Raw genomic sequence first — 57,671 nt, 5'->3', positions numbered from 1 at the left:
GATAATGGAATTTCCTATATTGATGATCAGTGTCTTTTTCATGTTTGTTTATTTTAATTTTGAATGATTGAATTTTGAATGGTCTTCGATAATTCTTTCATTCTCTCATTCAATTATTTTGTGGCCCCGTTTTGCGATGTAGTGATGGCATAGGCCAGCTCTTGCCAGGTGGTGTCGAGTTGCTTCAGGATTTCGCGGCCTTCCGGCGTAAGCACATAATATTTGCGCGGTGGCCCAGATGTCGACTCTACCCAGTTGTAGCCCAGCAGTCCATTATTTTTTAAACGGGTAAGCAAAGGATATAAAGTACCCTCTACCACCAACAGTTTTGCCTGTTTCAGTTCGGCGATAATATCGGAGGCATAAATCTCACCTCGCGATATGATTAAAAGCACACAGTATTCGAGTATGCCTTTTCGCATTTGGGTTTGCGTATTTTCTGCTATCATAATACAAAGATATATGCTTTATACAGTATTATGCAATACATAGTACTATAAAAATTCAAAAATATTTTTTAAAACACTGATATACAATGAATTAATTTTTATTAATTCTTTACCATAGCTTGCCAAAGCTTTAAAAACCCAGCCAATAACACCAAATAAAATACCGAACCGATCATTAAACCCATGTCATTTCCGAATAATATTTTAAGACTACTATTTTAGTAGTATTTATTTTGCTACCTTTGCGCCTTCAAAACCCAGATAGCATGTTCAAAAAATCGATAGCCGCCATCAAGGCCGAAGTTGCCGAAAGTTCGGAAGCCTCGTTAAAAAGAAGCCTTGGCCCCTTTCAACTGGTGCTGATTGGCATTGGGCTTACGCTTGGCGCCGGCCTATTCTCTATTACTGGCTTGGCCGCTGCCAACTATGCAGGTCCGGCCGTAACCTTGTCATTTGTAATCGCCGCATTGGGTTGCGGGTTTGCCGCCTTGTGCTATGCCGAATTTGCTTCGATGATTCCCGTGGCCGGAAGTGCCTACACTTATGCCTATGCCACCATGGGCGAATGGTTTGCCTGGATTATTGGCTGGGATCTGGTGCTCGAATATTCGGTTGGCTGTGCCACCGTTGCCATCAGCTGGTCGCAGTACCTGGTTAAGTTTCTGGCTTCCTATCATATCTATTTACCCGCGCAGTTTACGCTCTCGCCCTTTGAAACCGCCAAATTGAGCGACGGCACCATTGTACACGGCCTGATTAACCTACCAGCCGCCTTGGTGGTGATCTTGATGACACTCGTGGTGATCAGGGGTACCAAAGGCTCGGCAGTGGTGAACGCCATTATCGTATTTTTAAAAGTAGGCGTGGTCTTGGTTTTTATTGCTTTGGGCTGGAATTACATCAATCCTGCTAATTATCACCCTTACATCCCACAAAACACCGGCGAATTTGGCCATTTTGGCTGGAGTGGTGTTTTGCGTGCTGCCGGACTGGTGTTTTTTGTTTTTATTGGCTTTGATGCGGTGGCTGCTTCTGCCCAGGAAACCAAAAATCCTAAACGCGATTTGCCGATCGGCATTATCGGTTCGTTGGTAGCCTGTACGGTGTTGTTTGGGCTTTTTGGGCACGTAATGACCGGATTGGCCAATTACAAGGAGTTTGCCAACAGCGGTGCACCAGTAGCTCTCGCCATCGAAAAAACGCCATATTCGTGGTTAAGCCAGGCTATTATTTTAGCCATTTTAATCGGCTATACTTCGGTAATCCTGGTCGATTTGATGGCCCAATCGCGCATGTTTTATGCCATTAGCCGCGACGGACTTTTGCCAAAGGCTTTTTCTAAACTTCATCCCAAATTCAAAACGCCATATCAATCCAACATCCTGCTTTGTGCGTTTATTGGCTTGTTTGCGGCATTTGTACCATTAAATGTGGTAGGCGAAATGACCAGTATCGGTACCCTATTGGCGTTTTTAATGGTTTGTGCGGGCATTTTGATCCTCCGCAAAACCAATCCTGATGCCGAGCGGCCGTTTAAGGTACCGTTGGTGCCCTTGGTTCCGATCTTGGGTATCCTGGTTTGCTTGGCCATGATGGCTTTTATGCCTTGGGAAACCTGGCTGAGACTGGTGGTTTGGTTGGCTATTGGCTTGGTTATTTACCTGTTATACGGAAAAAAGAACAGCCTGCTCAGGAAATCGTTTAATAAATAGTACAGCTCGAAAAGGGTTTGAGGCAAGACTTAATAAGATAAGCAGGCTATTTTAAGGTTCAAAACAACACTTATCCACATCTTAACAACCTGGGGCGCTGTGGCTCAAGTTTTGTGTTAATGAGTTTGTTCCTTAATTATGTTGACTTATGATTATCAAACTTCAACTCCCGGCCACAGCAACAGCGACTAGACAGCAAGTATCAAAAGCTGTTGAGCAACCTACCCGTAAAGATAGAGTTAAGGCAGATCGTATAGTTATTGCAATTATTTATCTTTTGGGAATAATCGGCGCAGCCGTATTTGCTTAGCGTCTTTCAATAGACCATATATAAATCTGGCTTTCCTGCGGCAACCAAAACTACAACAACAGCGTATCAATACGGTGGGCCTGTACCATATTTAAGGTTGGCGACCAGCTGAAAATGGTAAAATGGCCATCTTGCGAGGCTACCAAGGCCAAAGCATTACGCTGGTCGTAAATAAACTGTGCGGCCGAAAGATGTCGGGTTCCTCCAATTTTTGCGGGATGCACGGTTACCGCATCGCCACCGGCAATAGGTTCCGAATACGATAATTCCTGAATATGGCCACTGCTGTTGGCCCTACCCGTTTTGGCACCAAAAGCCAGCAATTCGTAATCGTCGCTGATGATGGTAGCGCCATCTACCGCCGTAAGGCCCGACAAGTGATCGATTTCTCTTTTCAATGCGCTCTGCCAAAAGATTTCGCTGGCATTGCGATCTTTATTGGTAAGGTCGGCCAGGCCACGGTAGGGAGGCTTAAGTGCATAGCCCATGGGATGGATTACCGACTGCTCCCAGTCTTTGGTACCTTTTGGAACGACCAAGATGGCACCGCCACGTGCATGTGCCCGCATAGAAACAGCCAGCTGGATCAGGATATTGGCGGCATCGTTCCAATAAGAGTGTGCGGTTAAATCGAGCAGCGACAAGAGCATAGTCGGGCAATCGGCACTGGTGGCACTTTTTTCTTCTACAACTTTAATCTGATCGCCCTTAAGTACTGCCACGTTGGTGTATTTGCCAAAACCGTAAATACGCCGATGTTTGATCACCAATAGGCCAGGTTCTGATACATCAACCACAAAGCAGTAATTGGGTATATTGAGCGTTGTACCCCAAATATGCAGGCTATAGCCATCGTGCCATACGCCGATGTGGATACCGCTTCGCTCAACACCTGGCGCCATTTTGGTAAGGATATTGGCATTTAACGGCAGCGTTTGATGAAACAGCAACGGTTTGCTGGCCTGCTCTGGGGGCAAAAAAGCAATGGATATTTTTGGTGAATGTCCTTCCTCCTTGCGCAAACTCGACCAAAAGGCCGCATCGAGAATGGCCTCGATGACCCTCGCGGGTGGCTGTGGTGCCAAATCGACTTCGCCCTTGGCGCTGGCTTCTGCCAAATGTTTGGCGAAATGCGCCTCTATTTGCGGGGCTACCAGTTTTGCGGCCTGATATGTTGCTCTATTTACCATGTTACTAAGTTAAGTGTTTTAGTTCTGGATTTTCACCTGGCGAAAGTTGGCCAAAAGTAAATTTCTCGGGCAGGAAATTCTTGCAGATGGCTTAGCTGTGAGATTGTCAAACCGTTACTTGTTGAATTGTCCAAATGCCCAACCATTTAACAATGTCCACATAAAACCGTACTATCACCTTTCTTATCCTACATCAAGAGCCGGGCGCACCAATAGACTTATCTTTGTATCAACAAGTTTTAACAATTATGGCACAAACAGTATTGCACAAAGCCAACACCCGAGGGGTGGCAGATCATGGCTGGTTAAAAAGTTATCAAAGTTTCAGCTTTGCTGGATATTATAATCCTGAACGCATCCACTTCGGCGCCTTGCGCGTGCTGAACGACGATATCGTTACCGGGGGCATGGGTTTCGGCGAGCATCCGCACGACAACATGGAAATTATTTCTATTCCGCTTGAAGGAGAGCTGCAACACAAGGATAGCATGGGCAATGTGGCCACCATTAAAGCTGGCGAAATCCAGGTAATGAGCGCCGGAACCGGAATTTACCACTCTGAATACAACCCAGATGCTACCCATCCGGCCAAGTTTTTACAAATCTGGCTTTTTCCGAACACAAGAAATGTAACGCCTAGGTACGACCAGATTGTGCTGGACAAAACCGAACGCAAAAACGAGTTTGTACAGATTTTATCGCCAAATGCTGACGACGCGGGTGTTTGGATCTATCAAAATGCCTGGTTTAACCTGGCCACTTTTGAAGCCGGCCACAGCAAAGCCTATCCGATGCACGGCAAAGGCAACGGCCTATACATTTTCGTATTGGAAGGAGAATTGGAAGTGGAAGGCCAAAAATTAGAAACAAGAGACGGTTTCGGTGTTTGGGATACCGATTCTGTAAATATAAAAGCTATTGGAGAAGCTAAATTCTTGTTAATGGAAGTTCCGATGGAGTTCTAATCAGAAATCGGGGGTCTCGACAACAGACTCCCGATTTTTGTTTTGAGCAATTTTCCATGCCCTCCCGAGATAATGCCTAAATGCAGGGTGGATTAACACTCACAAACTCAGCAATAAAACAATCAAAGAAAATGCATACTATAGAAATCGTAGTCATCGGCACCAACAAACCCATCATGCAAACCATTGCCCGGCTGATCGACCAAAACGAAGAGTGGAAGGCCAAACTGGCTTATTCTGTGACCGAAGCCTTAAACATCTGTCTGCAGGAAAGCATCAAACTGGTACTCATTGGCGCCGGAATAACCGAGGAAGAAATAGACAGGCTTAAGCTCGAGTTGGCCAACCAACGCCCCCACTTACCCATCATTAAGCATTATGGCGGTGGCAGTGGCTTGTTGTTTGCCGAAATTCATCAGGGGTTGGGAAGTTAAAGCCCTAGGGTTCTCTACCCTAAATAATGGTCAATCGCCTTGGCAAATTAATGATAAGCGGCATACAGACGGCCACATTGCTCCTTCATGGACAACCCGCCCCAGATCGGTTTTGCCCTGACCTACCTCAAGCCATCCTTTGTGGCAAGCCAACACTTTCAATTCATTGCGATTGCACATCGTTGCCGTAACTTTTCGAAGCTCGCACAAAGGATCCAAGAATCTTATTTTTATTGCCTGCCTTCAGAAAAATGGTTCTTCATTTTCCCCTCAAAAACCACCAATTTTCAAATATTTTACATAAATCAAACACAACGGCACAAAACTTGTTAGGTAGTTAAAAACTATTTATAAAAATTAAATCATTAGTTATGAAAAAATTACTTTTTACTTTAATTGCAGGCGCAGCACTTTTAACGACAGGCTTGAATGCACAAGCTCAAGCTTACAAAACTGGTGCAGGTTTGGGCATCGATTTTGGCAATGGCGCTACCATGGTTGGTCCTTCAATTAAACACTTCTTCAACCAAAATAGTGCAATTGAAGGTGATGTTTTATTTGGCGGAAGTTCTACTTTGATCCAAGCATTTTATCAATACAATGCACCAATTAAAGGTGCTCCAGGCCTACAATGGTATTTAGGCGGTGGCCCAGGCATTAACTTGTACGATGGTGGCTCTACTTTTATGATCCGTCCGATGGTAGGTTTAGACTACAGAATTTCTGGTGCACCAATCGGTTTCAACTTCGACTGGAGACCAGCTTTGCAATTTTATGATGGTGGCAACAACTTCGAAGCCGGAAGATTTGGCCTAGGTATTAAATACATCTTCAAATAAGAAGATCATGTATAAAAAAAGCCCCGAGCGATATGCTCGGGGCTTTTTTATGTTTATTGGTTTGCTGGCTCATTAGTTCATTGATTTATTAGGCAATCAACTATGGGTTGCGAACCGAAAACCAATTACCATTGAACTGTCTATATGCCCATCCATTTTTTGCGAACGGCCAACTGTTGTGGCGTTGCATCTTCTTTGATGGTAGTTTTAAACCTAACGGCATCGTTATTGGTTAGGGTTACGGTCAGGTCTTGTTTCAAACCATCTCTTACAATACTCACTTTTACCGTTTCGCCCACTTTCTTGCTCGAAATTTGGGTCATTCTTTCTACCAAGGCTTCGGCAGGTACATCATCAATAGCAACGATTTCGTCGTTTACGTTTACACCGCCATTCCAGGCACCCGAACCACGCGCCACACCTGTTACGATAACTTTACCGGTAGCCCTGCTGGTTGTTGCACCAAAGTAAGGAATGCTTTTGCCTTCGTTTTCGTTCACAATATCGATACCGGCATAGCCGAAATATTTGGCAAACTCGATCGCGTCTGTGCCATTTACATATTTGGCCCAGAAATTAGTGAAGTTCATGCCACTGATTTTCTCTACCATCGCCTTGAATTCGGCATCGGTATAACCACGTTTCAAGGTTTTGCATTGCAAATACATTGCTTTCATCACATCGTCGAGGCTTTTGGCGCCTTTAGTGGCATTGGCAATTTCCAAATCCATCAATAAACCTACTACTTCGCCTTTGCTGTAGTAAGAGATGAAAGTATTGCGCGAGTTTTCGTTCGGACGGTAGGCACCGTTGATCCAGGCATCGAAACTCGACGCGGCCGCCGACATCAATTTAGAGCCTGGCGTATTCATTACCGTACCTACTGCACCAGCCAAGCCGTTTACGAATCCATCTTGCGGGGTAAAGCCTGCTCTTAGCATAAACTTGTTCTCGTAGTACGAAGTAAATCCTTCGGCAACCCACAGATTGGTGGTATAGTTTTCGTTGTCGTAATCGAATGGCCCTAAAGCAATTGGGCGCAATCTTTTGACGTTCCACAAATGGTGATACTCGTGCGCTACCAATCCTAAGAAACCATTATAGCCCCTAGGCGTACCATAGGCATTGCGTGATGCGCCTAAAACAGTTGAGTTTAGGTGCTCTAAACCGCCACCACCTTGTTGGTAGTTGTGCACGATGAAAGTATAGTGTTTATTCGGATTTTCGCCGTACACCGCCGTAGCCTGTTCTACAATTTTGGCCATGTCTACTTTCAGGCGCTCCTTGTCGTAATTGCCGCCACCGTACATGGCTACTTCATGCCTTACGCCAGCCGCATTAAATTCGAATACATCCTGGTTACCCACTTCAATCGGGCTATCGAACAAAATATCAAAGTCAGGCGCGGTATAGGTGAACTTTTGACCCGGAACCGGCTCCAATCCGGTACTTACCTTATCCCATTTGCCAAAAGGAATAATCTTAACCGTACTTGGCGTCTTGATCATCCCGGCAGGATACATAAAAATATTGGCCGACGAAAGGAAGGCATGCGAAGCATCGATAAATGCCGTACGCACCGAAATTTCGAATGCATAAACCCTATAATTGATTTTTACGGCATTGGCTTTGGCATTGAAAATCCTCCAGGTATTTTTGGTTACTTTTTCTACCTTAACGGCTTTGCCGTTGGCGGTTGCACCAAAGCTTTCTACGCTTTTGGCAAACTCGCGCACCAAATAAGAACCTGGGGTCCATACCGGCATTTTTACATCGACATAGCTTTTCGACGCAATGCCCGATAGGTTCATTTCTACTTCCGCATAATGTGCCTGCGGCTCTTTGAAGCTTACTTCAAAGTTTATTTTTACTTGTGATTTGGCTGCCATAGTAATAGATAGGAGTATGACTAATCCGAAAATTGATTTATTCATTACTGTTATTTAATGATAGTTGAAAGTTTAAGGACAAATTTAAAATTTCTAAGTTTTTAAAGGCATATATTTATGTAATAAGCTGTAACATACTTAGTACATCAAATGATTAGAAAAACAAATAAATATTTTTGTACGTTAACCCATTGGATTAAACACACGCATGAAAATCAGGTATATCATCTACATCCTCTTAGCCATAGGCTTGGCCTATTTGGTTTATTATAGAATTTCTGAAAACAAAAAAATCGCGGCCGAAGGCAATGGGGCCAAGGCTGGTGGCGGCCCAGGCGGCAAGAACGGCAAAGGAGGCAAAGGCGCTCCACCATTGGCTGTAGAGGGCGTAGTGGTGCAAACCGCCAGATTTGACAATGACCTCGAAATTACGGGAAGCATAGAACCCAACGAATCGGTTGTACTGCGTGGCGAGGTATCGGGCTTGGTAACCGGCATCTATTTTAAGGAAGGCAGCCATGTAAGCAAAGGCGCTTTGCTGGTTAAAATAAACGACAGGGATATTCAGGCACAACTGAAAGATGCCCTAACCAAGGAAAAGCTTTCGGCCACCAACGAGAACAGGGCCAAGCAACTGTTGGCCAAAGGCGCCATCAGTCAGGAAGAATACGACACTTCGTTAGCCGACCTGCAATCGCTAAAAGCACAAACCCAACTGATCAGGGCGCAGTTGGCTAAAACTTCGATTTTGGCACCTTTTAGTGGCCAAGTTGGCTTAAGGTCTATTTCTGTGGGCGAATACCTGACCCCATCAACCACCATTGCCAATTTGGTAAGTACCAATCCGGTAAAAATCACCTTCTCCATTCCAGAAAAATATGCTGGGCAAATCAATCAAAATGCCAACATTGATTTCCACATAGACGGTTCGCACCAAACCTTTAAGGCCAAGATATTTGCCTTAGAGCCGGGCATTAACCAAGCAACCCGTACGCTACAAATCAAAGCCCTGGCACCCAATGCCGACGGCAAGCTTTTGCCGGGCTCGTTTGCCAAGGTTAAACTGGCATTGGCGACCATTAACGATGCCATTTTGATCCCGAGCGAAGCCATTATTCCGGTGCTGAACGGAAAAACCGTTTACATCAGCAAAAACGGATTGGCACAACAGGTAAAAGTAGAAGCAGGCAACCGCACTGCCGAGCGCGTACAGATCACTTCGGGCCTCAACGTAGGCGACACCGTATTGACCACAGGCGCCATGGCCCTTAAACCTAAATCTCCGGTAAAAGTTAAACTGGTAAAAGCTAAGTCATGAGTATTTCGACCACCAGTATCAAACGTCCGGTTCTTGCCATTGTAATGAACCTGGTCATTATCCTGTTCGGGGTAATTGGCTATAACTTTCTGGGCGTACGCGAGTACCCGTCTATCGATCCGGCCATTGTTTCGGTGCGTACTTCCTATCCGGGAGCCAACGCCGACATCATCGAATCGCAAATTACCGAACCTCTGGAAAAATCAATCAATGCCATCGACGGTATTCGCAATATTTCTTCTTCCAGCAACCAGGGAACGAGCAACATTACCATCGAGTTTAACCTCGACAAAAACATAGACGAAGCGGCCAACGATGTGCGCGATAAAGTGTCGCAGGCGGCCAGAAGCTTGCCAAAAGACATAGACGGCTTGCCGATCGTGAGCAAGGCTGATGCCAATTCGGATGCGATCATTTCGATGACCATCCAAAGCGACAAGCGTGGGGTAACCGACCTGAGCGATTTTGCCGAAAACGTAATCGCCGACCGCATCCAAACCATTCCGGGTGTAAGCAGCGTACAAATCCAGGGGCAGCGCAAGTACGCCATGCGTATCCGTATCGACCCTACCAAACTGGCTTCTTATGGCCTGACTTCGCAGGATATTGTAACGGCACTTGACCGCGAAAACGTAGAATTGCCATCGGGAAAACTGACCGGAGCCACTACCGAGCTGATTGTAAAAACACTGGGCAAGCTCACCACGGCCGACGAGTTTAACAACCTGATCCTTTCTAGCGACAGCAACAATGTAGTGAAGCTACAGGATGTGGCCTTTGCCGAAGTGGGTTCTGAAAACGAGGAAACCGTTTTACGCGAATCGGGCAAACCCATGGTGGCTATTGGTATTATTCCGCAGCCCGGCGCTAACTACCTCGACATTAGCAAGGAGTTTTATAAACGTTTTGCCAAACTGGAACAGGACGTACCTCAGGATATTAAGCTCAAGGTAGCACTTGATACGACCCTCTTTATCAAACGTTCGGTAACCGAAGTGGCCGAAACCATTTTGCTTTCGCTGGTCTTGGTAATTTTGATCATTTACCTGTTTTTTAGGGATTGGGCTATTGCCTTCAGGCCATTGATCGATATTCCGGTATCGCTCATTGCCACGTTCTTTATCATGTACATTTTCGGCTTCTCCATTAACGTACTTACGCTTTTGGCCATTGTACTGGCAACGGGCCTGGTGGTTGACGATGGCATTGTGGTAACCGAGAACATCTTTAAAAAGGTGGAGGAAGGCCTATCGCCAATCGAAGCGGCCATTAAAGGCTCGAACGAGATTTTCTTTGCGGTAATTTCCATCTCCATTACCCTGGCCGCGGTATTTTTGCCGGTAATTTTCTTACAAGGCTTTGTGGGGCGGCTTTTCCGCGAGTTTGGGGTGGTTATTGGCGCGGCCGTACTCATATCGGCCTTCGTATCATTAACCTTAACCCCGATGCTGAATGCCTATCTGATGAAAAAAGGAGGCCACACGCCATCGAGGTTTTACAACTTTACAGAGCCTTATTTTGTGAAGCTGAACGAAAGCTACAAGGACAACCTGAACAAGTTCTTGAACAGGCGCTGGATTGCCGTACCGCTGATTTTGATCTGTATGGGGCTGATTTTCCTTTTCTGGAAACTATTGCCGAAAGAAACTGCTCCTTACGACGACAGAAGTGCCATCAACTTGAACGTAACTACGCCAGAAGGTGCTTCTTTTGCCTACACCGACCGTTTTATCTCAAAGCTGAACACAATGATTATTGATTCGGTTCCCGAGAAGAACGTGTTGATTACCATTACCTCGCCAGGTTTTGGCGGAGCTGGCTCTACAAATTCGGGGTTCATGCGCATGGGCCTGATCGACCCCGACAAACGAGAGAGAAGCCAAAAAGACATTGCTGATAAGCTGACCAAAGCCACCAAAAAATATACCGAAGGCAAGGTAACCGTTACGCAGCAACCTACCATTTCTGTGGGCCGCAGAGGCGGTTTGCCCATCAGCTATATTATTCAGGCGCAAAACTTTGAGAAGCTGCGCGAAAAAGTGCCTCAGTTTATGGACGAGGTTGCTAAAGACCCTACTTTTACCACTTCAGATGTTAACCTGAAATTCAACAAACCCGAAATAGACCTTACTATTGACCGCGATAAGGCCAAAAACTTGGGCGTTTCTATTGTTGACATTGCCCAAACCCTGCAATTGGGGCTTAGTGGCCAGCGTTTCTCTTATTTCTTTATGAACGGCAAGCAATATCAGGTAATCGGCCAGTTTGATGTGAGCGACCGCAAGGAACCGCTCGACCTGAGTTCGGTGTATGTAAGAAACGACAAGGGGCAGCTTATCCAATTAGACAACCTGGTCACAGCCAAGGAAGAAAGCAGTCCGCCACAATTATACCGTAACAACCGTTTCATTTCGGCTACGGTGTCGGCAGGTTTATCGCCGGGCAAAAGCATTGGCGATGGCATTGCGGCCATGGACAGGATTGCAGCTAAAGTGCTCGACGAAAGCTTCTCTACCGATTTAAGTGGCGAATCGAGGGATTTTCAGGAGAGTTCTTCCAACACCCTTTTCGCGTTCGGCTTGGCCTTATTGTTGGTTTATCTGATCCTTTCGGCACAGTTCGAGAGCTTCAAAGACCCCATCATCATTATCCTTACAGTGCCAATGGCGGTAGCTGGTGCATTTTTATCCCTATGGCTGTGCGGACAAAGCTGGAATATCTTCAGCCAAATCGGTACCATCATGCTGATTGGCTTGGTAACCAAAAACGGCATTTTGATTGTAGAATTTGCCAACCAGCTTAAAGAACAGGGCAAATCGGTACACGACGCCATTAGAGAGGCAGCGGTTTCGAGGTTAAGGCCAATTTTGATGACCAGTATGGCTATTGCCATTGGTGCATTGCCTATTGCCATGGCCTTGGGCGCGGCGGCCAAAAGCCGGATGAGTATGGGTACTGTAATTATTGGTGGTACTTTGTTTTCGTTGATCTTGACCTTGTTCGTTATTCCGGCCATTTATTCGTACTGGTCTAAAGAACACCAGGAAAATACCGAGTTAAAAGAATCTTTAAACGCCGCGCTGGCCGACGAAGGCCAAGACAAAAAATAAGGAGAGCATGAAGGGAAGGAATAAAAGCCATTCAATCGTTCCAAACCCGATCATTCAAAATTTAACATACATGAAATTAAAGTATTTTATATTTTTTATCGTTGGAAGTTGGGCTGGCTTATGCAATACAGCAACGGCGCAGGAGAAATTAACGTTGCAAGACGCCATTACCATTGCCCTGCAAAACAACTACGATATCAAGCTGATCAACAACACCGCCGCTATTGCCAAAAACAACGCCAACGCGGGCAATGCCGGCATGTTACCAACAGCATCGGGCACATTTAGCACGGGTGGAAGCAGGCAAAACACTGTTCAAACGCAATCTAGCGGTACGCAACGGGTAACCGATGGCGCCAAAAGCACCAACATGTCGTATGGAGTAGGCCTAGATTGGACCATTTTTGATGGCTTTAAGATGTTTGCCAACTACGACCGGTTAAAGGCTTTAGAGCAACAGGGCCAGGTAAATGCCAAAGCACAAATCCTCACCACGATTTCTGATGTGATTACGGCCTATTTCAACATCGTAAAGCAGCAACAATTGGTGGTCGCTTCTGATAGCGCCCTCGATATTTCTAACCTGAGGCTCAAAATTGCCAACAACAAACTGGAAATTGGCCGCGGTTCTAAACTCGATGTATTGGCCGCCAAAGTTGATTACAACACCGATACTTCTACCTACCTGCAACAAAAAAACCAGTTGGCTACTTTTATGGTTACCTTAAACCAGCTAATGGCTCGCGACGTGAACACCAAATTTTCGGTAGCAAGCGACATCACGATAGACAACACCCTCAATTATACGGAGCTGGCCAACCAGATGCAACAACTCAATCCTTATTTGCAGAGCGCCATGCTGAGCAAGCAAATTGCCGAGCTGAACCTGAAGCAGGTCAAAGGCAACCGCTATCCGCAAGTCAGCCTCAACAGTGGCTATGAGTTTTCGCGCAGCACTACCCCTACCGGCTTTAATACCAAGTTTAGGGCCAACGGTTTAACTTACGGGGTAACGGCCAGTGTAAACATTTTTAACGGCTTTTTGCAACGCCAAAACGAACGCAATGCAAAGGTCGAAATCAGCTCGGCCAGCCTTTCGTTAGATAAGGTGAAACAAGACATCAGCGCCCAGCTAACCAGCGCCTACCAAAACTACAGCACCTTTTTAGAACTGGTTAAACTGGAGCATCATAACGTTGACATTGCCAACCAGAATTTGGATATCACCTTAGCGAAATACCGCTTAGGCAGCATTGCGCCACTGGAGCTAAGGGAAGCGCAACGCAATGCCATCGATGCCAATAGCCGCTATATCGATGTGCAATACCAGGCCAAACTGGCCGAAATTGCGCTAAAAGAAATCAGCGGTACGTTAAATATTCAATAAATTGCTATTTTTAGTGCATGATTTTAGTTGCAGATAGCGGTTCGTCCAAAACAGACTGGATGGCCTATAGTCCAAATCAGATCTTATCTTTCAGTACGCAAGGCATTAATCCTTATTTTGTAAATGCGCACGATGTGGTCAAAATCCTTTCCAAAAACAAGGAAATTGCCCCTTATGCCACGGCCGTGAAAGAAGTTTATTTTTTCGGCTCAGGCTGTTCGTCACCAGACAAACACGAGATTATTTCTAACGGACTATCTGCATTTTTCACCAAAGCCTTCATCAGCGTAGACCACGACCTGATTGGTTCTGCCTATGCCACCTGTGGCGACAAAAAGGGACTGGCCTGCATTTTGGGTACCGGATCTAACATTTCGTATTACGATGGTAAAAATGTACACGATGGCAAACACGGCCTGGGCTATGTGTTGGGCGATGAAGGATCGGGCACCTATTTTGGCAAAAAAATACTGCTTTCTTTTCTGTATCAAACCATGCCTGCCGATTTATGCGAAGCTTTTGCCAAGGCTTATGAGGTAAACAAAGACATCGTTATCGAAAACATCTACCAAAAGCCTTTGCCTAATTCGTACCTGGCGGGATTTAGCCGTTTTATGAAGGCACACCAGTCGCATCCATTCATCCAACAGGTGCTTCACGATGGCTTTCAAGAGTTTATAGATACCAATGTAAAAGACTATAAATCATATCGCAGCCTCGACTGTAATTTTGTGGGTTCTATTGCTTATTACTATCAAGACGAATTGCGTGCTACTTTTGCGGCCAACCACATTAAAGTGGGCAAAATACTCCAAAAGCCCATCGAAGGAATTTTCGATTATATCCTTAAAAGGGAAGGCATTACCTTACAAATGAGTTAACCACTTACGAAGCTTTGGCAGCTCCGTAAGTGAACTTTTTCATCATTAGCTACCCCGCCCTTGGGCACCTCTCCATCGGAGGGGAATGGGAAATTTATTATCTTATTAGCCAACTATCTTTAAAGCTTCGATAGGTAGCCACCAACTACTTACTCACTTCAAATCATCTGCTTCATAGCCTTTCAATAGCCAATTGCCTTTGGCATCCTGCTCATAGCTAGCTTTATAGTTGGAAGCCGGCGGAATGGTAAAATGGAAACTGAACTGCCGGGCCGTTGGATCTTTGGGGATAAAATGATCTTTGATGGCGTTGGCGGTTGCTTCTATCAGTTCTTTGGGATGTGCTTTCATGGCTTGCTGTTGATGAGCTGGTGTTCTTCAAATTCACTTTCATTGCCTGTACGGTCTACTGCGGTTACCGCATAGGCATTTAAAGGGATTGAGGTTTTGGCCCCTTTAACAGTCGCTAAGATATCCAAAAATTCGTCTTTGCGGTTCAAAATCCTGTAGTTCCATTTATCGCCATATTTAAAATAAACCACCCACCTAAACACATCGCTTTTTTCTGGATGGCTCCACCTGATCTGCCATAGCGAATCTTTGGAGACAACGGCAACCTCAGGTTTTTTAGGTGCCTTTTTATCCAGCCATTCGCTAGGCGGTACCAAGGCTTGTTTCTGGTACGGCCCATCAATTAATCCCTGCCGCAGTTTTTCGTGTTTAACCAGGCCAGCCATGCTCCAGTGCAAAGCACCTTTGCTATTGGGCAGCATGCCCCGGGTAATCATAATCTGGTTGATGATTTCGTCTACATTCTTCTCGTCGCCACCCAAGCCGATGTTCATGCCGGGCCACAGGTGCCTGCCTTTGGTATTTTCAGACTGCCACCAGCCTAGCAGCACCGGAAAACTCAGCCTTTGCGCATTGACTGTCCAATACAACTGTGGGCTGAAATAATCGACCCAGCCTTTATTAAGCCATAATTTGGCATCGGCATAAAGCTTATCGTATTGGTCCATCCCTTCGATGGATTCGGGGTAACCCGGACGCCAAATGCCAAAGGGACTAATCCCAAACTTCACGTATTTTTTCTCGGCCTTGATTTCCTTGTAAACCTTTTCGATAAAGCTGTTTACGCTTTCTCTACGCCAATCGCCACGGCTCAATTTACCGCCGCTTTGCTGATAAGCGGCCCAGCTTTGGTCGTCGGGAAAATCGGCACCACCATTGTACGAATCGTAAGGATAAAAATAATCGTCGAAATGTACGCCATCAATATCATAACGCTTTACAATGTCTTTCACTACCGCCAGCGAGTGATCCTGCACTTCTTTTTTCGACGGATCCATCCAATACTGCCCGTCTTTCAGTTTGACCACCAAATCGGGTTTGGCCTTTACGATAGATTTGGCACTGGGCTCGCCACCCGATAAGTGATGGGCACGGTAAGGATTGAGCCATACATGCAGCTCCAAGCCTCTGTCGTGCGCCGCTTCTACCCAAAAAGCCAAAGGGTCGTAATAAGGTTCTGGCGCTTTGCCTTGTGCGCCGGTCAGGAAAAACGACCAAGGTTCTAAACTGCTTTCATAAAGTGCATCGGCCTGTGGCCTGATCTGCAAAATGGCCGCATTGAAATTCAATTTTTTAAGCAGGTCTAATAAGGCAACGGCCTCCTGCTGCTGTTCGGCCGGACTTAGGCCAGGCTTGCTGGGCCAGTTGATGTTAGCCACGGTGGCAATCCACCCAGCCCTGAACTCCTGCATGGCTTTAGGTGGTCTGTTCAGTGCTTCGTTGGGCGTTGTTTGCACCTGGCCATAAGCATTGAGGCTTAACAAGGTTGCCAGGCACAGTATGGTGTTCTTCAATATCATGAGATTGGGTTTGATAGCAAACAGACCATAGCTTTATGGGCTATGGTCCGTTTCATTATAATTCTAAATTGATGTGGTTAGTTTACGCCACCTTTGCGGGTTGCTTTTACCTGTGGAGGCCAAACGCCTGGCTTGCCCGTACGCTCGTTAACCGGCAAAGTAATTCTTTCGTTCGAAGTTTTTTCCGGATCCTCACAAGCCATGTACACCAAAATAGCGGCTAAAATGGCATTGCTTCTGATTTCGTCGAAAACCAATTTATCATAGCTATCGCGGTTGGTATGCCAAGTATAGCTGCCGTAATCCCAGCTGGTAGAGCTTAAGGAGAAACCCGGCGCACCCACGGCTACAAAAGAAGCAAAATCTGAACCGCCACCGCCTGGAGCACCAGGGAAATTAGTTTTGATCTGATTTTTGATGGTATCAGGTACTTGGGCCAACCATCTGGTTAAATAATCTTTGGCTTTGGCGAAACCTTGTCCCGAAAGGTTAACCACGCGGCCGGTTCCGTTGTCTTGGTTAAACAAAGCCTGCAGGTTGTTCACGATTTCTGGATGGTCTTCTACAAAGGCTCTCGATCCGTTTAAGCCCTGCTCTTCGCTGCCCCAATGGCCAACCAAAATGGTTCTTTTCGGGTTTGGATAGAATTTCTTCAACAAACGCATGGCTTCCATCATCATAATGGTGCCCGAGCCGTTATCAGTGGCACCACTGGCACCATCCCACGAATCGAAGTGGGCCGATAGCATCACGTACTCGTTTGGCTTTTGTGTGCCTTTAATTTCGGCAATGGTATTGAAGGTTGGCACCATGCCCAGTTCTTTTGATTCGGAAACAATATTAAGCACCGGTTTTGAACCATAAGTAGCCAGACGGTAAACCAGGCCATAATCTTCTACCGATAAATCGACCGTAGGAATCTTGGTGGTATTGGCACCAAAAATCTTATCTACGCCCCAGCCTTGCGACCAGTTGTTGATGATGATGCCCGCAGCACCTGCTTTTTCGATGGCTAAAGCCAAGTTTTTTGCGGTCAAACCAGTTTTGGCCAAGCGGTCTTTCCAAGCTTTAGCGGCTTCATCTTTTTCTTTTTTGAATTTGTTGTACAGGTCTTTCGTCGCAAATTCCTCCCAGTTTTTGTCCGGGCGACCGGATACCGGATTCATCGAAATCATGACCAATTTGCCTTTTACGTTAGGCAACCAATTTTGAAAGGCGATTGAATCGGCCACTTCTGGCAAAATAATGGCTTCGGCTTTCACGCCTTTGCCCGAAGTTGACGGGCTCCAAGCCAGTTGCGTGCCTTCTAAGGTTCTTACCCTTGGACTGATCAGATCGATGTGGCTTACGCCTCTTTGCCAGCCACGCCATTCGCCCCATTTTTCGTTCCTGGCTGTAATGCCCCAGTCGCCATATTTTTTTACGGCCCAATCGTTAGCCTGTTTCATTTGCGGACTGCCTACCAAACGGGGCCCAACAACATCCAACAGCTCGTGAGCCAGTTTCTCGAGTTGCGAATTGCTGTTTTCTTCGTTCACAATATTGTTGATGACAGGGTCTTTGCTGCTTTGAGCGAAACTCAAACTGCCGCAGCACATGCTGGCACCAATAAACATTGCAGCGGCATACCTTGCTGCAGGAAAGCCTTTGGGATGTAGAAAAGTTTTCATCTGTTCAAATTTTGTTTTAACGGTAATGAAATAGCCAGGGATTGATTTTTAAAGCAAATGGCCTCGAAAATCATAGCGGTTTCACGAATTATCCTTAAATAGTTTAGTTAATACTCGAAAGATAGAACTTTAGGGCCATTTTAACAATAAAGAGAAAGCCCCTGTGGCGATTGGGAAACACCAAGGGGCTTGTTATCAAATAAGTTACAAATTGACCTCTTACTGGCCTATGAGTATTGTTAGTTCATTTCCATGGAATTGGATTAAAAATCCAAAGTTATTAGGACGGGATGGCACATCCCGACCAGCTTTAAAAATAATTTTAGCCCTAAACGCCCCGCATTACCCCAATCTGCTTACCTGCCCAATCAGGGAAAAGGATTTTATCATTGTGGATGCCCAAATGCTTGTCGGCCACTTCGCTGAATACGGCCCTAAAATCGGTGGTTACGGCTAAATCCCTGCCATCTTCGAGGTTTTCTTTGGCTAATGGATTAACGATGCCGTGTACCAAACCGCCATTTACATCGTTGCCCAAAATAAAATTACATGAAGCCCGCCCGTGGTCGGTACCCCCGGTACCATTTTGCGCAACCGTACGGCCAAATTCGGTCATGGTCATTACCGTCACCTCATCTTGGTATTTGCTCAAGTCGGTCCAGAAAGCCATGATGCTATTGCTCAGGTCGTTTACATTGCGGGCAAAAATGCCAGTTTCGGTGCCTTGATTAAAGTGGGTATCCCAACCGCCCGATTCGGCAAAGGCTACTTCCAGGCCCACGTCCATTTTAATGAGCTGCGCAATCTGTTTGAGCGAGTTGCCTAGTGCCGTATTCGGATAAACGGCGTTATATTCGGGCTTATAGTTTTTGGTATCGGTTTTTTGGAGCATTTTAATCGCTTCGAAGCTTTCCTTGCCTGTATCCTTCAACAAGCCCGACGAAGTTTGATCGTACAGGTCTTCAAAACTCTTCGAAGCCATGTTGGCTCCTGCCTGGTTACCACGCAACTGGATGTTGAAATCGGCCAGGTTGCTGATGGCTACTGCCGGATTTTCGCCATAAAACGACCTTGGCAGCGAAGAAGTTAAACTTACGCCTTGAAACGGCGTAGCGGCCTCGTGTCCTAATAAACCCACGGCCCTATTGAGCCAACCGGTTTCGGTACCTTTGTTAAAAGGCGTACCCGATTCCATAAAATCCTGTGCATCAAAGTGCGAACGTGTATTGTTGGGCGAACCAATGCCGTGTACAATGCCGAGGCGCTTTTCGCGGAACATTTGTTCGAATACTGCCATGGAAGGATGCAAACCAAAACGGCCATCCAGATCAATCAGGGGCTTGTTTTTTCCACCTTGTGCAGCCGACATAAACAAATTGGGGCGAACCGCCTTTAAATAATTGTCGGTAAAAGGCGTAACGGCCATCAAACCATCCATGGCGCCACGCTGAAAGATGCACACCATGATTTTACGTTTTTTGAACAGGCCCGGGGCTACGGTACCCGCGACGGCATCGGCCAAAAATCCGGGTATGCCACCCAAGCTAATTCCAAATAAGGCCAAGCCTCCAGCTTTGATAAATCCTCTTCTCGAAGTCATGATAAATTTTATTTACGTTGAAATTCTGGTGATCCGATAATTACCCCTACTACTTGTGCCAACATGGAATTGTTTCCTGCCTGTTGGCCCGGCATATTATTAACTAAGGCTTTTTTGCCTTTTGGTTTCATTTGATCCGCATTTTCGCCCATGATATTGGCATCTTCGTTCGCCATCGCGTTCATTTGCTGAGGCGCCGCATTTTGAGCTGCGGCTTTAGCCACGTTGCTTTCCAAATCTGGATTGTTAAGCATAGGCTTTAGCCTCGATATGGTTTCGTCGAGCTTGCGTTCGGGCATCATCAGTTTACCATAAATATTTAAGGCCGCTTCGGCGCTTTCGGGTTCGTGGTTGTTGTTGAGGGCAGCCAGGTCGAAGCTGATGCCCGGAATACGTTGCGAAGCCAGGGCCAGTCCAAAGTTCATCCTGTTTAGCAAAGAACCTGTATTGATCCAGTACTGTCCGCGGTCTGGGAAGCCTGTTGGCGCTTGATAATAGTACATTTGCTGTCCCATTTTATTGATCCAGGTGTACAATTGATAAGGTTGCTTAATTGTAGCATCCAAACTGCGAACCGCGCTGATAGCCAATTCAAATGGCGATTTGGTTTTCTCGCGCAGGGCATCGGCCGACCAGAATTCAGGCGCACTGGCCATGGTCATCAATACTTGCCTGATATCGCCATTGCTGCTGGTAAATGTCTTGGCCATTTTATCGATCAGGCTTTGGGGTGGATTATCGCTTACAAAACGGACGGCAATTTTCTTTGAAATAAACTTGGCTGTTGAAGGGTGGTGGGCCAGCAATTCGAGCAATGCCACACCTTCTTCGTAACCGCCACCTGCCTTAAATTTCTTGCCCAATACTACTTTCTCGCCATTATCGTGACGGTTCATGGCAAAAAGAAAGTCGCCTTCGTGCACAAATCCCTGCTGGCGCAATTTATCATCGCCTACACGTTCCATCAGCTTTTTGATAGGCGCACCATAGCCGTTTTCGCCCATGGGGGCAATGGTCCATCCGGTTAAAACACGTGCGGCCTGGGTTACGTCGGTTTGGGTATAGCCTCCATCAACGCCCAGGGTGTGCAGTTCCATCACTTCGCGGGCATAATTTTCGTTAAGGCCTTGTTTTTTGTTTTTGGCATTGGCCTTTGCTTTTTGCATGAGTGCCTCTAGCCTTTTACGCGATTGTGCCTGGCGATTACCGGTTGCCATCATCTCATTGGCAGGCTCTTCCATCGGAACCACATTATTGCCTGTGCTGCTGAAATTATCCAAATACATAAGCATGGCCGGCGATTTGGCTGTAGCCAACAAAAGCTTGTCGAATGGGCCAAACACATTAGGTCGGATCACATCGCGCTCGTAGGCGGGCACAAAAGAAGCGCACTGGTTTTTGCTGAGCGATACATTAAAGTGGTTGAACCAAAAATCGGTCATGAGTTCACGCAACTGGTTGTTGCTGTAGGTAGCCCTTAATATTTTTTGGTTGATAAACTGCCGGTATAATTCCTGCTGTGGCCTATAGCCTTTGTCTTGCATGTACTTGGCCATGGTAGCCGCATACTCTTTTCTGTTGGCATTGTTTACCGAGTCTTTCGGAATATAACCATCCCTAACGGCAAAGCGAACCAGCTGTGCCCTGCGCGGGAAGATGTTTTCTACCTCGGTATTGCTCAGGTTAATAGCATCGAGCCTGGCCAACATGGGGTCAAGCTCTGCATCCGATTGATTGCCGGCCAACTGTTGCTCGAACCATTTTTCGAGGCCCATTTTCACCACGGCCTGTACATCGCCTGGCCGGGCGCCATAACTGAAACGACTGAGCAAATGAGCGGCGGCCTGCTGTTCGGTTAAACCGGCCTGTTTGTAGGGGAGCACAAACTTTTCTCTTCCACGGGAATTTACAAACGAAGAAAAAACAATAGCCAACCCAAATGCAAGCAGGCAAAAGTAGAAGTGGTGAATTCTTTGTTTCATATTTCAGGACAATTACCATGCTATGACAACAGAAAAACCATAAAGATTAATCGTATTTTACGAAAAAACAAAAACTTAACATGGAATATCTATAAAACTTCTCCAACACCCTCCAAAAACAAACCCCATTCCAACTTACATCGGAACGAGGTTGCCTATTAACCGTTAATATTTATTATTTAATGATCAAAGTGCTGATAGAGTGTGCTTCGCTTACGGTTTCGGCGGCCTGACCGGCTATCCAGAGCTGATAAGGCAATTTCTGATCGGTTGTATTCATTACCACCACCACTACCGAACCATCAGGGTTTTGGAAAGCGGTACTGCTTAACATGGTACGGCTTGGTGCGCTGATAATTCTTTTGGCACCCGGCTTAATGTATTTAGAAAAATGGCCAATGTAATAAAAGGAGTTGGTATACATCAGCTTACCCGATTTCACATCGGCATGCACTGGCGCAAAGCAGAAATTGCCCACATGATTTGGCCCACCGTTTTCGTCGAGCAGGATATTCCAATCGGTCCAGGCAGCGGTACCGGCATTAAAATCATTGATCATCGATAGGCCATAGCGTTCGCCAAGGCTCCAATCGTTGAGGCGGTCTAAGCTGAATTTCTCTACACAACCTTCGGTAAAAATCAGTTGTTTGGTTGGGAAAGCCTCTTTTACCCTTTTCAGGTTTTCGAAGTTCTGGTTGCTGCCTGTCCAAGTTTCATACCAATGGAAACCGATGCCCCACAAGTATTTTTCGGTCTGCGGATCGCTGAACAAGGTTGATGCCCTTTGGTAAATCAGGTCGCGGTTGTGATCCCAGCCAATCAGTTTTTTGCCAGCCATGCCATTTTTATGCAAGGTTGGTCCCAAAAAGTTCTTGATAAAATCTCTTTCTTCTTCGGCGGTATAGATGCACGATTCCCAGCGTTGCGTAGCCATCGGTTCGTTCTGTACGGTAAGGCCCCAAACCGGCATACCTGCTTGCTCATAGGCCTGGATAAATTTGACGTAATAGTTGGCCCATGATTGCTGAAAAGCAGGCAATAAAGATCCTCCTTTGAGCATGCTGTTATTGCTTTTCATCCAAGCCGGCGGGCTCCAGGGGCTCACAAAAAGGTTAACCTTTCCGGCCGTTGCCTGCGCCTGTTTAATCATGGGGATTTTGAACTTGCGGTCGTGGTCGATGTTGAAGGTTTTCAAATCCTTGTCGCCCTCGGCTACATAGGTATAGGTATCGCTCGAAAAATCGCAGCTGTTGATGTTGGTCCGCACCACGGTATAGCCAATGCCTTTGTTTTTATCGTAATAGGCCGTTAGCAGTTCCTGTTGGGTAGCTTTGGGTAATTTGGCAAATACTTCTGCCGAGGCATCGGTAATGGCGCCTCCAATTCCGATCAAGGTTTGAAAGGTTTTGGCGGGATCGACAAAAATACTGGTTTGTGTTTCCAGGGGCTGCTTGGCGGGTTTAAAGCTCAATACAGCGGTCTCTTGCATAGGTTTTCCTTCGCCCTTCACCGTGCTGTAAACGGTTACTTTTTTACCGGCGATGGCAACAGCTTTCTTTTGTTGCGCAAAAGAAATGGTACTGCCCAACAAAGCAGCGGCAAGCAAGGCAATTTTAGGGTACGTGTTCATATCTCTTAAGTGGTTTGCAAGGCAATTTATTGAATTTAATGGTTCAAAACAGCAAATTGCCCATTTTATGTGTAAAAAGTACACCAAGTTACAATCTCTGACAGATTATAACGACAAAAACTACGCAAACGTTTGCTTTATACACCTTCGCTCATCACGGCCTCTTCCATTTTGGCCGCGCCCTGCTGGTTGCTTTTTTGGGCAATCATGTTGCTTACGCGATACATGAGAAAGATACTGAGGATAGAAATGACCACGATTACATAGCCTACCACATCGTAATTTTGCAACGGACTGGCCTTGCTGGATTGGGTTACAATCATTCCGGCAACCGCCGCAGCTACGCCACCGGCAATCTGTTGCAAGGAAGCATTGATGCTCATAAATGCACCACGGTCTTCCAAATCAGGTACGGCACTGGTTAACGCTGACGAAGGTACCATGCGGCTCATTACGCCAGTCATCATCAAAATGTTAAAGATGAGCACCAGCCAAAAAGGAGTTGGGCCTAAATTGGTATAGACCACACACATGATCATCATCCAAACCGAGGCGACGGCAAAGATCCTTACTTTGCTCACTTTATCGCTTAAACGGCCTATAAAAGGCATGATCACCACTGACGATACCCCCGAAACCATAAATAGCATCACCAATTGGTCATTAGAAATCTTCAGGTTATTAATGGCAAAAGCACTCCCAAAAGGCATCATCATAAAACCTCCGATGGAGAGTAAAGCCGTAGCGGTAAACCCGATACGGTGCTTACGTTTTTGAATAGTATGCCACAAGTGCATAAATGCCGATTTGTCTCGTTGCACGGCCAGGTGTGCATTTACTGGTTTTAGCTTGAGCAGGATCGCAATGGCAATGAGTACAGCCAAAGAAGCCACCATTAAAAACGGCGCCTCCCAATTCCATTTGCTGGCTATGTATAAGCCTATGGGAACACCTAGTACCTGACTGGCGCCAAAGCCCATCTGGATAAAGCCCATTACCCTACCGCGTTGCTGCAGACTAAACAAATCGGTTATAATGGCCATAGAAATGGAGCCGATTACACCGCCAAACAACCCGGTAATGATACGTGCCGCAACCAGTTGCGTATAGGTATTGGCCAGGCCACAGAAAAAAGTACCGGCAATAAATCCGATGTAAAAAAACAATAATAGTTTTTTGCGGTCGAAACGATCGGCAAAACCGGCTGTTAACAGGCCTGAAATACCTGCGCTAAAAGCATAGGCAGATACGGCTACACCAAAGGCTGCAGGCTTCAGGCTCATCGACTTCATCAGCATATCGCCCAATGGCGACATGATCATAAAATCGAGGATTACGGTAAACTGGGTAATGGCCAATAAAAAAATTACCAGCTTCTGATAGCCGGTTAAAGGGATAATTTCTTGTGGTTTCATTTGTTGGGTTAAGTTAATTCGCAGCAGAAGTGCCCCTGCTGGTTAATCAGTTCTATAATTTGCTGATGTGTTAGGGTATACGAAACTACCCTCAGTACATAGTCTTGATCATCTAAGGCGATGTTCCATTTGGCAATGCCCTCGTGGCCATCTAAAATAGCCTGAAGCTTGGCCTTGCAGGCTTCGCTTTTGATATCGGTTTTAAAAAGGAGGATGTGGTCAAAATTTTCCATGGAATCAAAATCTAATTCTTGAGTGCCTTAATTACTAAATCGAAGGTTTGCCACAGCATTTCATCGGTCATTTTAAAAGGCTTGCCACCGAGGCTCTGGCCTTCGCGGTCGAACCGGATGAGCGCATAGAGCGGCGAATAGGCTACCGACCAAAATACTTCAAACGGCATGGCATTGACTTCGCCCCGTTCAACCACTTGGTGCATAAAGCGCGCGATGACATGCTTGAACTTTTTCATAAAATCGTCTAAAAAGCGCTCTTGGTAAGTAGAGGTACGCAACTGTTCCAAAAACAAGCCAGACATCGGATTTTCGCTGATAAAAGCATAGCGGTTTCGCCATTGAATGCGCATTCCTTCTTCAAAAGAGGCTTCGGGATCGAAATCCTTGATCATGGCATCGCCCATGCGGTCGCCTTCTTCTTTGGCAATGCTGATGATCAGATCGTCGCGGTCTTCGTAATAAATGTAGAGCGTTGCCACCGAGATGCCGCAGGCCTTAGCCAACTTGTTCATGCTAAAGCCCTCAAAGCCATCTTCAACAATCAGCTTGATGGCCGTTTGCTTGACCAATTTTACCTTTTCTTCATCCCTGACTCTCATGGATACAAATATAAATGAATATTCATTTACTTATATGGGTATTTCGATTAAATTTTGGTGAAATCAAAAGATGATATTGTATCTTCAAACAAATTACTCGGCTACGAAAAGTGATTTTCGACGCATTGGTTAAGAACACAGAAGCCTAGAAGTCCATAATGCATCCCGTTCTTTTTTTTATAGGATTACCTCTTACTTTCTCAATCTCAGCCCAATCCTTATAAGGAAACTTATACCGCTCATCGAAAAAATAAAGTCTCCAGCGCCAAAAAGCCAATGGGTTTTTAGTGAACAAACGATAAATTTTTTTGTCCTTTTGATCGGGATAATAGGACATACAGGTCTTGTAAGACATATTCATCATTTCAAAATTTCGGTCCATATACTCGTAGAAGGTAAAGCTTCCATCGTAATTGCTATACCGGTAATGCCTCTGGTCTACAGATATTTTAAGTAGCTGTCTAAATGGGGTTATATTGGACAGGATTATAATGGAGACCATAACAATGATGATAATATACTTGCGTTTCATATGCCGTTAGCTTTATTTCATGACAATAAACTTGGATACAATGTAACTAATGGATATAAATTTTCCTATGGGCCACAATTCGTACTTACCTTTCCTGTGCCTGCAACTACCGAGGCACCGCTTACGTTGTTGTCGGCCATGGTCTTTATAGTATTGTACAACCCATTTGGAGTTTTCCCATAGCTAGAGAATACTGTGTTTGGAGGAACGGTATTGGATACAACCAACTGGTTATTGGAGGCCCTGCCCGAATTAAAAACATCTAGTGCAAAAGTTGTACAATTATACCCAGTCATGCTGTAATTATTAGCAGATTTTTCTTTTGCTGTGGCCAACATCTGTTCAAACTGACTTGCACTTACAGTCATTGCCAAGCTCGCATCATACGGATGCGTCTGATTATCGACTATCATGCTATTTACAGACAACTGGAACGCGGCCTTGATATAGTTTTCCGGATAAAAGCCTATAGTTTCTGTTACTGTTGTACTCCCATTTGTTTTGGTAAGTTCCAAAAATGTATGCCCAGGCTCCCTATTTTCGTTCAGTAATGCTTTTGGATTGCTGTTAACCGGAAGGTCAGCACAGATTTTAGCACTGTAGATTGTATTACTATTTGTAGGCACACTGTTAAAGCAGTCTAGCCTTCTAGACAAGCGAATAGAATCGAAGGTAACCAAGAGTTCATAGTCTTCTCCAGGATCTTCCAAATCAGGACCATCGCTACCACCGCTGCCACTATCAGTTGGCGGATCGGGATACCATACTTGCTGGCACACCTCTTCTTCGCTAGAATCGGTCATATAAAAAGTTACCCCACACATGGGCTGTGGCCAATAGCAGTTATAACTATAGATCACCATAACTTCTCCTCCGCAATAGCTATAACCTGCCGATACAAACGTACAGTGCCTGATTACCGTTTGGCAATCTGTTTGCCAATATGAGGTTGCGCCACCGACAGATTGCAATTTTCTACCTATTATTTGGTTCTTCTTATAAGATTCGCTAAGCCTTCCATTTACATAGTCCAGCAGATAACTACCTTTGCCATTAAGGCTGGAAAGTAACAGATTTCCCGTAAAATGGCGCATAATGACCTCGGCTTTATCGGCTGAACGATCCTTGCTGAGCTTGTCTTCCGGCAGATAATAAAAGGCTTTATAAAAATCTTTCTCATTTTTGACCATCAAGTAGGTTGCCGCACCTATTTCCTGTATCCTAGCTAATTTACCATCTCTATTTACAGTCCCGATCATAGGATAGAATACATAAGATACGCTGTCATTTACTATTTCTAATCTTGGCTTTTCCCAATCCGGTGACCAGGTTATGCCTTTATCGTCATTAGCAATAAAGCGCATATTCAGTTTCTGGTCATAATATCGTTGCTTAATGGCATCTAGCCTTGCAAGCAGGTCTAAAGAATTTTTTGAAAGTGTTGTTTGGGTAAGTGGTTGAGGCGTCTGGTCTTTCTTGCAAGAAACAACGAACGCCATTAGCAACAAACAGTGCATTCCGTAAAGCCTGATTTGATGCCAGAGAGCATTTGTCTTCGTTTTCATAAGTAGTTTTTGTTTTCTGGTTAATTCAGGGACGCTAAACAAATTAAGCAAACGAAGGAATTAAAACAAAAATGTTACAATTATGAACATATCAGCTCAACACTGATCAATTAGCGCATTGATTTTGATTAAGCCTTTTCTATATTACCTTTCACTTCTACCTTTTCCCTACATGAGCGTAATCCCCGCACTCCAGCCTACCCAGCCCTTGTAACGGCCCACATCCTGATGCCGACTAGGCACTATCTGCTGTCTATAGTTTTTGCCACTCGAACCCAAGGGGGCTTTGCTCACGTAATAATTGTAGCTAGGTCCGCCGAAAATGCTTAAACCCTTAAACAGTCTGAACTGCAGGTTGAGCTGGCCTTTGTACAGCATATTGGCATAATCCCAGTTGCCCAGGTACAGGTGCTGCGCACTGAGTTCGGTGGCAAAGGAAAAGGTTTTTCCCAAAATGAAATCGTGACCCATGCCCAAGCCGAAACTGATGACCTTAGCGGTATCCGAAAAATTATAGCCACCGATCAGCAACGTATACAAATTGGCGTTGCCCGATTTATAGGCTACATTGGCATTGATGGTTTCGTTGGTAGAAAAGCTCAACTTATGGTAGCCGGTTTTCACCAAATTGATCAGGCCCAAACTGGTACCCGACGAAGTATCGGAAGCATTAACCAGCGCCAATTGAAAGCCCTTGTTGTTTTTGGCATAGTTAAACAAGCTTGAAAGCTGCACGCCTCGCACGGTACGGGAGCCGATGTTGCCAAGCCCTGCAACCTGTATGCCATTTACTTCCCGACTGGTTATATTGCTTAGCCCAGAAACCTGTATGCCGCGCAAATTTTGGCTTACAATATTAACCAGGCCTGCAACCTGTACCCCTTCTGCATTTTTCTTGACCTGATTAAGCAATCCCGAAACCTGCACGGCCTTAATGCTGCCTTGCACGCCGTTGTGCAAGCCCGCTACCTGCACCCCCGTTACGTTACGGCCCACCACATTGAATACGCCGGCAACCTGCACCATTTTCATATCGCCTTTGTTCAGGTTAAAGATCCCTCCAATTTCTACGCCATCTACACCGGCCGTATAGCCACCCAGTACATTGAGCGAAAACTTGTTAACCACTTGCGAGCTCATCATGCCATGCGAGCTTAGACCCGGTGTTAGCGACGCCTGAAATGGGGTATTGGCAAAAAAGCTGGGAATATTGAGGTTCTGGAGCCGTTGTTTTGAAGAGAGGAAAAAACGTCCGATTCCCAATTCTTCCAAAGCATTGCCAAAAAAAGTACCTTTTTCCTTGTCGGGATCGTTATAGCCTTCGGGCTTTACATTGATGCTCGACAGAAAAACCAAAGCGGTATCGCGATAGGTTTCCTTGCTGGCCGTTAAAATAATCGACTGGTGCTCGCCCTTGAATTTGAGCGTAAAAAAACCATCATTGTCGGTAATAGCCGATTGCAACAATTTCTTTTCGTATACGCTGGCCTGCTTTACTTTTTTCCCCGTCTTGGTGTCAATTACATAACCGCTAATCATGTACAGGTTTTCGGCGGTGGTAATGTTTTCGGGCTCTATGGTAAAATGGTTTACGGCATAGCGCAAAATAATGTACGAATCGTTTTCCTTGTAATCTACCTTGCCATCAAACATCGCATCGAGCACTTCCCTTACCGGCTGGCCCTTGGCATTGAGGTTAACCAAGCTATCCTGGTTAATAAGCGAGCCGTTGTAGGCGAAGTAGAAATTGCCCGCATTGCTGATTTTTTGCAGCACATCGCCAACACGCTCCTGTCGGGCACTAAAAGTGACCCTTTTCGACAGGTTGTTCTGGTAAACCGAAGTTTGGGCCCTAACCCAGGTTGCCAAGCAAAGTAAAACAAGGGCTATTTTTATTTTCATTTCTGCTTTTTAGACAGCACAAGCTGCTGTTGGTTACGAACAACTTCCAAATCTAGCGCATCGCAAATGATATCGAGGTTCTTGGTAAGCGAGCTATATTTTAAAGGTGCGGTAAAAGGAAGATCCCTCACGTTGTCATTTACCACCACATGGCTGCCGTAGGCTTCGTTCAAAATATCGACCAATTCGTGCAGGGGCGTATTGTTTGACACAAACATACCAGTGCGATAATAGCTATACAATTGGTCTTTGCTTTGCTGCTTGGCCAGCTGCTTGGTCGCTGGGCCTATGAAAATGCGTTCGCCTTTAACCAGCCTCACTTCTTCGCCACCAAGCCTCACTTTTACAATGCCGCTTTCTACCACAACTTCTGTTTGGTTGCGGTTGAGGTGCTTGATGTTAAATGAGGTACCGACTACCTGCACCGAAACCTGGCCAACATCGATCACAAAAGGCCTGCTTTGATCGTGGGCTACCTTAAAAAAAGCCTCTCCGTGCAATAGTTTTATGCTCCGGTTGTTTTCGAAATTGCGTGCATAGCTCATGGCTGTGTTTTTATTGATGGTAAGTTCAGAACCATCGGGCAGTACCTGATTAAACACCAGATTGCTTGACGAAAGCTCGATATAGGCTGGTCTGAGCAAAGTATAGGCCGTCCAGCCACCAATAGCCAGCACTAATGCGGCGGCTAGGCTTAGCCAACGCCTACGGTTTGTTTGTAAAGGCTTAACCACAGGCTTCCGTTGCGTTGGCAGGGCATCGGCCTTAGCCTTGAATTTTAGCCAGGCAGCCTCCACATCAGGCTCTTCTTTGGGGGCAATGCTACCACTGGCCTGCCACAGTTTTTCGAGCTTGGCAAAGTACTTGGCATTTTCGGCATCGGCAACGAGCCATTCGTTTACCTGCCTATCTTCTTCTTCGTTTGTTTCCTTGAGCAGGAACTTAATCAGTATTTCATCGTTCATCACTCTTCTCCTTAATTTAGATAGTCTTGGTAATACATCATCCCCAATAGGGCCAGCAACAGAAAATCAGACAGTTTTACGCGCAGCAGCCTCAGCGCCTTGCCCATCTGGTTTTCTACGGTTTTGATAGAAATATTAAGCTTTTCGGCTATTTCCCTGTACTTGAGTTCTTCGAAACGACTCAGTTGGAAAATGGTACGGCATTGCTCGGGCAATTCGTTGAGGGCTTCCCGCAATTTGATTTCCAGTTCGCCCAGTTCGATTTTTGCCGAAGCCGAATCACTCAGGTGATCAGCCGTATGCAGGGTATAATCCTGGTATTTGAGCTTTACTTTTTCGTGCTTCAAAAAATTGAGGCTGTCGTTGTACACACATTTGTAGAGGTAGGCCTTCATGGAAGTTCCCACCTGCAACAATTCGCGCTTTTCCCAAAACTTAAGAAATAGCTGCTGCACTACTTCCTCTGCCATATCTAGGTCTTTCAGGATAAGATGGGCATAAGCATGCAGGGGCTTGTAATGGGTTTTGAACAATTGCTCAAATGCCTGGTCTGTATAGTTGTTCACTGAAGTAATTGCCGCTAGATTCAATTTGCTGCGTAAATATATTAAGTTAAATCCTGAACCGTTCTGCTTTGTACCAAAATCGTTTAGCCCAAATTGATCCTTTTCAGTACTTCGGCGCCGCTCTCACTGTTTACCGTAAACAAGTCGATGTACTGTACCTTGGGGAACCAAAAAGATCCTCCGTTTATTTTGACGAATACGCGTTTGAGCAAAAGATTTTTCCCCTCGTCTTTAATGTACATGCGGTATTGCTGGTCACTTTCCGATTTGATGAGGTATAAAGGCATTTTTTTATAGGCCGCCAACCTGATTTCGAACTGATCATTGCCCAAGGCCTTGCATTTGACACCGTAGGCAAACTTCTCTTCAATGCCGCTCAGGTTCTGGCATTTGCCTTGCTCCTCGTACCTGATCCATGAGCCTTTTACCGGATTTTCCTGATTAACCGTCCCATCGCTTGTATAGTTAAGCTCATAAATAACCGTGTTAGCATCGGGTGTGCGCTGCAAAAAGAAAAGCAGGTTTTTGCTTTTGGGCGTTGGCAAAGCCGCCGGTTTTTTTTCCTGTGCAAAAAGTAATTGACCCAATGCCAAAAGCACCATGACCAAGGCGATCTTGAACAGCCAATTGCTTGTTCTTTGAGCTCTTGAAACAAGTTTCGGTGTCCGCGTCAGTTTATGCCGGTATATTTTAGCCGGACTGGCGAAAATGAAGAACAGCATTTCGCCTATTCCATCGCTATGCCTGATGTCTCTCAGCATATCGCGATACTCGTGAAAATTAAGGATAAACGGATTGGTTTTGCTCTCTACCGGCGTAGTTATGCCATATACCGGCTGTTCTTCTTCATATTGGAACGAGCCAAAAAGATGGTCCCACACCATAAAGGTGGCCCCAAAATTCTTGTCTAGGTATTTTTCCTGACTGCCATGGTGTACCCGATGGTTGGATGGCGTACCCAAGTGTTTTTCTATAAACGGATGCAATTTGCCAATGGCTTCGGTATGTACCCAAAACTGGTAAAGCGTACTGAGCTGGCTAGCCACCAACACCACAACGGGATGAAACCCCATGAGCACCACCGGGATAAAAAACACGGTTTTAAAGTGTTGCACCCAGCTTTGCCTAAAAGCCACGGTAAGGTTGTAATGCTCGGCCGAGTGGTGTACCACATGGGTTGCCCAGAAGAAACGGCAATAGTGCGAAATACGGTGCGACCAATAGCTGCAGAAATCGTAAAAAACAAAGCAGGGGATTAGCGTATACCAGTTAAGCTGCATGCGCCAGGGCAACAGGTTATATACCCAAATGGCACCCGAAACCAGCACGGTTTTGAGCAACAGGTTAACGGTCAAATTCCCCAAACCAATCAGCAACGAGCCCTTGGTTTCCTGTGGCTCATAAGTATGGTGTTCGCTAAAACGGGCTGCGATAAACTCTACCAGCGTAAAAACGAAAACAGCAGGCAAAGTGTAGGCCACCAGATTGGGCGTGCTGTGCTGCAGCTGATAAACAGCTGTTAACGCGATAGGCGACGCACCAAAAAGTTCGGAGAGCGATTGCCAAAAGGTTTGGATAGTTGACATATTTGTGTGTGTTTTGTGTTTAGAATTTGATGACTTTACCCGACCCGCTAACGTTGGCTTCTACAACAGGATTACCCGCGTAGTAAACCTTGCCACTGCCACTGATGTTGGCCTTCAGCTTATCTTGGACCGTAACACGGGCATCGCCGCTACCTGATAGGCTGACCTTGGCATTTTGGCAGTTCAGTTTCTCAAAATCTACGCTTCCCGAGCCAGAAATATCAATGTCTACTTTATTGGCTGCGGCGGCTTCTTTCATCAAAACCACTGCCGAGCCGCTGATGTCTACACTCAGGAAATCGATAAGCGGAAAAGCACCACTAAGGTCTACCCGGCTGCTACCACTTAGCGAAATGCGACTCACTGTTGGCATGGTTACCGTTACCTCCACATCGTCGTGCCTCACGCTCGCCCTTTCGTAACCAACTTCGAGCTTGCCGTTGCTTACGGTAGTTTTAAAATAAGGAATCAGGTTGCTTGAGCCTTTCAGTTCAACTTTATACGTACTGCCATAAACAATATGTACAGGCGTTGAGCCACTGTTGTGCAGGGAGGCAAAAACTGCCAGATCTCTTGTTACTTCTGTCATGTTACCGTTAGCCGTCAGGTTATCCTTTTTACAAGAGCCTAAAAGAATCGAGAAGGTTGCAAGCCACAAGAGCGCTTTCGTGTTAATAAATGTTAAAACCGGTTTCATAATGGATTAGATTACAATGAATGAATTAAAAAATAACATGGACACCACCGCCATAGCCGATGTAAAGGCGCTGCAGGCGGTCAGACCCTTTGTTTTGCCACGAATGCAGGTGCTGCATATGGAGCAACTTGCCTTCGGCGGTATTGGTAGAAGTATAGTTGAAAGAAGGGCCTCCAAAAATTTCGAGGTGTTTGCCCAGTTTAAACGCAGGCAGCACTTTAAACGACGATTTGAAATAATCGCCCGCCTTGAAGTCTTCCAAATGGCTGGCTGTTAACTCTACATTGAGCCTGAATATATTGGAGGGGAAGAAGTGAGCCCCAAAGCCTGCTTCGGCTGCATACACTGCCTTTTTGTTTTTTAGGTTATAGCCAATACCCAATATGCCATACAATATCTTGCCCCCAGAGCGGAAAGTGAGCATGGTGGTTTGGCTCTCGTCGATACTCAAGCCTAGGCTTTTTTCTCCGTTTTTTACAAAGTTGAGGATACCGATTGGGCAGTCGCTGCTATCGGCCACATTGATGAAACCAGCTAGCTGTGCGCCTTTCACTTTTCTGGCCACATTGATAAAGCCGGCAATTTGTGTACCCTTAATGTCTTTGGCCACGTTGATGAAGCCCGCAAACTGTGAGGCGCGCCCATTGGTAGCGAGATTGGCAAAGCCCGCAAACTGGCCTCCTTTTAAATTTTTGGCTATATTGGCAAAACCGGCAAATTGCGTACCTTTTACTTCGCCACGCGCTACGTTGGCAAAGCCCGCCAAGGCAACGCTGCCACCCTTGCCATAAACATTGGCAAATCCGGCAAATAACGGTCCGGTAGCTTTTTTGCCGATATGGTTAGCAAAGCCCGCAAATTGCGGCCCATCAGCATGATTGAGCACAATGTTGGCCAAACCAGCGAAAGCTACGCCTTTCTCTACCGACGAGACCCCGGCAAGGAGGTGGATAGAAACATTATTGGTGTCTAATGGCGCATGTACGCCATTGCTGCTCAGTGGATAGATTAATCCGAAATGTATTTTGTTGCTGCGACTTTGAGCAAAACCCGAAAACCCAGCGCATAAAAGACTTAGCAGAACCAGGTTTCTTAAAATGAGAAGGCCATTAAAGGGGTAATTTTTGTTGATCATTTTCGTGTGATTTTAAAATGAGACAACAAAAGGCCGGCACACCCCTACGCGCTTACCGAAAAAAAATCAAAACCCAAACAATCCGCTAAAAATCAATACATTAAGAACACATCACAAACAAAAAACAGCCCAAACTCCATGGAGTTTGGGCTGTTTGCCATTAAGCGACTGACGAAATCTATTCGTCTTCATTCTTTTTCCAGATATCTTCAAAATCTTGCGGATGCCTTTTAAATTGGGCATGCACATAAGGACAAAGTGGAATGACCTTCAAGTGGTTTGTCCTTGCATAGCTTACCATAGCATTGAGCAATTGCTTGGCCAGCCCCCTTCCTTCGGCCTGTGGCACCACCTCGGTATGATATACGATCATCTCGTCGCCAGTGATGGCCAAAGCCATTTCGCCTAGCTGTTCGCCATTTTCTGTGACTACAAAAGCGCCTTGGTTACGTGCATCTAAATTCAGTTTAAGTTCTTCCATGATTTTTAAGAGATAGGTATTATGATTTGGGTTCTATGATAATTTTTCTTTGTTATGTTAACCAATTAGGACTTTTTCCCATCCATTTCCAATAGGCCATAATAGCCACAACAACTATGCCTATTCAATAAAATTTGGGGCTTCGCTTTTATCGCCGATAGCATGATCAAACAACAATGCGACTTTCCAAATCCTTGCTATAAGCTTAAACAGTTGAGCAGGCCAAAAGGATATGCTAGTTTTAGAAGGGACACAGCCCGAGTGTATGCCTGGCCAAACGGCGCAGTTAATGCCATAAACGCGATTAAACCTAGCTGGTGTGCTTAGTTTTAACCAAGAGTGGCTAAGGAGAGTCTTCATCAGATAGCGTGCTAGAGCGTAGGCGAAGATAAGGATTAGATGAAGCCTTTTGCGGTTGGTAATGTAAAAATTTAGAGCAAAAAACAAATTGGTGTTTTAACCAAAAAATAGTTTCGGCGAAATACGCCAGGTGCTATTTTTTTTCATGGAGCAAGTCTACACCAGTCACAGCATTTAGCCAGCTTTTTGTTCGATAAAAGGCAAAATGTTCGAAATCGGGCGTTTTTCGATTCTTAAAAATACATAAACATCTAATTATCAATAATTTAATATTGGCATCTTGCTTGTAAAACCTTGTTCAAAAAAAATCTATAAATGGACAAGCTCATCGAAGAAGAAGTAATCACCAAAAGAAAAAAGAAGCGTTACCTCGTGGCCGTCATCGTATTGGCCTTGTTGGTTTGCGGCATTTGGCTGGTTAGGACCTTTCTCAATCCCTCGATCAATACCAACCAGTTTACCACCGCCAAAGTAGAAATCGGCGACATCGAAAATACCATTAATGCAACCGGCGAAGTATTGCCAGAATTTGAAGAGGTATTGGCCAGTCCCATCAATGCCTCCATCAAAAACGTAGTGATGGATGCGGGCAATAAGGTAAAAGCCGGACAATCTATTTTAACGCTCGACAAATCGCAGGCCCAAACCGATTATGAAAAGCTCCAGTTTCAGATCGAATCGAAGCAGAACGAAATAGCCAAACTCAAACTCGACCTGGAAAAAAGCTTTTACGACATCAAATCGAACAACAACATCAAACAGTTGCGCATCAGCAACCTCAAAGATATGGTAGCCGGTGCACAGCGCTTGTTTAAAGCCGGAGGTGGCACCAAGGAGGAAATTGAACAGGCCCAGCTCAATCTTAAAGTAGCCGAACTCGAAAAGCAGCAACTCGAAAACGAAATCAAGAGCAAGCAGCAAACCATGAAAATCGAAATCAGGGAAGCTGAAATTGCACTAGCCATCCAACGGAACGATCTGGTCGCCTTAAAACGCAAACTCGACCTGGCCAATGTGGTAGCCAGCAGGGATGGCGTAGTAACCTGGGTAAACAAAAATATCGGCACCAGCGTACAACAAGGTGAGGCCATTGCCAGAATTGCCGACCTGAGCAGCTTTAAGGTTGCCGGCAGCATGACCGACAACCAGTTGGAGCAACTGCACAACAATATGCCGGCCATTATCCGCATCAACGATGAGCAGCTGCGCGGAACGGTAACCAACATTTCGCCTGCCATTAAAAACAGTATTGTTTCGTTCGATATCCGTTTCGACGAAAAGAACAACAAACTGTTGCGTCCTAACATGAAAGCCGATGTATTTTTGGTTACTGCGGTACACCACCAAGTAATCCGCGTGGCTAATGGCGCTACTTTTAACGGTTCTAACCTGCAGGACATTTTTGTATTGACCAGCGAAGGCAAGGCCGAACGCAGAACGGTTAAAACCGGACTCAGCAACTTCGACTATATCGAGATCGTCAATGGCCTGAAGCCCGGCGACGTCATCATCACTTCCGACATGAGCAGCTACAAGCATTCCAAAGTATTGACCATTAATAAGCCATAGATGATGAAGACTTTACTATTGGCCTTATTTTTAGCGTTTGGCTTTTCGGCCGCTGCCTTTACCGGGCCAGACACCCTGCGCCTGTCGCTGCCACAGGTGGTAGAAATGGCCAAAAGCAATTCTATTGCCGCCAAGCAAGCCATTACTGTAAAAGAAACCAAATATTGGGAGTGGCGCACGTTCAAATCCAATTACCAGCCTCAGTTGGCCTTAGAAGGCATCTTGCCGGGCTACAACAAAAGCTATACCCAAGTTTTGCAACCCAACGGTACCATTTTGTTTCAGCCGGTACACAACGACAACTCGTCGTTAACGATGAACTTTAAACAGAGCATAGCGGCCACGGGTGGCACCATTTATGGCACTACACAATTGCAGCGTTTTGCCGATTTCGATCGCCATAACGTATTGTACAATGGTATTCCCTATGGCCTGGGCTATACCCAGCCCTTGCTACAGTTCAATAGCCTGAAATGGGACAAGAAGATAGAACCCCTCAAATTCAACGAAAGCAAACAAGCCTATATCGAAGCGCAGGAAAAGATTTCGATTACCGTAACGGAGTATTTTTTCGACCTGTTATTGGCGCAGGTAAACCTGAGCATTGCCGACACCAACCTCGAAAATACGCAACGGATACTGACCATTGCCAATACCAAATTCGAACTGGGCAAAATTGCCAAAAACGAGATCCTGCAGCTGCAGCTCGAACAGCTCAACGCCCAAAAAGCCGTAGGCACGGCCAAGCGCGACATGGAAATTGCCACCCTTAACCTGCGCAGCTATATTGGCATAGAAGGCGAAGATCGCATTGTTTTAGACATGCCTACCGCGGTTAAACAAATGACCGTGGCCACCGAAAAAGTACTTGAAGAGGCTTTTGCCAACCGCTCTGATGCCATTGCCTTTGTAAGGCGCATTGCCGAAGCCAAGCGAGATGTGGCCAAAGCCAAGGGCGAAAACGGATTAACCGCAACGCTAAGAGCCAACTTGGGCTTTTCAAATGCAGCCAACAACGCTTTCGATGTGTATCGCTCGCCCAAAAGCCAGCAATCGGTACAGCTGCAGCTCTCTGTTCCTATCCTCGATTGGGGGCGCTCCAAATCGCGCAGCAAAACCGCCGAGGCCAACGAAAAATTTACCACTTATGCCGTTGAGCAGGACAAGCAGACTTTTAAGCAACAGATTGTTACGCAGGTTACACTCTTTAACATGATGAAAGAGCAATTGCAACTGACAGCAGAAGCCGAAAAAATTGCAGCCGAAAAATACAAAATTGCCAGCGAACGCTATGTATTGGGCAATCTGAGCATTACCGACCTCAGCATTGCCTTCCAGGAAAACGATCGTGCCAAGCGCGACTATGTTAGCTCGCTGAAGGACTTCTGGGGCGCCTATTACCAGTTGCGCTACCTCTCGCTTTACGACTTTGAAAAAAACCAGAAAATAACCTACCAGTGATAAATGAGTGAATGTATACACGAACCATAAACCTTAATCCTTTAACCAATTTTTAATATAAAATCATTAACTATACGACATGATACGCTTACAGAACATTGAAAAAGTTTACCGCACGGCTACGGTAGAAACCCTGGCCATCAATGGCATCAGCCTTGACATAGCCAAAGGCGAATTCTTATCTATTATGGGGCCTTCTGGCTGTGGCAAAAGTACCCTGCTTAACATTATGGGTTTGTTAGACGAGCCCTCAAAAGGAATTGTACAGATAGACAATCAGCAGATTTCGAGCTTTTCAGACCAGCAACTGGCCAAATTCAGGAACCAGAAGCTGGGCTTTATTTTCCAGAGCTACCATTTGATCAACGACCTACAGGTATTGGATAATGTAGAGCTGCCCCTGCTTTACAGAACGGCATCGGCCAAAGAGCGCCGGGTGTTGGCTACCGAAGCCTTAGAAAAAGTTGGCTTGAGCAACCGGCTCAAACACTTCCCTTCGCAGCTTTCGGGCGGGCAGCGCCAAAGGGTAGCCATTGCCCGGGCCATAGTGGGCAGGCCGCAAATCATATTGGCCGACGAGCCTACCGGTAACCTCGACAGTGCCATGGGCAACGAAATTATGAATATCCTCATTAACCTGAACCGCAACGACGGTACCACCATCGTTATGGTTACCCATGATGAAAACATGGCGCACAAAACACATCGTTTGGTGCGCTTATTTGATGGTTCTCAAGTTCAATAATCCTGTATCATGCTTAAAAATTATTTCAAAATAGCCATAGCGGTACTCAAGCGAAGAAAATTCTTCACTTTCATCAGCTTGTTCGGCATCAGTTTCACGCTCACCATTTTGATGGTAGCCACAGCGTTTTTAGACAAGGTAATCAGTGCGGGGTATCCCGACAATAAAAGAGACCGGAGCCTGTACGTGGCCACTATGGAATTCAACAACACCAAGCAAGGCTGGATCAACAGAAGCGATGTTTCGTTTTACTTTCTAGACCATTACGTAGCTACGCTGAAAACACCCGAAAAACTGGCCATTTCTTCGAGTGCGCAGGCCACCAATGCCTATATCAACAATAAAAAGATAGTTATCAATTTCAAATTCACCAATGCGGCCTACTGGGAGGTTCTAGAATACAATTTCTTGGAAGGCAAACCTTACAGCGCCCAGGAAATCGCGACGGCCAGCCAGGTAGCGGTCATTTCTGAAGATACCAAGAAGGCTTATTTTGGAGATATTCCCAGCGCATTAGGCAAATACATCCTGGTTGATAATGTCAATTACCGCGTAATTGGAGTAGTAGACAATGTAAACCGAGCCATGTACAACATCTACGGCGACGTTTACCTGCCTTACACCGTATCAAAAGCCGACTACAAAAAAGTAGACCTGATGGGGGGCTACAATGGCATTCTGCTAGCTAAAAACAAAGCTGATTTACCCAAAATCCAGGCCGAGTTCGATCAGATGATGACTAAGATACCTATTCCAGACAAGCAATTCGACAAGATGTATAGCCACGCCGACCCATTTTTTGAAAGCATGACCAGAAGGATTTTGGGCGATGGTTCCAATTCGGGAAAAAGCAAGGCACTTGCCATATTAGGCACAGTGGTATGCTTGTTCGTATTGCTGCCTACGCTCAATTTGGTGAACATTAACATTACCCGCATCATGGAGCGTTCTTCAGAAATTGGGGTTCGCAAGGCCTTTGGCGCCTCTTCCAAAACACTGGTCTATCAGTTTATCGTAGAGAACCTCATCCTAACCCTGCTGGGAGGCCTCATCGGCATTGTTTTGTCGGTATTGATTATTTATGCGATTAACGATTCGCAACTGATTCCCAACCTTAACCTCACTTTCAACCTCAAGGTTTTAGGCTATAGCTTGCTGGCCTGCTTGTTTTTTGGGCTTATTTCTGGCGTATACCCAGCTTGGCGCATGTCGAGGTTAAACGTAGTTACAGCATTAAAAGCCCAATAACATCAACCATTAAAAGAAATTATCATGTTTAAGCATTTATTCAAATTATTGTGGAACAAAAAGAAACAAAACTTCTTGTTCCTCTCAGAAATACTGGTGTCTTTTTTGGTCATCTTTACCGTATGCTCTTTTTTGGTATTCTACTACCAAAACTACAGTAGGCCTATGGGCTTCGAATACAAGCAGGTATGGCCCATCAGCTACAGCAATGTGCCCCAGTTTAAAACTGCCGATTCGGCCATTGCCTATTTCGAAAACCTGCGCCAAGGCATAAAGGCCATGCCCAACGTAGAGGCCGTTAGCTTTGCCAGCAGCAACTATCCTTTTTCTAACAGCACCATGAGTACGGGCATTCACTACAAAGGCAAGAAATACGACCGGGTAAACCATTACGAGGTAGACCAAGAATACAACAAGGTAATGACCGTCAGTTTGCTGGAAGGCAGATGGTTCAACGCCAATGATGCCATTAGCAAAGACAAACCCATACTAATCAATGAAACGCTAAAAACAGCCATGTTTGGCGACCGTCCAGCCACTGGGCAACTGATTGGCGATTACGATGACAAGGAAAAAATGAAGGTTATCGGGGTAATGAAAGACATCAAAGCCAACGGCGATTACTGGCCCGCAGGCAACGCCATGTTTGTACCGACTGATACGGCGACCAGCAGATGGCAAAACAACATCCTGGTAAAAGTTAAACCGGGCTCCGATGCCGCTTTTGAGGGCAAACTCAACAAGTTTTTGGCCAATTACATGAAAAACTCGACCATAGAAATTTCACATTTGGACCAGATGCGGGATTCGAAAAATTCGGAAACCGTTATCCCCATGATTATTTTTATCATCGTGGCCAGCTTCTTGGTCATCAATGTAGCCTTGGGTTTGTTCGGGGTACTTTGGTACAACATCAACAAGCGTAAAGGCGAGATCGGTCTGCGTCGTGCCATTGGCGCCAGTGGCAAATCGGTAGCTTACCAGCTAGTTGGCGAATCGCTCATTCTGGCTACCATGGCTTTGATCGTAGGTTGTTTCTTTGCGGTTCAGTTTCCTTTGCTCCATGTATTCAACCTGCCGGCCAATGTTTATATCATGGCCATGCTGTTGTCTATCAGTTTTATTTATTTGCTTGTTTTTATCTGTTCGCTTTATCCGGGCAAACAGGCCGCCACCATACATCCGGCAATTGCATTGCATGAAGATTAATTCATTATCTTAACTTCGCGTATGATCTTAATTGTTGACGACGACATTGCGGTTAGAACCTCTTTGCTCTTATTGTTGCAGAACCATAAGTACGAAGCCATCGGTGCCGAAAGTGCCGGCAAGGCCTTAAAAATAATAAACCAGCAAACGCCCGAGCTCGTTATCCTCGACCTGAATTTTTCTATAGATACTTCTGGAAAGGAAGGGATGGCCCTGCTCAAAAAAATAAGAGAGAACCATACCATGCCCGTGCTACTCATTACCGGCTGGGGCAGCATAGCATTGGCCGTTGAAGGCATGAAATTAGGTGCGAATGATTTCATTAATAAGCCTTGGAACAACGACCATCTGCTCCAGTCGGTAAAAACACTGCTGAGCCTGCAAAACCAGCAGCCTGCACCACAAAACCGCAAGCAGTTAGACAAACAATATAACTTTAAGCAGCTGATTGGCGAAGATGCGCGAATGATTGCCATTTTAGAAACCATTGGCCGTGTGGCCGCCACCGATGCTTCGGTACTGATTACCGGCGAAAGCGGCACGGGCAAGGAACTGATTGCCGAAGCCATCCACGAAAACAGCAAAAGAGCAAATAAACCCTTTGTAAAAGTAAATTTGGGTGGCATTTCTGCTTCTCTTTTCGAAAGCGAAATGTTTGGCCATATTAGAGGAGCCTTTACCGATGCCCGTTTTGACAGAGCCGGACGCTTTGAACTGGCCAATAAAGGCACTATATTTTTAGACGAAATTGGCGACTTGGAAAGTGGCAGCCAAGTGAAGCTATTGCGGGTACTGCAAGACAGAACTTATGAAGTGCTAGGCAGCAGCCGCACCAAAACAGTAGATGTACGGGTAGTTTGTGCCACCAACAAAAACCTGAACGAATTAGTTGCGAAAGGCCTTTTTAGGGAAGACCTCCTCTACCGCATCAATTTAATCCACATCCATTTGCCTCCACTAAGAGAACGCCAAGGCGACATCCCCCTACTGGTCGGTTTTTTTATTGGCAACATGAAGGAAATTTACGGAAGGTCCAATTTGTCAGTAGCTCCCGCCGCCATGAAGTGGCTGCAAAAGCTCCAGCTTCCAGGCAACATCAGGCAACTGAAAAACTTGATCGAACGAACGGTACTGGTTAGCGGCAACGAGGTGCTTAACATTGAAGATTTCCAGTCGCAACTGGAGCTTTCGCCGGTTCAAAAAGACAAAAATCAATTACCAGGCGTGGGCACCATGACTTTGGAAGAAATGGAAGAGGGCATGGTGCGACAAGCCATGAGTTTTCATAAAAACAGAATCAGCAAGGCCGCAGCGGCCTTGGGCATTACCCGCAATGCGCTTTACCGCCGTTTAGAAAAATACCAAATCCCATTTAATGAGGCTGAAGATTAAATATATCGCGTTCATCATGATCATTCACCTGGTAGCCCTGGTTTTAAGCTATTTGGTGTTCGAAAAAGACAAGCTCATCTTCATGATAGCCGAAATACTGGTTATTTTTTCCATTCTCATTGCCCTTAGCCTGTACCAGCAGCTCATCAGGCCTTTAAACTATCTGCAAGAAGGCATCAATGCCATCAAAGACCGCGACTTTACAGTCAAGTTTCTGCCCACCGGCAAAAAAGAAGTCGATTCGCTGATTGGCGTTTACAACCAGATGATCGATGAGCTGCGCCAGGAAAGAACAAGGCAGGAAGAACAGCATTTTTTCTTGGAAAAGCTAATCCATACCTCTCCTACTGGCATTATTATTTTAGATTACGATCGTCAGGTTAAACAGATCAACCCCAAAGCTGAAGAAATTTTAAATGCCAATCCCGAAATACTGCATAAATATGTACACCAACTCCAGGTTGGCACGGCCAAAATTATCCGCGTGCAGGGCCTCAGGACTTACAAGCTACAGAAATCTCATTTTATAGATCGTGGTTTTGAAAGGGTTTTCATTTTGCTGGAAGAGGTAACAACCGAGATACTTGAAACCGAGAAGAAAGTATACAGCAAAGTCATCAGGATGATGGCCCACGAAGTGAACAACACCATCGGGCCGGTAAATTCGATCATCAGCACCGCTCTACAAACCCAAGACCTTTGGCAAAACGCGGCACACCCCCCATTGCAAAATGCACTTGAAATAGCTTTAGACCGAAACCAGAACCTGAACCTGTTTATGCGCAACCTGGCCGATTTGGTAAAACTGACAGCCGTAAACCGCCAGCAAGTCGACCTATCGGCACTGCTCAGGTCTATTGCGCAGCTGCTGCATTTCAATGCTACGCAAAGAGGCATCGTTTTCCAATTCGACCTTCCAGAAGCTCCTTTTTATATCCAGGCAGATATGCCGCAGATGGAACAGGCCCTGCTCAACATCGTAAAAAATGCCACCGAAGCTGTCAACGAAAACGGATTAATCAAGTTCATGCTTTTCGCAGCGGAGAAAAAACTCATCATTGCCGATAACGGGCCCGGCATTTCGGAAGAACACAGCGAACAGCTGTTCAGTCCTTTTTTCAGCACGAAGAAGGATGGCCAAGGCATTGGCTTAACTTTGGTCAGGGAAATTTTATTGAACCATGGCTATGAGTTCTCCCTCAAAACCATTGGCCCAGGCCAAACCTACTTTACCATCTACTTTTAAAAAATATTTCAAAAAACTATAAAGTTAGTTACAGTTTGGTTAACTTTATTTCAAAGGTTTAAGACATGAAATATGCTGGCGTTTTTTTATTGCTCGCCTTGATGGCTGGCACTTGGATTTGGCTACTGGCAAAAGACCCTGTAACTGCCCAAACTACCCCTACTGAAACCCTATGGAGCGATTCGCTTTTACAATACCTGCCCAAAAGCATAGATAGCAGTATTTTGGTGGAAGACAATCAAGGCAATCAGCTCAAGTTTAAACAATACATTGCTCCCCTTTTTAATCAGGAGGCGATGATTTACCAAGACAATGGCCAATGGAAACTGCAACGTTTTAACGAAAGCGCAATGGATTCGCTCAGAAAAGACGATTACGCCGTCGCAAGATCGGCCAGGTGGGAAGCCTATAGAAATCGGAATACAAGCAAGGCCTGGTCCGACAAACTAAAAGACATTGCCAACATGCTGGCCCTGGGCGATCATGTACTGGTTTTAAAAAGCCAAAGAAAATTACTGGTGAGCCGAAACGGCATTAAGCTTTTAGAACTGCCCATTAACCTGGGCTGGTCGCCGGTGGGCAACAAGGTAAGCGATGGCGATGGGAAAACACCCGAAGGAATTTATCACCTAGACTTGAAAACCGAACGCAACGACAACTTCTATAAAAGCATCTGGATTTCCTACCCCAATGCCGAAGATAAGCTCATAGCTAAAAAAAGGGGTGTTAAGCCAGGAGTCGGCATCATGATCCATGGCACAACGCCTGCCAAAAAGAACGCCAAAGATTGGACGGCAGGTTGCATTGCCCTATCCAATCAGGACATTGACAGCTTGTTTACCCACATTGGCCCAGGAGCCAGCATAGAAATCCGCAAATAGGCAAAAACAATGGCTAAGGTACGGTTTTTATGCCCGCGCTTAGCCTGCCCCATGCTATTGGTTTTTAATCTGGTTGCCTCAATAATCAATTTTTCCCATATGGGTATTGGTCTAGTTTAGCCGTAAGCCTGGCCGTAAGTTCAGGATAATCGCTTTTCAGGTTCACGCGTTCTGCCGGGTCGGCCTCGAGGTTATACAATTCGATAGTCGTTTCATCTTTTTCTTTGATGCGTCGAAGCTTCCAAATGCCATCCCTTACCGCTTCGGGTACGCCATTGTTTACATAATAAAATGGTTGGTGCGCCACCGCACGCTTGCCGGTAAGCAGGTTGCTCACATTTTCGCCATCCAAGGTTTGGCCCTTAGGCAGGGTACTGCCCGTAATGCTAGCCAAGGTTGGCAAAATATCCAAACAAGTCAATGGTTTTTTCAATACACTGGGCTGCGTTTGTCCGGCCCAGTAAAAAATAAAGGGAACTCGGTCGCCACCCTCATAAGTAGTGCCTTTGCTGCCCCTAAAAATTCCGGCGTAACCGGCGTGGTTGCGTTTGGTCACATGGTCTTCGCTCATCCTGTCGGGATAGTTTGACCAAGGGCCGTTATCGCTCGAAAAAATAAAGATGGTGTTCTTGGCAAAGCCCTGTTGCTCAATGGCCTTCCAAACCGCCGCAATGCTTTTGTCCATTTCGTTGATCACAAAGCCCAGTTCGCCACCTTTTTCGCTATTGTTCTTGTTCTTCTGCGCAGCAAACCAAACCGGCAAATGGGGCATGTTGTAAGCCAGGTACAGAAAGAAAGGCTGGTTTGCTTTTTGTTTTTTGATAAAGCTGATGGCCTCCTTGCCGTATAAATTGGTTAATGAACTATCGGCCGGCTGTATAATTTCGGCTTTGTTGCCCCGATAAATTTTTAAGGTCGAATCTGTTTTTACGTAAGGCGTGTGGTAATCGTGGCTGTACAACATGCCATAATAGTTTTGAAAGCCCTGTTGCATGGGCAGGTTTTCGTAATGATCGCCTAAATGCCACTTGCCCACCATAGCTGTTTTGTAGCCGTTTGCCCTAAGCATTTCGGCCAGGGTCACTTCGGCCGCGGCCAGTCCCTGTTTTTGGCCCGGCGCCAAGGGCGATGGAATATCGAAACGGGTGGGGTATCTTCCGGTAAGCAAGCTGCCACGCGATGGCGAACACGAGGGCGAAGTAACCGCATAATTGGTGGCTTTTATGCCTTTGGCCGCCATTTGGTCTAAAAATGGGGTTTCGATTACCGGATTGCCATAGCAGGATAAATCGGCATAGCCCAAATCATCGGCCAAAATAAGTACAATATTGGGGCGTTGCTGGGCAACAACAAGCTGCGTTAAGCCCGCAAAGAGGAATAGAAAGCCTCCTTTTAATAGGTTGTTGATCATGGTAAATGGTTAAGGATAGATTCTAGCGCTAAAGTTAATCCTTATTTTCTATTTTACCACTTTCTATCGAGTTAGATTGGCATAAGACCTGCCTTAGCCCTAAGCAGCCAAGGCAGATTGTGCCTGATGTGCGCTTAAACTAAAGCTGTTCTGTATATTTCTTAAAGTTGTCTAAAATCGCCTGCCAGCCACCTTGCTGCATTTCGATGGGATTGGTATCTTCCGGGTCGAATGTTTCGGTTACCTTGGTACTGATCCCCAAATCTTCGAAAACAATTTTCACTTTGCGGCCATCTTCCATGGCATAGGCAATTAATTGGCGGGGTTCTACCTCGCTGTAAACGCCACCGAAATCAAAACTAAAGCTACCGTCTTTGGCGGCCATGGTGGTTTTAAATTTTCCATCCTTGCGCAGGTCGTTCTCGGCATAAGGCGCATGCCAATCAGGCGAGGCTTGGCACCACTGGGTAATGTGCGCTGGTTCGTTCCACGAATTCCAGACTTTTGCAATAGGCGCATTGATAACGGCGCTAACAGTAATTGGGTTTTTGGTTGCAGTTTCCATGTTCAAATTATTTTTGTGTTTTTTAATCGTTATTGGATAAAGCAAAGTTAGTGCAAGCCAGTAACACCAGACAAGGGCAAATCTGACAAATATAGGGTGGAAAAGCACGCAAAGAGACAGGGAGATTGAGCTCTAGCTATTCGAGGTAACGTTCTACCCGATGCTGAAAATCGTCGATATTAAAAGGCTTGCCGATAAAATCTTCGGCGCAGGCATCTTTATAAACCATTTTTTTATCGGCGTTGGCCGACATGATGATAACGGGCACCTGCGTGAACTTCTGACTCGATTTCAGTTCCTTGCAAACTTCTATGCCGTTGCCATCGGGCAACATCACATCCAACACAATTACATCTGGAACGGCCCGTTGCATCGCGAGATGAAAAGCCGCCACATTAGGACAAATGGTAACCTCATAAGTTTCGCCGCTCAAGATGTATCCAATCAGTTCTCCTATATCTTCGTTATCTTCAACAACGTAAACCTGTTTTTTCATAGCTATTAGATACAACAAAGCTGAGGGGCTACTGTTTAAAAAAAAGCAAGAAAATATTGACAACTAGCGTGTTAAAAATAAGTTGAGCCAAAAACAAAGGTTAATTTTAAACTATTTATTTAACTTTCTCCCCGCAAGTTTATAAATTTGTGGCAAGGAAATGGTGTCTTCCTAATTGAACCGCCCTAAAAACGCTGATGACGCCTGGTTATGGATGTTAAAACATTTAATCAGGATTGTTATGCCCTTTAAAACAGAAAAGACCATCAGCCAAAAAACCCGCTTGCAATTTCGCTTATGCTTCAGGAAGTACCCTGCCCTGCCCTATTTACTCAAATGGCTTTTCATTTGTGCCATCATCGGCATCATGGTAGGATCGGCTTCGGCTGGCTTTCTGCAATCGCTTAATTGGGTAACCGCTTACCGCGAAAACCATGTTTGGCTCATTGCGTTGCTGCCTCTTGCAGGCCTGCTCATTGGTTTGCTCTATCATCATTACGGAAAGGATGTGGAAGCGGGCAATAACCTGCTCATCCAAACCTACCATCGTCCGCAACAAACCATTCCCTTTAAAATGGCACCCTTTGTTTACCTGGGCACCTTGGCAACGCATTTGTTCGGCGGATCTGCAGGCCGTGAAGGCACTGCCCTGCAAATGGCCGGCGCCCTAAGCGATCAGCTCTGCAAACCTTTTAAACTAAGCCCAGCCGACAGGCAAACGCTGCTGGTGGCTGCCGTAGCGGCAGGCTTTGGCTCTGTTTTCGGTACCCCTTTGGCCGGTGCCATTTTTGGCCTCGAACTTTTCCTGATCGGCAAATTAAAATACGATGCCATTTTTCCGGCATTTATGGCGGCTATACTGGCCAACCTGACTACCCAATGGTGGCAGGTACATCATACCACTTACCAGATGGGCGATATTCCGCGCCTTGCGTTGTTGCCCATGGGCTATGCCCTACTGGCCGGTTTGGCTTTTGGGCTTTGTGCAGCTGCCTTTAGCAAACTGATGCATTGGGCGAGTACTGCCTTTAAAAAGTTCATCAAATATCCGCCACTTAGGCCCGTTGCTGGAGGCCTTATGGTAGCCTCGGCCGTTTGGGCTTTAGGCCATACCCAATACATTGGCCTAGGCATTCCTACCATTGTTGGTGCTTTCCAGGCACCATTGGGTTTTGAGGTATTTGCCCTTAAAATGGCTTTTACCGTTATAACGCTAGCGGCAGGCTTTAAAGGTGGCGAAGTAACACCACTGTTTTTTATTGGCGCGGCGCTGGGCAGCGCACTTTCCTTTTGGTTGCCCCTACCTGTTGGCCTCCTAGCCGGGATGGGTTTTGTAGCGGTATTTGCTGGGGCCACCAATACGCCTCTGGCCTGTACGGTAATGGCTATTGAATTGTTCGGGTCAGATTGTGGCGTTTATGCTGCATTGGCTTGTGTAACCGCTTACCTCATTTCTGGCCATACGGGAATCTATCGTGGACAGGTAATCGGCGAGGCCAAAAACACCCGATTCAAGCGCTATAACAATAAGCGCTTGGAAGATCTCTAGGCCTCAGGCAAGCCACTAGCAGGCAACAAATTAGCTGAAATTAAATTTGTAGATTACTAATAAATTTAGTAATTTAGTTTCCCAATCCTAATTTTTTTGCCATGGCTAAGAAAACCGCTTATGCATTTTACGAGCACTTGTTGCTGCTTTCGCCAGACCAGAAAGTAAACGCCGAAATTATGGACATTAAAACGGCCTACAGCAACGATTATGGGCTGGCCAGTGCCATCAAATCGAAACCGCACATTACTTTGGCCAATTTCGGGCAGTTTGAAAGTATGGAGAGGCCAATTGTTGAAGATTTTGAAAAACTTGCCAAGGCCATTCCGCCCACAACCATCAAATTGTCTGGTTTCGGCCAGTTTAACTACCGTACCATTTATGTGAATGTAATCAACAACAAACCTATTGCCCAAGGTGTTAGCGCCATGAAACTGAGGCTGAGCAAAAAACTGAATGCCTTGGATACCTTTAAGCCTTCGTTTAGCAACAACCTGCACCTTACCATTGCCCGCAATATGGCCGAACCTCAGTTCAGACAAGCCTGGGAAGAGTGGGGAAAAAGGCGATACAATGCTTCTTTTGCCGCCAATGGCATGCTCCTTCTCAAACGCGAAATAGATCCGCTTACTTTCAGTCCCAAAGAAAGCTACCGATTGGTCAAGTATTTCCCTTTTACCGGCAAAGAACAAGAGGCAGAACAGCTGGCTTTGTTTTAATCGCGTGTGGAGTTAAGCATTTCCTTTTCAAAGATCTCTTGTATCTTGGCCAGCTGATCGGCATAGATGGTCTTGCTTCTCGTACCGAAATGCAAGGTGTTCTCGATGGGTTTTTCGCCTTCCCAAACCACTTTTACCTGACCCGCATCCAACTCTTTTTTAGAAAGGAAATCGGGGACCACCGCAAAGCCGCTCCTACCACTTAGGCAACGCAAAATAGAGCAGATGTTGGGCACGATAAAGTTGGGCCTAAAATCGGGGCGTTTCTCAAAGTTCTGATACCAAAAGCGTCGCAAGTGCTCCATATCTCCCGTTGTACCGTACCAGGTCTGTGTTTTTAGCCATTGCTGCGCCCCTGCCAAATCCCGATGGGCAATCAGCGCTTCAAAATCCTTCGTAGCTGTTTCCTTACCGGCCACCAGCACCAGTTTTTCCTTAAAAAAAGGCTTGTATACCAAATTCTTATAATCGCCTTTTTGCGGCGTAATGATCATGTCTAAAATACCATTGTCTAAATCGGCCAACATTTCGGGGTATTCGCCAAACTTGATGATTACGTTAAAATCCAGGGTGGGCAGGTAAGGTTCGAGGGTAAACTGAAAGGTTTCGAAGCACATGCCAATGCTTACAGTAGGAATATCTTTTTCCGTACTTTTTTTAAAGTGTCCTTCTGCTTCCTGCAATTTGCCAATAGGCTCTAAAATAAAATTATACAGGATCTTGCCACGCTCGGTAGGCACCATTTTTCTCGAGCTCCGATCAAACAGCTTGTAGCCTACATAAGATTCGAGCGAGCTCAGGTGCAAACTTACCCCTGGCTGCGAAACATACAGCGATTCGGCAGCCCCGGTGAGCGAGCCCGTTTCGTAAATCGCTTTAAACGTGCGGTACCATTCTAGATTGACCATAATTCTATTTATTATAATTATGATACAAATATATAATTTATATTATTTTAATAGTAAATAAAGAGGCGGTAATTTTGCTTCATCAATAGAGAAACAACATGGACTTTAAAAAAATATTCATCATTAACGGTGGCCAGGTTTTCGGGCATTCAGGTGGCCGTTTCAATCAGACCATCACCAATTTCAGCATCGATTTTTTAGGCCAATTGCCTGGCGTAAGCATTCGCTCTACCAACATCAACGAGGTTTACGATGCCAACAAGGAAGTAGAAAATTTTGTATGGGCAGATCTGGTGATTTACCATACGCCTATTTGGTGGTTCCAGGTACCCAATGGCTTTAAAAAATACATAGACGAGGTATTTACCGCTGGCCACCAAAAGGGCATTTACCATAGCGATGGCCGTTCGTCCGACAACCCGAACATCAACTACGGCACCGGCGGCCTGTTGCATGGCCGACACTACCTGGTTACCAGCAGCTGGAATGCCCCAGCTACGGCATTTACCTTGCCCGGCGAGTTTTTTAACGAAAAAAGCGTAGACGAGGGCGTACTTTTCGGCTTCCACCGCATGAATGCCTTTGTGGGCATGCAGCCTTTGCCAAGCTTCCATTTTCACGATGTAGAAAAGAATGCAGATATTGCGCGCGATTTAAAGGCATACGAAAAACACCTCATCCAATTATTCAGCATCAAAAACAAACCTCATGAGCATCTATCTCACAGCATTGGTTAAAAGCAAACCCGGCAAGGCCGAAGAACTGAAAGCCGTTCTTCAAAACATGGTTGTCCATTCGAGGCAAGAAACCGCCTGCCTCCAATACGACCTGCACCAATCGACCGAAGACGAAAACCTTTTCATCTTTCAGGAAGAATGGACGAGTGCCGAGGGTTTGGCGGCCCACAACCAACAAGCCTATATTACCGACTTTGCGGCCGTGGCGCCCGAGCTAACGGAAAGCGCACCCCTGATTTACCTCACGCAAAAAATAAGTTAAAATAGCATTAAAAAAGGCCTCAGCTTAACAGCTGAGGCCTTTTGATTCATTGAGCAGTTAGGGCTTAGTTCTGCGCATCGTAAATGACTACTTTTTCAAAGAAAATGCGGAATTCGTCTAAAAAGACTTTGTGTACCGGATGCACCTGATAAACATCATGCGCAGCCAAATCCTCGAAAAAAAGAACCAGGCTGAAGGTATAAGTGGTATCAACTACGGCTCTTTCAATAGGCGCAGGCGTGCCAATATGATAGTTTTTTACAACTTCGATCTGTTCAAGCGTTTGCAGGCCCTTTAAAAAAGCCGCTTTCTGTTCGTCGCTGGTATCGGCTTTTAGCCAGAATAAAACGTGGTGTGCAATCATGTATTAAATTTTTGGCCAATTTAGGGATTGTTATCCTCATATTCCATCACGGCTATCTAATTAATTGGCGTAAAGGAAGAAACATTCATGAGGCTTAAAGGCCTAAAGTTTAAAATACACGCACCGAGGTAACATTGAGTTAACATGAAGTTGGTTTATTTGAAGATTGTAAACCTGCTTTTTGGCGTATGGCAAAAGTACCTTTGTTGTTTTGTTTTCTGATGGCCCTACTTGGCGTACCCCAACTTTTGCGGGCACAGTCGACAGACTTTGCAAGCATACAGTCCATCAGCCAAAAGCATCCCGATACCGCACTGATCATCCTCAAAAAACTGCATGCCAAGGCATTGGCCGAAAACAATGAGCTGGCTGAGGCCTTGTGCCTGCAACAAATGGGCAAAGTATGCTACAACCAGGGGCACTATGCACAGGCGCTCGAATTTTACCTGCATGCCGATAAGCTATTCTCTACCCATAACCAACGCGATTTATTGGCCGCCAACCTGGGCGAAATAGGAGTGCTTTATTATTACAACAAACAGCTCGACAAATCGCGTGCGCAGTACAACAAAGCCTTGGCCTTGTACCAACAAACCGGAAACTTAAAGGGGCAAGCCCAGATTTTAGGCAACATAGGCCACTTGTACGAAAAGCGCCAACAATACGACAGCGCTTTTTATTATCAGCATTTGGCCCTCGAGCAATACAAATTGACCAATTACAAGCAGGGCATTGCCAAGATTTACGAAAACCTAGGCAGCATTTACGAAGATCTGGCCAAATACGACTCGGCGCACGCCAGCTTCGCGCACTCGCTCGAGCTATACAAATTAGACCATAACGAAGTTGGTAGCATAGAAGTACTCAATAATTTAGGCGATATCCTAAGAAAAACAGGCCAATATGCCGCCAGTATCGCGCGCTCAAAACAGGCGTATGACCTGGCCCTGCAAAACGACAATATTTACCAATTGGCTTCGTGCAGCAAAGACCTGGGCAAGGCCTACGAGCTGATGAACCGCATGGACAGCGCCTATTATTATGCCGAACTGAGCCGGAAATATTCGCTCGAAGTTTATTCTAAGGAAGCGGTTAACCAAACCTCATTTTTGCAGGTGTTGTACGACATCAACAAAAAAAGCGATGAGATTGCCCGTCTCAACAACAGCCGAAAAGTAAACCGCATCATCACGGTGGCTGTGGTGATTGTGGTAATTTTATTGATTATCCTCGGTATCGTTATTTTCAGCCGGCAACGCCTCAAGCTCAAAGACCAAAAGGTTTTGGCCCGCCAACGGGAAGTAGAACATGAACTGGTACAACTGGAACTAAAAACCCAGCAACTGGAAGACGAAAATCTGAAACAGGAGCTCGACATCAAGAGCAAGGAACTTTCCACCCACACCCTCAACCTGATTAAGCACAACAAATTTCTCGAAGAACTACGCAACAAGCTGCAATTAATGGTTAAAGACGACAAACGCGACCAGAAAAAACAGATGCAACAACTCATTAACCAGATTAACGACAGCTTTAGCCATGAGCAATACTGGAAGGAATTTACCGCCGCCTTTGAAAAGGTACACCAAAGTTTTTTCGACAAGCTCAAAGCCTACAGCAACGAATTGACCGCGGCCGACCTCCGATTGGTTTCCTTGTTAAAGATCAATCTCGAATCAACAGACATTGCTATTCTGCTCGGCATTTCTACCGACAGCCTCCGCGTTTCGCGCTACCGGTTAAGAAAAAAACTGAACATTCCGCAAGGCGACAACCTTACTGCTTTCATACAAGCCATCTGATATTTTTAGCTATTATTTTTTCGGCTTTGCAGCGCTTAACATTTGCTTAATGTAACGGTAATAAAATGATAACGGAGGTTTAAATAAAACATAATTGATTAAAAATCAGTTACTTAATAAATATTGTTGCTTTCTGGTTTACGGTATTGGTAACGCTGTTGCCTTTTTGTAACTCTTCAGATTTCACTCCTAACCGATTGCCTCCACATCTTTGCGGCGTCATTTAAAATCCTTGACTTAACGCAAAGCAAATGAGCAAATTTTTAAAACTTCTTTTCCCCCTGTTATTTTTGGCCGGCATAGCCAATGCCACCAAATTAAAGGGACATGTTTACGACAAGCAAACCGGCGAAGCCATCGTTGGCGCAACCGTAGTGCTCGAAAATACCGGCAGGGCAACCACTACAGGCCTCGATGGTTCATTTGAGCTGAAAGACGTAAAACCAGGCAAAACCGTGTTGCGGATCTCTTACCTTACCTACACCACCGTAAGCCAGGATATCAACATTTTAGGCGAAGACAATCCGCATGTTAAAATCTACATGGAGCCCGCCTCTAAAATACTGGGCGAGGTAACCATTAAGGGCGTAGGCAATGGCAACAACGAAAACGAAGCCCGCAGGATAGAGCAAAACGCCAATCAGGTGATGAACATCGTTTCGGCCAAGGCCATAGAAATTTCGCCCGACCTAACCGTAGCCAACGTGATCCAACGGGTATCGGGTATTTCGGTTGAACGCAATAGCAACGGCGATGGCCAATACGCCATTTTGCGTGGCATGGACAAACGCTACAACTACACTTTGGTAAACGGCGTTAAAATTCCAAGTCCGGACAACAAATACCGCTATGTGCCGCTCGACCTTTTTCCGTCAGATTTGTTAGACAGGCTCGAGGTCTACAAAACCCTAACCCCGAACCTTGAAGGCGATGCCATTGGCGGGGCGGTAAATATGGTGATGAAAAATGCGCCAAACCACTTCCAAATTAACGCCAATTTGGCTACGGGCTATAATCAGCTGTTCTTCGACCGCAAGTTTACCAGTTTCAATTCGGCCAGCAGCAACAGCAAATCGCCATACGAACTGCAGGGCAGAACCTATAACGCCACGCAAGCCGACTTTAGCAAAGGAACACTTGATTATACGGCCAAAAATCCGGCGCCGAACCTTATAGGCAGCCTCTCTATTGGTCAGCGCTTTTTAGACGGTAAACTGGGCGTAATTGTTGCCGGAAGCTATCAAAACACCTACCGTGGCAGCAACAGTACGTTCTACAATTCGGCTGTAACTGGTACCGACCAGTATGCGGTAATTACCAGCAAAGACTACCGCCAATATTCGGAGCAGCAAACCCGCTTGGGCCTGCACGGCAAGGTTGACTATATTTTTGACCAAAACAACAAAATCAGTCTTTACAATTTTTATGTTAACCTTAAAAACAAGCAGCTGCGCGAGGGCGTGAGCACCACCTACAATGGCGTTTATGATCCAGCCAATGGCAATGCCGAACTGGTGTACAACACCCGCAGTCGTTTAACGCAACAGGAAATCTACAACAGCACCTTGCATGGCGATCACAAATTCTTCGCCAACAAATTCAAGGTACAATGGTCGGCGGTATACTCATCGGCACGAAACGAAGTGCCAGACAATACCACGATCAGCCTGAACGGCATCGAAAAGAACTTTGTGGCTAGTCGCTTAAGCCTGGTTAACACCGCTCCGGTTAACCGTCGTTGGGAACGTAACACGGACGAAGATAAGGCTGGTTATCTCGATTTAACCTACACCGCAACCATTGCAGGCACCCAAGTTGATTTCACGGCTGGCGGACTTTACCGCGACAAGCAAAGAAGCAGCTTCTTTAACAATTACACCCTTGCACCTACCGCAGCCAATGCAGGCCTGGTTTATGGTAAGGATTTCCAAAACTACACCGATCTCAATCTGGTGGTAAGCAACCCCACGGGTGCAGTAAGCAATCCCTTAACTTACGACGCGAACGAAAAAATTAGCGCCGGCTATGGCATGCTGAACTTTAGCCTTAACCAATGGCAGGTAACCGGCGGCGCCAGGATAGAACATACCAACCAGGGTTATCAATTGTTGTTTCCGGCCGGAGAAAGCAAACCAACAGGCAACCAATCTTACACTGATGTATTGCCAAGCTTGACCTTGAAATATCACCTCACCGAAAAAGCACAGCTACATGCTTCGTACTACAAGGCGCTAAACCGTCCTGGATTTTACGAAATTGTACCGAGCAAGGTGGTGAATGAGGAGTACCAGGAACGTGGCAATCCGAACCTGAAACGCGCTTTGGCCGACAACTTCGACTTGCGCTACGAACTGTTTCCGGGTGCATCCGAACAATTGTTGGTGGGCGTCTTTTACAAAAACATCAAAAACCCAATCGAATATACTTTTCAGCCAGATGCTACCCGCGGACAAGACATCTACTACAGTCCGGGTAACTTTGGCAATGCCAAAAATTATGGCGCAGAGCTGGATTACATCAAATTCTTCCACAAAATTGGGATTAAGGCCAACTATACCTACACGCATTCGAGAATTACCACACCCAAAACTTCTCGTCAGCGAGATGCAGTTACCGGCGATATCAAAGCTGTTTCGGTTGATCAGTCGAGGCCATTGTACGGTCAGTCAGAGCATATTGCCAACCTTTCCTTATTATACAAAGACACTAAAAAAGGATGGGATGTGCAATTGGCAGGTGCCTACACGGGGCCGCGCATCAACACGGTATCGCAGTTCCTCAACAACGATCTTTGGCAACAAGGCTTTATCCAGATGGATCTTTCGGCCGAAAAGCGTTTCAAGCATGGCATCAGCGCCTTTATCAAAGCCGGCAACTTGCTAAACACCCCTACCAAGCTCTTCATCAAAGGCACCAACCCCGAGAACGAAAAAATCAAGGAAGAGCTAATTAGTAACGGTCATACATTAATCAGAAACGACAATTACGGTCAAAGCTACCTGATTGGCGTTCGCTATAAACTCAACTAATTGATTACAAACCATCAAATTTAAAAGCAATGAAATTTAAACAGATTCTTAACCTCTTCTTGCTCTTGGCCCTGGCTATGGCAGGTTGCGAAAAGGCAAATATTGATGTAGATACCACACCCGGCAACGGATCGGCCATTGGCGAAGTTTCGGGAGTGTGGGCCAAGGGAAGCACGCAGGTTATCAAAGGCGACATCATCATCCCTGAAGGCAAAAGCCTCACCATTGAAGAAGGGGTTACCGTATTGATGGATACGATTGCCAAGCCCGAAATCATCGTAAAGGGAAATCTTTACGCCTTGGGCACAGCCGAAAATCCAATCAAATTTACCGTTAACGAGTTTTATAAAACCGCAGCCAAAAAATTCGGCAAGCTATGGGGCGGCATTTTGGCCGCGCCTACCTGTGCCGAACTCGTATTAGACCACACCATAATCGAATATGGCGGTTCTACCACCTCCGACGCCTCTACGTCGGTAAAAATGGGGCTTTACAAAAACAAAGCTGGCGAAAACCTGCCTGCGCTTTGGTTCTCGAACGTAAAAGGTAAACTGGTGGTAACCAACAGCATTTTCCGTAACCTACAAGAAGACTGTACCTATATTGAGGGTGGCAAAATCATCTTCGCCAACAACGTATTCTATACCACGGGCGTAACGGGTGGCGAAGCCATGAACTTTAAATCGGGTTGTTTGGCCGATATAGCCTACAATTTGGTTTACAGCACCAATACCAACGCACTCAAGCTCTCCAACAGTGGCGACAGAACACCACAGACCTACATTATTGCCTACAACAATAC

Annotated in this window: 50 protein-coding genes and 1 riboswitch (2 of these 51 cut by a window edge); of the genes, 24 read left to right on the top strand and 26 right to left on the bottom strand. The window is 45.7% G+C overall.

Annotated elements, in window-relative coordinates; translation table 11 throughout:
* Together AC6H1S_RS02255 and AC6H1S_RS02250 are read right to left on the bottom strand one after the other, a co-directional pair.
* On the bottom strand, positions 1-42 hold the start of the coding sequence (locus AC6H1S_RS02255; protein ID WP_497564976.1) for a PspC domain-containing protein. Its footprint begins 1,533 nt before the window's first position; 42 of the gene's 1,575 nt are visible here — the first part of the coding sequence; its start codon is at positions 40-42; the stop codon falls past the left edge of the window.
* A gap of 71 nt (positions 43-113) precedes the next feature.
* The gene (locus tag AC6H1S_RS02250) at positions 114-449 is read right to left on the bottom strand and encodes a PadR family transcriptional regulator (protein WP_497564975.1); all 336 of its coding nucleotides are present in this window, start codon (positions 447-449) and stop codon (positions 114-116) included.
* Positions 450-715: 266 nt separating this feature from the next.
* On the opposite strand from AC6H1S_RS02250, the gene AC6H1S_RS02245 reads away from it, so the two are divergent.
* Positions 716-2,161, top strand: coding sequence for an amino acid permease (locus tag AC6H1S_RS02245; protein WP_497564974.1), 1,446 nt, complete (start codon positions 716-718; stop codon positions 2,159-2,161).
* Between the two features lie 148 nt (positions 2,162-2,309).
* Positions 2,310-2,471 (top strand): hypothetical protein, encoded by a 162-nt coding sequence (locus AC6H1S_RS02240; protein ID WP_497564973.1) that lies wholly within the window; start codon positions 2,310-2,312, stop codon positions 2,469-2,471.
* A 50-nt stretch (positions 2,472-2,521) separates the two neighbouring features.
* Here the strand turns inward: AC6H1S_RS02240 and AC6H1S_RS02235 are convergent, their stop codons facing one another.
* Positions 2,522-3,661 (bottom strand): putative sensor domain DACNV-containing protein, encoded by a 1,140-nt coding sequence (locus AC6H1S_RS02235; protein ID WP_199140675.1) that lies wholly within the window; start codon positions 3,659-3,661, stop codon positions 2,522-2,524.
* Between the two features lie 248 nt (positions 3,662-3,909).
* On the opposite strand from AC6H1S_RS02235, the gene AC6H1S_RS02230 reads away from it, so the two are divergent.
* The 3 genes from AC6H1S_RS02230 to AC6H1S_RS02220 all read left to right on the top strand — a co-directional run bounded on the left by AC6H1S_RS02230 (position 3,910) and on the right by AC6H1S_RS02220 (position 5,899).
* Positions 3,910-4,626: a pirin family protein gene (locus AC6H1S_RS02230; protein ID WP_199140676.1), complete on the top strand. Its 717-nt coding sequence runs from the start codon at positions 3,910-3,912 to the stop codon at positions 4,624-4,626.
* Positions 4,627-4,757: 131 nt separating this feature from the next.
* The gene (locus tag AC6H1S_RS02225; RefSeq protein ID WP_497564972.1) at positions 4,758-5,060 is read left to right on the top strand and encodes a hypothetical protein; all 303 of its coding nucleotides are present in this window, start codon (positions 4,758-4,760) and stop codon (positions 5,058-5,060) included.
* 371 nt (positions 5,061-5,431) lie between these two features.
* Positions 5,432-5,899, top strand: a complete 468-nt coding sequence (locus AC6H1S_RS02220; RefSeq protein ID WP_199140678.1) for a hypothetical protein — start codon at positions 5,432-5,434, stop codon at positions 5,897-5,899.
* Between the two features lie 140 nt (positions 5,900-6,039).
* On the opposite strand, the gene AC6H1S_RS02215 is transcribed toward AC6H1S_RS02220, so the two are convergent.
* On the bottom strand, positions 6,040-7,788 hold the full coding sequence (locus AC6H1S_RS02215) for a M61 family metallopeptidase (protein WP_497564971.1): 1,749 nt from the start codon (positions 7,786-7,788) through the stop codon (positions 6,040-6,042).
* A 208-nt stretch (positions 7,789-7,996) separates the two neighbouring features.
* On the opposite strand from AC6H1S_RS02215, the gene AC6H1S_RS02210 reads away from it, so the two are divergent.
* The 4 genes from AC6H1S_RS02210 to AC6H1S_RS02195 all read left to right on the top strand — a co-directional run bounded on the left by AC6H1S_RS02210 (position 7,997) and on the right by AC6H1S_RS02195 (position 14,484).
* Complete coding sequence (locus AC6H1S_RS02210) at positions 7,997-9,106, top strand: efflux RND transporter periplasmic adaptor subunit (RefSeq protein ID WP_497564970.1); 1,110 nt, start codon at positions 7,997-7,999, stop codon at positions 9,104-9,106.
* Complete coding sequence (locus AC6H1S_RS02205) at positions 9,103-12,216, top strand: efflux RND transporter permease subunit (RefSeq protein WP_497564969.1); 3,114 nt, start codon at positions 9,103-9,105, stop codon at positions 12,214-12,216. Before AC6H1S_RS02210 ends, AC6H1S_RS02205 begins: the two co-directional genes overlap by 4 nt.
* 70 nt (positions 12,217-12,286) lie before the next feature.
* Positions 12,287-13,603: a TolC family protein gene (locus AC6H1S_RS02200; RefSeq protein ID WP_497564968.1), complete on the top strand. Its 1,317-nt coding sequence runs from the start codon at positions 12,287-12,289 to the stop codon at positions 13,601-13,603.
* A 17-nt stretch (positions 13,604-13,620) separates the two neighbouring features.
* Positions 13,621-14,484, top strand: a complete 864-nt coding sequence (locus tag AC6H1S_RS02195) for an N-acetylglucosamine kinase (protein ID WP_497564967.1) — start codon at positions 13,621-13,623, stop codon at positions 14,482-14,484.
* Positions 14,485-14,637: 153 nt separating this feature from the next.
* On the opposite strand, the gene AC6H1S_RS02190 is transcribed toward AC6H1S_RS02195, so the two are convergent.
* The 17 genes from AC6H1S_RS02190 to AC6H1S_RS02110 form a co-directional block, all read right to left on the bottom strand.
* On the bottom strand, positions 14,638-14,835 hold the full coding sequence (locus AC6H1S_RS02190; RefSeq protein WP_199140684.1) for a hypothetical protein: 198 nt from the start codon (positions 14,833-14,835) through the stop codon (positions 14,638-14,640).
* Positions 14,832-16,355, bottom strand: coding sequence for a glycoside hydrolase family 10-like protein (locus tag AC6H1S_RS02185; RefSeq protein ID WP_497564966.1), 1,524 nt, complete (start codon positions 16,353-16,355; stop codon positions 14,832-14,834). Before AC6H1S_RS02185 ends, AC6H1S_RS02190 begins: the two co-directional genes overlap by 4 nt.
* Positions 16,356-16,432: 77 nt before the next feature.
* Positions 16,433-18,025, bottom strand: coding sequence for a M20/M25/M40 family metallo-hydrolase (locus AC6H1S_RS02180; RefSeq protein WP_497564965.1), 1,593 nt, complete (start codon positions 18,023-18,025; stop codon positions 16,433-16,435).
* Positions 18,026-18,353: 328 nt separating this feature from the next.
* Entirely contained in the window at positions 18,354-19,625 is a 1,272-nt protein-coding gene (locus AC6H1S_RS02175) for a DUF1501 domain-containing protein (RefSeq protein WP_497564964.1), read from the bottom strand.
* A gap of 8 nt (positions 19,626-19,633) precedes the next feature.
* The gene (locus tag AC6H1S_RS02170) at positions 19,634-21,607 is read right to left on the bottom strand and encodes a DUF1800 domain-containing protein (protein WP_497564963.1); all 1,974 of its coding nucleotides are present in this window, start codon (positions 21,605-21,607) and stop codon (positions 19,634-19,636) included.
* 175 nt (positions 21,608-21,782) lie between these two features.
* Positions 21,783-23,237 (bottom strand): glycoside hydrolase family 30 protein, encoded by a 1,455-nt coding sequence (locus AC6H1S_RS02165; RefSeq protein WP_497564962.1) that lies wholly within the window; start codon positions 23,235-23,237, stop codon positions 21,783-21,785.
* Between the two features lie 137 nt (positions 23,238-23,374).
* Positions 23,375-24,652 carry an MFS transporter gene (locus tag AC6H1S_RS02160; RefSeq protein ID WP_497564961.1) on the bottom strand — a complete coding sequence of 426 codons (1,278 nt, stop codon included), beginning with the start codon at positions 24,650-24,652 and terminating at the stop codon, positions 23,375-23,377.
* A gap of 8 nt (positions 24,653-24,660) precedes the next feature.
* Positions 24,661-24,885, bottom strand: coding sequence for a hypothetical protein (locus tag AC6H1S_RS02155; RefSeq protein ID WP_199140690.1), 225 nt, complete (start codon positions 24,883-24,885; stop codon positions 24,661-24,663).
* Positions 24,886-24,896: 11 nt separating this feature from the next.
* Entirely contained in the window at positions 24,897-25,487 is a 591-nt protein-coding gene (locus tag AC6H1S_RS02150; RefSeq protein WP_497564960.1) for a TetR/AcrR family transcriptional regulator, read from the bottom strand.
* Positions 25,488-26,084: 597 nt separating this feature from the next.
* Positions 26,085-27,584, bottom strand: a complete 1,500-nt coding sequence (locus AC6H1S_RS02145) for a hypothetical protein (RefSeq protein ID WP_497564959.1) — start codon at positions 27,582-27,584, stop codon at positions 26,085-26,087.
* 168 nt (positions 27,585-27,752) lie between these two features.
* Positions 27,753-29,486 carry an STN and carboxypeptidase regulatory-like domain-containing protein gene (locus AC6H1S_RS02140; RefSeq protein ID WP_497564958.1) on the bottom strand — a complete coding sequence of 578 codons (1,734 nt, stop codon included), beginning with the start codon at positions 29,484-29,486 and terminating at the stop codon, positions 27,753-27,755.
* Positions 29,483-30,451 (bottom strand): FecR family protein, encoded by a 969-nt coding sequence (locus AC6H1S_RS02135; RefSeq protein WP_497564957.1) that lies wholly within the window; start codon positions 30,449-30,451, stop codon positions 29,483-29,485. The genes AC6H1S_RS02140 and AC6H1S_RS02135 overlap by 4 nt, the downstream gene beginning before the upstream one ends.
* 11 nt (positions 30,452-30,462) lie before the next feature.
* Positions 30,463-31,017, bottom strand: a complete 555-nt coding sequence (locus tag AC6H1S_RS02130) for an RNA polymerase sigma-70 factor (RefSeq protein ID WP_497564956.1) — start codon at positions 31,015-31,017, stop codon at positions 30,463-30,465.
* A gap of 83 nt (positions 31,018-31,100) precedes the next feature.
* Positions 31,101-32,603 carry a DUF4833 domain-containing protein gene (locus AC6H1S_RS02125; RefSeq protein ID WP_497564955.1) on the bottom strand — a complete coding sequence of 501 codons (1,503 nt, stop codon included), beginning with the start codon at positions 32,601-32,603 and terminating at the stop codon, positions 31,101-31,103.
* 19 nt (positions 32,604-32,622) lie between these two features.
* Entirely contained in the window at positions 32,623-33,192 is a 570-nt protein-coding gene (locus tag AC6H1S_RS02120) for a head GIN domain-containing protein (protein ID WP_497564954.1), read from the bottom strand.
* Between the two features lie 133 nt (positions 33,193-33,325).
* Positions 33,326-34,435: a hypothetical protein gene (locus AC6H1S_RS02115; RefSeq protein WP_497564953.1), complete on the bottom strand. Its 1,110-nt coding sequence runs from the start codon at positions 34,433-34,435 to the stop codon at positions 33,326-33,328.
* 178 nt (positions 34,436-34,613) lie between these two features.
* Positions 34,614-34,916 (bottom strand): GNAT family N-acetyltransferase, encoded by a 303-nt coding sequence (locus AC6H1S_RS02110; protein WP_199140571.1) that lies wholly within the window; start codon positions 34,914-34,916, stop codon positions 34,614-34,616.
* Positions 34,917-35,591: 675 nt separating this feature from the next.
* Between AC6H1S_RS02110 and AC6H1S_RS02105 the strand changes: the two genes are divergently transcribed.
* From AC6H1S_RS02105 to AC6H1S_RS02070, 8 genes are all read left to right on the top strand, one after another.
* Positions 35,592-36,845 (top strand): efflux RND transporter periplasmic adaptor subunit, encoded by a 1,254-nt coding sequence (locus AC6H1S_RS02105; protein WP_497564952.1) that lies wholly within the window; start codon positions 35,592-35,594, stop codon positions 36,843-36,845.
* Entirely contained in the window at positions 36,846-38,306 is a 1,461-nt protein-coding gene (locus AC6H1S_RS02100; RefSeq protein WP_497564951.1) for a TolC family protein, read from the top strand.
* Positions 38,307-38,385: 79 nt separating this feature from the next.
* On the top strand, positions 38,386-39,051 hold the full coding sequence (locus AC6H1S_RS02095; RefSeq protein WP_199140568.1) for an ABC transporter ATP-binding protein: 666 nt from the start codon (positions 38,386-38,388) through the stop codon (positions 39,049-39,051).
* Between the two features lie 9 nt (positions 39,052-39,060).
* A complete protein-coding gene (locus AC6H1S_RS02090) occupies positions 39,061-40,299 on the top strand; it encodes an ABC transporter permease (protein ID WP_497564950.1) in 1,239 nt (412 codons plus the stop codon).
* Between the two features lie 24 nt (positions 40,300-40,323).
* Positions 40,324-41,508, top strand: coding sequence for an ABC transporter permease (locus tag AC6H1S_RS02085; RefSeq protein ID WP_497564949.1), 1,185 nt, complete (start codon positions 40,324-40,326; stop codon positions 41,506-41,508).
* A gap of 21 nt (positions 41,509-41,529) precedes the next feature.
* Positions 41,530-42,900, top strand: a complete 1,371-nt coding sequence (locus AC6H1S_RS02080; protein WP_497564948.1) for a sigma-54-dependent transcriptional regulator — start codon at positions 41,530-41,532, stop codon at positions 42,898-42,900.
* Positions 42,884-44,146 (top strand): sensor histidine kinase, encoded by a 1,263-nt coding sequence (locus AC6H1S_RS02075; RefSeq protein ID WP_497564947.1) that lies wholly within the window; start codon positions 42,884-42,886, stop codon positions 44,144-44,146. Before AC6H1S_RS02080 ends, AC6H1S_RS02075 begins: the two co-directional genes overlap by 17 nt.
* Before the next feature lie 65 nt (positions 44,147-44,211).
* On the top strand, positions 44,212-45,027 hold the full coding sequence (locus tag AC6H1S_RS02070) for a L,D-transpeptidase family protein (protein ID WP_497564946.1): 816 nt from the start codon (positions 44,212-44,214) through the stop codon (positions 45,025-45,027).
* A gap of 85 nt (positions 45,028-45,112) precedes the next feature.
* On the opposite strand, the gene AC6H1S_RS02065 is transcribed toward AC6H1S_RS02070, so the two are convergent.
* From AC6H1S_RS02065 to AC6H1S_RS02055, 3 genes are all read right to left on the bottom strand, one after another.
* The gene (locus tag AC6H1S_RS02065) at positions 45,113-46,438 is read right to left on the bottom strand and encodes a sulfatase-like hydrolase/transferase (RefSeq protein ID WP_497564945.1); all 1,326 of its coding nucleotides are present in this window, start codon (positions 46,436-46,438) and stop codon (positions 45,113-45,115) included.
* Between the two features lie 139 nt (positions 46,439-46,577).
* On the bottom strand, positions 46,578-47,003 hold the full coding sequence (locus AC6H1S_RS02060; protein WP_497564944.1) for an SRPBCC family protein: 426 nt from the start codon (positions 47,001-47,003) through the stop codon (positions 46,578-46,580).
* Between the two features lie 136 nt (positions 47,004-47,139).
* A complete protein-coding gene (locus AC6H1S_RS02055; RefSeq protein WP_199140560.1) occupies positions 47,140-47,499 on the bottom strand; it encodes a response regulator transcription factor in 360 nt (119 codons plus the stop codon).
* A gap of 147 nt (positions 47,500-47,646) precedes the next feature.
* A riboswitch (Fluoride riboswitch) is annotated at positions 47,647-47,713 on the top strand.
* Between the two features lie 27 nt (positions 47,714-47,740).
* Here AC6H1S_RS02055 and AC6H1S_RS02050 point away from each other — a divergent pair.
* Positions 47,741-49,048 (top strand): voltage-gated chloride channel family protein, encoded by a 1,308-nt coding sequence (locus AC6H1S_RS02050; protein WP_497564943.1) that lies wholly within the window; start codon positions 47,741-47,743, stop codon positions 49,046-49,048.
* A gap of 101 nt (positions 49,049-49,149) precedes the next feature.
* Entirely contained in the window at positions 49,150-49,767 is a 618-nt protein-coding gene (locus AC6H1S_RS02045; protein WP_199140558.1) for a 2'-5' RNA ligase family protein, read from the top strand.
* On the opposite strand, the gene AC6H1S_RS02040 is transcribed toward AC6H1S_RS02045, so the two are convergent.
* Positions 49,764-50,675 (bottom strand): LysR family transcriptional regulator, encoded by a 912-nt coding sequence (locus AC6H1S_RS02040; RefSeq protein ID WP_497564942.1) that lies wholly within the window; start codon positions 50,673-50,675, stop codon positions 49,764-49,766. The two genes, AC6H1S_RS02045 and AC6H1S_RS02040, sit on opposite strands and share 4 nt — an antisense overlap.
* Before the next feature lie 98 nt (positions 50,676-50,773).
* Here AC6H1S_RS02040 and AC6H1S_RS02035 point away from each other — a divergent pair, with 98 nt between their 5' ends.
* Together AC6H1S_RS02035 and AC6H1S_RS02030 are read left to right on the top strand one after the other, a co-directional pair.
* Entirely contained in the window at positions 50,774-51,412 is a 639-nt protein-coding gene (locus AC6H1S_RS02035; RefSeq protein ID WP_497564941.1) for an NAD(P)H-dependent oxidoreductase, read from the top strand.
* Positions 51,384-51,674, top strand: a complete 291-nt coding sequence (locus tag AC6H1S_RS02030) for a putative quinol monooxygenase (protein ID WP_497564940.1) — start codon at positions 51,384-51,386, stop codon at positions 51,672-51,674. Before AC6H1S_RS02035 ends, AC6H1S_RS02030 begins: the two co-directional genes overlap by 29 nt.
* 64 nt (positions 51,675-51,738) lie before the next feature.
* On the opposite strand, the gene AC6H1S_RS02025 is transcribed toward AC6H1S_RS02030, so the two are convergent.
* A complete protein-coding gene (locus AC6H1S_RS02025; protein WP_199140554.1) occupies positions 51,739-52,038 on the bottom strand; it encodes a Dabb family protein in 300 nt (99 codons plus the stop codon).
* Between the two features lie 188 nt (positions 52,039-52,226).
* Between AC6H1S_RS02025 and AC6H1S_RS02020 the strand changes: the two genes are divergently transcribed.
* The 3 genes from AC6H1S_RS02020 to AC6H1S_RS02010 all read left to right on the top strand — a co-directional run.
* Positions 52,227-53,840, top strand: coding sequence for a helix-turn-helix transcriptional regulator (locus AC6H1S_RS02020; protein WP_497564939.1), 1,614 nt, complete (start codon positions 52,227-52,229; stop codon positions 53,838-53,840).
* 251 nt (positions 53,841-54,091) lie between these two features.
* Positions 54,092-56,869: a TonB-dependent receptor gene (locus tag AC6H1S_RS02015; RefSeq protein WP_497564938.1), complete on the top strand. Its 2,778-nt coding sequence runs from the start codon at positions 54,092-54,094 to the stop codon at positions 56,867-56,869.
* A 29-nt stretch (positions 56,870-56,898) separates the two neighbouring features.
* A protein-coding gene (locus AC6H1S_RS02010; RefSeq protein WP_497564937.1) for a right-handed parallel beta-helix repeat-containing protein crosses the window boundary here: on the top strand, positions 56,899-57,671 show its 5' portion. 487 nt of this gene lie beyond the right edge of the window; only the first 773 of its 1,260 coding nucleotides appear in the window; it begins with the start codon at positions 56,899-56,901; its stop codon lies off the right edge, out of view.

This window comes from Pedobacter sp. TM02 (assembly GCF_059705275.1).
This window is presented reverse-complemented; position numbering and strand designations above follow the sequence as displayed.

Bases quoted from the DNA above. Each gene is read 5' to 3' on its own strand.
- AC6H1S_RS02200 (WP_497564968.1), top strand. From the start codon at position 12,287: ATGAAATTAAAGTATTTTATATTTTTTATCGTTGGAAGTTGGGCTGGC.
- AC6H1S_RS02240 (WP_497564973.1), top strand. From the start codon at position 2,310: ATGATTATCAAACTTCAACTCCCGGCCACAGCAACAGCGACTAGACAG.
- AC6H1S_RS02035 (WP_497564941.1), top strand. From the start codon at position 50,774: ATGGACTTTAAAAAAATATTCATCATTAACGGTGGCCAGGTTTTCGGG.
- AC6H1S_RS02185 (WP_497564966.1), bottom strand. From the start codon at position 16,355: ATGATATTGAAGAACACCATACTGTGCCTGGCAACCTTGTTAAGCCTC.
- AC6H1S_RS02085 (WP_497564949.1), top strand. From the start codon at position 40,324: ATGTTTAAGCATTTATTCAAATTATTGTGGAACAAAAAGAAACAAAAC.
- AC6H1S_RS02190 (WP_199140684.1), bottom strand. From the start codon at position 14,835: ATGAAAGCACATCCCAAAGAACTGATAGAAGCAACCGCCAACGCCATC.
- AC6H1S_RS02120 (WP_497564954.1), bottom strand. From the start codon at position 33,192: ATGACAGAAGTAACAAGAGATCTGGCAGTTTTTGCCTCCCTGCACAAC.
- AC6H1S_RS02205 (WP_497564969.1), top strand. From the start codon at position 9,103: ATGAGTATTTCGACCACCAGTATCAAACGTCCGGTTCTTGCCATTGTA.
- AC6H1S_RS02250 (WP_497564975.1), bottom strand. From the start codon at position 449: ATGATAGCAGAAAATACGCAAACCCAAATGCGAAAAGGCATACTCGAA.
- AC6H1S_RS02210 (WP_497564970.1), top strand. From the start codon at position 7,997: ATGAAAATCAGGTATATCATCTACATCCTCTTAGCCATAGGCTTGGCC.
- AC6H1S_RS02220 (WP_199140678.1), top strand. From the start codon at position 5,432: ATGAAAAAATTACTTTTTACTTTAATTGCAGGCGCAGCACTTTTAACG.
- AC6H1S_RS02065 (WP_497564945.1), bottom strand. From the start codon at position 46,438: ATGATCAACAACCTATTAAAAGGAGGCTTTCTATTCCTCTTTGCGGGC.
- AC6H1S_RS02215 (WP_497564971.1), bottom strand. From the start codon at position 7,788: ATGGCAGCCAAATCACAAGTAAAAATAAACTTTGAAGTAAGCTTCAAA.
- AC6H1S_RS02030 (WP_497564940.1), top strand. From the start codon at position 51,384: ATGAGCATCTATCTCACAGCATTGGTTAAAAGCAAACCCGGCAAGGCC.
- AC6H1S_RS02195 (WP_497564967.1), top strand. From the start codon at position 13,621: ATGATTTTAGTTGCAGATAGCGGTTCGTCCAAAACAGACTGGATGGCC.
- AC6H1S_RS02020 (WP_497564939.1), top strand. From the start codon at position 52,227: ATGGCAAAAGTACCTTTGTTGTTTTGTTTTCTGATGGCCCTACTTGGC.
- AC6H1S_RS02145 (WP_497564959.1), bottom strand. From the start codon at position 27,584: ATGAAAACGAAGACAAATGCTCTCTGGCATCAAATCAGGCTTTACGGA.
- AC6H1S_RS02055 (WP_199140560.1), bottom strand. From the start codon at position 47,499: ATGAAAAAACAGGTTTACGTTGTTGAAGATAACGAAGATATAGGAGAA.
- AC6H1S_RS02070 (WP_497564946.1), top strand. From the start codon at position 44,212: ATGAAATATGCTGGCGTTTTTTTATTGCTCGCCTTGATGGCTGGCACT.
- AC6H1S_RS02150 (WP_497564960.1), bottom strand. From the start codon at position 25,487: ATGAGAGTCAGGGATGAAGAAAAGGTAAAATTGGTCAAGCAAACGGCC.
- AC6H1S_RS02160 (WP_497564961.1), bottom strand. From the start codon at position 24,652: ATGAAACCACAAGAAATTATCCCTTTAACCGGCTATCAGAAGCTGGTA.
- AC6H1S_RS02245 (WP_497564974.1), top strand. From the start codon at position 716: ATGTTCAAAAAATCGATAGCCGCCATCAAGGCCGAAGTTGCCGAAAGT.
- AC6H1S_RS02060 (WP_497564944.1), bottom strand. From the start codon at position 47,003: ATGGAAACTGCAACCAAAAACCCAATTACTGTTAGCGCCGTTATCAAT.
- AC6H1S_RS02125 (WP_497564955.1), bottom strand. From the start codon at position 32,603: ATGTCAACTATCCAAACCTTTTGGCAATCGCTCTCCGAACTTTTTGGT.
- AC6H1S_RS02015 (WP_497564938.1), top strand. From the start codon at position 54,092: ATGAGCAAATTTTTAAAACTTCTTTTCCCCCTGTTATTTTTGGCCGGC.
- AC6H1S_RS02100 (WP_497564951.1), top strand. From the start codon at position 36,846: ATGATGAAGACTTTACTATTGGCCTTATTTTTAGCGTTTGGCTTTTCG.
- AC6H1S_RS02180 (WP_497564965.1), bottom strand. From the start codon at position 18,025: ATGAAAACTTTTCTACATCCCAAAGGCTTTCCTGCAGCAAGGTATGCC.
- AC6H1S_RS02045 (WP_199140558.1), top strand. From the start codon at position 49,150: ATGGCTAAGAAAACCGCTTATGCATTTTACGAGCACTTGTTGCTGCTT.
- AC6H1S_RS02135 (WP_497564957.1), bottom strand. From the start codon at position 30,451: ATGAACGATGAAATACTGATTAAGTTCCTGCTCAAGGAAACAAACGAA.
- AC6H1S_RS02225 (WP_497564972.1), top strand. From the start codon at position 4,758: ATGCATACTATAGAAATCGTAGTCATCGGCACCAACAAACCCATCATG.
- AC6H1S_RS02075 (WP_497564947.1), top strand. From the start codon at position 42,884: ATGAGGCTGAAGATTAAATATATCGCGTTCATCATGATCATTCACCTG.
- AC6H1S_RS02140 (WP_497564958.1), bottom strand. From the start codon at position 29,486: ATGAAAATAAAAATAGCCCTTGTTTTACTTTGCTTGGCAACCTGGGTT.
- AC6H1S_RS02170 (WP_497564963.1), bottom strand. From the start codon at position 21,607: ATGAAACAAAGAATTCACCACTTCTACTTTTGCCTGCTTGCATTTGGG.
- AC6H1S_RS02095 (WP_199140568.1), top strand. From the start codon at position 38,386: ATGATACGCTTACAGAACATTGAAAAAGTTTACCGCACGGCTACGGTA.
- AC6H1S_RS02115 (WP_497564953.1), bottom strand. From the start codon at position 34,435: ATGATCAACAAAAATTACCCCTTTAATGGCCTTCTCATTTTAAGAAAC.
- AC6H1S_RS02090 (WP_497564950.1), top strand. From the start codon at position 39,061: ATGCTTAAAAATTATTTCAAAATAGCCATAGCGGTACTCAAGCGAAGA.
- AC6H1S_RS02165 (WP_497564962.1), bottom strand. From the start codon at position 23,237: ATGAACACGTACCCTAAAATTGCCTTGCTTGCCGCTGCTTTGTTGGGC.
- AC6H1S_RS02155 (WP_199140690.1), bottom strand. From the start codon at position 24,885: ATGGAAAATTTTGACCACATCCTCCTTTTTAAAACCGATATCAAAAGC.
- AC6H1S_RS02040 (WP_497564942.1), bottom strand. From the start codon at position 50,675: ATGGTCAATCTAGAATGGTACCGCACGTTTAAAGCGATTTACGAAACG.
- AC6H1S_RS02050 (WP_497564943.1), top strand. From the start codon at position 47,741: ATGCCCTTTAAAACAGAAAAGACCATCAGCCAAAAAACCCGCTTGCAA.
- AC6H1S_RS02235 (WP_199140675.1), bottom strand. From the start codon at position 3,661: ATGGTAAATAGAGCAACATATCAGGCCGCAAAACTGGTAGCCCCGCAA.
- AC6H1S_RS02110 (WP_199140571.1), bottom strand. From the start codon at position 34,916: ATGGAAGAACTTAAACTGAATTTAGATGCACGTAACCAAGGCGCTTTT.
- AC6H1S_RS02230 (WP_199140676.1), top strand. From the start codon at position 3,910: ATGGCACAAACAGTATTGCACAAAGCCAACACCCGAGGGGTGGCAGAT.
- AC6H1S_RS02105 (WP_497564952.1), top strand. From the start codon at position 35,592: ATGGACAAGCTCATCGAAGAAGAAGTAATCACCAAAAGAAAAAAGAAG.
- AC6H1S_RS02080 (WP_497564948.1), top strand. From the start codon at position 41,530: ATGATCTTAATTGTTGACGACGACATTGCGGTTAGAACCTCTTTGCTC.
- AC6H1S_RS02175 (WP_497564964.1), bottom strand. From the start codon at position 19,625: ATGACTTCGAGAAGAGGATTTATCAAAGCTGGAGGCTTGGCCTTATTT.
- AC6H1S_RS02025 (WP_199140554.1), bottom strand. From the start codon at position 52,038: ATGATTGCACACCACGTTTTATTCTGGCTAAAAGCCGATACCAGCGAC.